This window comes from Allorhizobium sonneratiae (genome assembly GCF_023700755.1).
Lineage (GTDB): Bacteria > Pseudomonadota > Alphaproteobacteria > Rhizobiales > Rhizobiaceae > Allorhizobium > Allorhizobium sonneratiae.
This window is the reverse complement of the sequence record NZ_JAMKOJ010000003.1, coordinates 173015-230685: the sequence shown is the minus strand read 5'-3', so window position 1 is coordinate 230685 and position 57671 is coordinate 173015. Positions and strand designations below refer to the sequence as shown.

Sequence of the window (57671 nt, the reverse complement as noted above, 5' to 3'; positions counted from 1 at the left end):
TTTCAAACTGCATTCTTGCCTCTTTGCCTTTCTCTCATCCAGCCGGTCCAGTACATAGACAGCGACCGGTGACAATCAACATGAAATTTACCTTTGCCCTTTTCTTTCAGGCTTTTCCCTTCTTTTCCTCGATAAATGACCCCGGTATGACAAAGGCTCTTCTCAAGGCGCGGCATCCGTAAGGTCGGAGAGAGCGACGAACCTCTGGGCACAATCAGCCGGTTGGCGCATAAGATCGGTGATCTTGCCGCTCACCATAAAATTGTGGGCCGGGTCACTGACAAGCTTTGCCGAAAAACTGACCGGTCCCGGACCGAGCGTGAGGCGGGCATTTTGCGCGGGAACGGCATTTTTCCCATTTGCCGATCCGGTCAGTTGCGGCGGCTCGCCATCAAACACCACGCCATCCAGCGTCAGATCGACCGGCAACACACTCGCGCCGTTGCTGAAGCCGTTGAGGACGATTTTTCCGCCGTGAAACCGCTTCGAACCGGTATCGTGAAACTGTCTGAGCACGATGCCGGTGAAATCCGGCTTCGCCGGGCCCTCGGCATCGGTATAGCGCGTGTCAAAAACCAGAGGATAGGGTTCGTTGCGCATGCAGATATCGCGGAACACCACATCCTTCACCCGCCCGCCATGAACATGGTCCGATTTCAGCCGCAAACCACGGCTTAGAGGGCTGTCGCCGCCATCCATGGTCAGGTCGTCGACCAGAATATCCTCGACCCCGCCTGCGGTTTCCGAACCGATGGAAAAACCGTGACCGTAATAGAAGTGATTATGGGCAAAGACCATATGCCGAGACGGACCGTCACCGGCCTTGATCGCCACATCGTCATCGCCGGTGCTGATGACGCTATTGGCCAGAAGCACCTGCGATGACTGGCCGGGATCGAAGCCATCGGTGTTTTTCACCGTATCCGGGGTAAAGCAGGTGGCGGGGGTCATTTTGTCCGGCGTCGTGCCGTCCGGGCAGGTATAGCCGGGCTTGCTGTAGACGGCAGAGGGCGACAGGATCGTGATGCCCCATGCCGTCAGCCCCTTCACTCCATCCATGGCGACATGGAAATTCGGGCTGTTGAGCAGTGTTATATCATGCAGGGTGATGTCTTTGCCGCCGTCGATCTGCACCAGCCGGAAAACATGCTGATGCAGCCCCTGTTTCGATTGATAGGCGACATCCCACCAGGACCGCTTGCCGGCATTTTCGCCCGACAGAAGCAGCGAACCGCCGCGCCCGTCAATCCGGCCGTGACCGATCAGGCCGGAACCGACCGTATCTTTCATCTCGATCAGCGGCTTGCAGGTCTTTTTCGTTGAATGGTTGGCCGTTCCGCAATCGCCCTCGCCCGTGTCATAGTCTTTCGGGTCACGCGAGGCATAAAGCGTCACCCCCTTTGCCACCCAGAGCGAGACGCCGCTTTTCAACTGCAAAGGGCCGGTCAGAAAACCGTCCTCGCCATTGACGCCCATGGTCAGTTTCACCGCACCGGCGGCACAGCTGTCGATGGCCTGCTGCAGCCGGGCCTGATCGGGATGGGTGGTCTTGCCATCGGCATCGACGGCATCAAGAGAGCCGTGCACCGAGCGATAGCTGGCTTTGAGAGTCGCGCAGACCGTGGCGGGCGGCTGGGGTGCCGCGATCTCCCCCCAGGGGGTGGCCACTGTTTCGCCGCCCTCCGCCATAGCCCATGATGGCAAGATCAAGGCAGACGCCATCAGCAGCGCGAGGGTCAGACTGCGATGGGCAGCGGCGCGAGGTCTAGACATGAAGGGCTCCAGAAACATAGCGGGCGGTCAAGATGTGTTGCTATGGCGTCACAAGATGGCAAGAGCATGATTTTGTCCAGTCACACGGCATTCAGCAACAATCTTCCCCATTCCATGCAGCACCCCTTGACCGAAGCAGGAGAGCGCGCCATAAGTTTTCCCATGAAAACGAGCACCTGCATCATTTGCCGGATCATTATTCGCTAGCGCATTCGCTGGCCCGGCCGTTTTCGTCTCCTGAACAAGTCCCAGATGACAAACGCTCCGGTCCAGCCGGGTATCATCACGTCTGGAGACTGCCATGGCCGAGGGCCTCAAGCTTTACAATACATTGACACGCAGCAAGGTCGATTTTACCCCGATCGACGACAAGAACGTGCGCATGTATGTCTGCGGCCCGACCGTCTATGATTATGCCCATATCGGCAATGCCCGCCCCGTGATCGTGTTTGATGTGCTCTATCGACTGCTGAGGCACATTTATGGCGAAACGCACGTCACCTATGCCCGCAACATCACCGATGTCGATGACAAGATCAATGCGCGGGCCTTGCGCGATTTTCCCGCTCTGCCGCTAAATGACGCCATCGCCAAAGTGACACAAAAGACGGCGGATCAGTTCCACGCCGATGTCGCGCGGCTGGGCTGCCTGCCGCCCACCGTCGAGCCGCGGGCCACCGACAATATCCAGCAGATGATTGATATCATCCAGACCTTGATCGCCAGGGGCCATGCCTATGTGGCGGACGGCGAAGTGCTGTTCGATACAAAATCCATGGCGGCTTACGGCCAGCTTTCCAAACGCAATCTGGATGAGCAGCAGGCGGGCGCCCGCATTGCCGTCGAGGCACACAAGAAAAACCCCGGCGATTTCGTGCTGTGGAAACTCTCCAGCGACAACGAGCCCGGCTGGGACAGCCCTTGGGGCCGTGGGCGTCCGGGCTGGCATATCGAATGCTCGGCCATGTCGAAACGCTATCTCGGCGAGGTTTTCGATATCCACGGCGGCGGGCTGGACCTGATCTTCCCGCACCACGAAAACGAGATCGCCCAATCTTGCTGCGCCAACGGCACCGAGGTCATGGCCAATGTGTGGATGCATAACGGCTTCGTGCAGGTGGAGGGCAAGAAGATGTCCAAATCGGACGGCAATTTTGTCACCATCAACGAATTGCTGGACACGGAGACTTTCGGCGGGCGAAAATGGCCAGGTGAAGTGCTGCGTCTTGCGATGCTGATGACCCATTATCGCGAGCCGATCGATTTTTCGGTGAAGCGGCTGGAGGAAGCCGAACGGCTGATGGCAAAATGGCCAACCGCCGAAGATACCGACATGTCTGCGGATGGCTGCATTCTGGAGGCTTTGGCAGATGATCTCAACACCGTCGCCGCCGTTCAGGCCCTGCATGGATTGGCCAGCGAAGCCAATGCCAATCCGGAAAAGCTGGGCATCTTTGCCGCCAGCGCCGCCCTGCTCGGCGTGCTGCCGAAAAAGGCCGAGGTGAGCGACGATCTGAAAGCCGCCATTCAGGCTCTGGTCGATATGCGCCTTGAAATGCTGAAAGCGAAAAACTTCACGGAGGCTGACAAGATCCGCGACGATCTCGCCGCAAAAGGCATTCAGCTCAAGGACGGCAAGGACAAGGAGACCGGCGAGCGGGTGACCACATGGGAGATGAAACGGTGATTTGCAGGCTTCGGTTAAATGGCATATGCTAAGGCCTATGCCTATACTTGATCAAGGCAGTTGAGGGAGGCGACAATGAGCGCAACACAGGAAAGACATGTGCGGGTGTTCAAGAACGGTCGTAATCGTGCCGTGCGCATTCCCGTTGAATTCGACTTTCCCGGCGATGAGGTGATCATGCGCAAGGAGGGCGACCGGATCATTCTGGAGCCCCTCACTGACAAGACACAAAATCTTGTCGACTGGCTGCGCAGCCAACCGCCTGTCGAGGAGGATTTCCCCGATTTTGATCTGGCTGAACCACCACCGAGAGCGGTCGATCTATGATAACCGCGCGCTACATGCTCGACACCAACATCATCTCGGATGTGGTGCGAAATCCGATGGGCAGAGCGGCTGACATTGTCCATGACCTCAAGCATGACGATATTTGCCTGAGTTCTATTGCCCTGTCTGAAATCCTGTTTGGCATAGAAGGCAGAGGCTCCGAGCGGCTCACACGTCGGGTTGAAGGGGTATTGGAACGGATTACCGTCATTGCCTATGATGATCTGGCGGCCCGTCACTATGCAGAGATTCGGACCACCCTGGAACGGCAGGGGCGGATGATCGGCTCGAATGACCTGTTTATTGCTGCCCATGCGCGCGCGCTGGATATGGTTCTCGTCACCAACAATATCCGCGAATTTTCGCGTGTTTCCGGGCTGAAACTGGAAAACTGGCTCGAAGTGGAAAGGGAGGAGCGATAGCCATGTCGGACACGGTCCATACCGGCGGCTGCCAATGCGGTGCGATCCGCTTTCGTGTCGAGGGCGCGCTGAAAGACAGTTCCATCTGCCATTGCCGCATGTGCCAGAAGGCGTTTGGAGCCTATTATGCGCCGCTGATTTCCACGCGCGGCGCCGATCTCGTCTGGACACGGGGAGCGCTGAAATATTTCCAGTCATCAAATCATGTCAGGCGCGGCTTCTGCGGCGATTGCGGCACGCCGCTGACCTATGAAGCCCCGGATGGCGTCGCCATTGCCGCAGGCGCTTTCGACGATCCGGCAGCCGTACCGCCGAGTGTGCAATTCGGCGTGGAGGGCAAGCTTGCCTTCGTCGATCATCTGGCGACACTGCCCAACCGCCATACCGATGAGGATATGGAAAACGCCCCGTTTCTCAACGATCTCATCTCTTACCAGCATCCGGACCACGACACGGCAATCTGGCCGCCAAACAAGGAAACGAACCCATGAGCGAGGTTTTCACCGGAGGATGCCAGTGCGGCGCGGTGCGGTTTCGTGCCGAAAAGCTTGGGCGGCCCTCCATCTGTCATTGCCGCATGTGCCAGAAGCAGTTCGGCAGCGTCTTCGCGCCTCTCGTTACCGCTGATCAGGCGCATCTGACCTGGACACGCGGCCAGCCGACGCTGTTTCGCTCGTCTCAAAAAATCAAGCGCGGCTTCTGCAACACATGCGGCACACCGCTGACCTATCAGAGCGAGGACGGCGTGGAACTGGCCATCGGTGCCTTCGATCATCCCGAAAAGATTGAGCCGGAAATTCAGGTCAATTATGGCAAGCGCATTCCCTGGATCGATCATCTTTTTGAAAAACCGAAATTTTCCAGCCCCGAATACGATGCCAAATGGGCGAATATTGAAAGCTGGCAGCATCCCGATCACGACACGGACCATTGGCCCCCGGAGGATGAGGCATGAGTGAAACCCTGCGCGGTTTTTATCCCGAAATCGAGCCCTTCGAGACCGGCTTTCTCGATGTTGGCGATGGTCATACCATCTATTGGGAGCGGGTTGGCACCAAAGGGGCAAAGCCGGCCGTCTTCCTGCATGGCGGCCCCGGTGGCGGGGTCAACCCCAACCAGCGGCGGGTGTTCGATCCGGCTCTGTACGATGTGATCCTGTTCGACCAGCGCGGCTGTGGCCGCTCCACACCCCATGCGCATCTGGAGGCCAACACCACATGGCATCTGGTGGCCGATATTGAGCGTTTGCGCGAAATGATCGGTGTGGACAAATGGCTGGTCTTCGGCGGCTCCTGGGGCTCCACACTGGCGCTGGCCTATGCTCAAACCCATCCCGAGCGCGTCAGCGAGCTGGTCATGCGCGGCATATACACGCTGACAAAGGGTGAGTTGGACTGGTATTATCAGTTCGGCGTCTCGGAAATGTATCCCGACCGCTGGCAACGCTTTATCGCTCCCATTCCACCGGAAGAGCGCCATGAGATGATGGCCGCCTATCACCGCCGCCTGACCGGCGGCGACAAGGCGCTGCAGATTGAATGCGCCCGCGCCTGGAGCCAGTGGGAGGCGGCAACGATTTCGCTGGTTCCCGATCCCGATCTGATCGAGGATTTTGGCGAGGATCACTATGCACTCGCCTTTGCCCGCATCGAAAACCACTTCTTCATGCATGGCGGCTGGCTGGAAGAGCGACAATTGCTCAACAATGCCCATAAGCTCAACGGCATTGCCGGCGTGATTGTGCATGGCCGTTACGACATGCCCTGCCCGCTGCGCTATGCCTATGAATTGTCGCAGGTCTGGACAACGGCGGAGTTTCACATCATCGAGGCGGCAGGCCACGCGATGAGCGAACCCGGCATTCTCGACCAGCTGATCCGGGCCACCGACCGTTTTGCCGGAAAGACCGCCTAACCTTCCATTCTGCCTTTAAGGAGGCAAGCATGACCCGTGAAAAAATCACTCTCTTCGACACCACGCTTCGCGACGGCCAGCAGACGCCGGGCATCGATTTTTCCGTCGAGGACAAGATTGCCATTGCCGCCATGCTGGACAATTTCGGGCTGGATTATATCGAGGGCGGCTATCCGGGCGCAAACCCCACGGACACGGCTTTTTTCTCGAAAAAACGCACGGGACGCGCCGCCTTCACCGCTTTCGGCATGACCAAGCGGGCCGGTGTTTCCGCCGCCAACGATCCGGGTCTTGCCGGGCTTTTGCAGGCGAAAAGCGATGCCGTCTGTCTCGTTGCCAAGAGCTGGGATTATCATGTCAAGGTGGCGCTCGGCTGCACCAATGACGAAAATCTCGAAGCGATCCGTGACAGCGTTGCCGCCGTGACCGCGGCGGGCAAGGAGGCTCTGGTCGATTGCGAGCATTTCTTCGATGGCTACAAGGCCAATCCCGCATATGCGCTCGCCTGCGCCAGAACGGCCTATGAGGCCGGCGCGCGCTGGGTGGTGCTGTGCGACACCAATGGCGGCACCCAGCCGCCGGAAATACGCCAGATCGTAACCGCACTGGTTGCGGCGGGCATTCCCGGCGCCTGTCTTGGCATTCACGCCCATAACGATACCGGACAGGCTGTTGCCAATTCGCTTGCCGCGATAGAGGCTGGCGTGCGCCAGATTCAGGGTACGCTGAACGGCATTGGCGAACGCTGCGGCAATGCCGATCTCACCACCCTCATTCCGACATTGGTGCTGAAAGAGACCTATGCCAGCCGTTTCGAGATCGGCATCACCCGCGAAAAACTGGTGGAACTGACCGGACTTTCCCATGCCTTCGACGAGCTTCTAAACCGCTCGCCCAACCATCAGGCACCTTATGTCGGCGCCTCGGCTTTCGCCACCAAGGCCGGCATCCATGCCTCCGCCCTGCTCAAGGACCCGAAGACCTATGAACATGTGGAGCCCGGCTCGGTCGGCAATTTCCGCAAGGTCATGGTATCGGATCAGGGCGGCAAGGCCAATTTCATCAACGAGCTGAAACGCCGCGGCATAGAGGTCGCCAAGGACGATCCGCGTCTCGACACGCTGATTGCTTTGGTCAAGGAGCGCGAGGCCTCCGGCTACGCCTATGAGGGAGCCGATGGCAGTTTCGAACTGCTGGCGCGGCGCATTCTCGGCTCCGTGCCGTCCTTCTTCACCGTCGAAAGCTTTCGCGTCATGGTCGAGCGGCGCTTCGACAGCCATGGCCAGTTGAAGACGGTTTCGGAAGCGGTGGTGAAGATCATCATCGACGGCGAGATGGTGATGTCGGTGGCCGAAGGCGACGGTCCGGTCAATGCGCTCGACATTGCGCTGCGCAAGGATCTCGGCAAGTTCCAGTCGGAGATTTCCGATCTCGAACTCAAGGATTACAAGGTGCGCATTCTCAATGGCGGCACCGAGGCCATCACCCGCGTTCTGATCGAATCCGGCGATGACAGCGGCCAGCGCTGGTGGACGGTCGGCGTGTCAGAAAACATTATCGACGCCTCGTTTCAGGCGCTGATGGATGCGCTGATCTACAAGCTGATGAAGAACCGGGCGAAAGCAATACCCGCAAAGGAAGAAGCCGCATTCTCTGCCTGCAATGCGTAAGGAAAAGCGGCAACGGCATCTTTATAGATCACGTGCAATGAACAATGCTTCAAGGGAATGAATTTGTTCTCTGCCGAGCAAGGGCGTAACGCCTTTTACAATCCAATGTGAAAAGGGCGAAAACTCCCATGACGGATAAGGTGGCAGCGATGGACAATTCGGATCGCCCTCAGGGCTTCGTCTTTGCGCTGGCCGCCTATTTCCTCTGGGGGTTTCTGCCTTTCTACATGAAGGCGGTGGCGCATATTCCACCGACGGAAGTGCTGGCGCACCGGGTGCTCTGGTCTATCCCGGTTGCAGGCATCGTGCTGATTGCCCTGCGGCGGCTGGAGGATTTGAAACGCGCCTTCCGCACACCGAAAATGCTGGCCATGGCCAGCGTGACGGCGGCGCTGATCACCGTCAACTGGGGCATTTATGTCTGGGCAATCGGTGCGGGCCATGCGCTGGATACCGCGCTTGGCTATTTCATCAATCCGCTGTTTTCGGTGTTTCTGGGTGCGGTACTTTTGAAAGAAAAGCTGAAACCGGCACAGATCGCCGCTCTGGCGCTGGTCGTGGTGGCCGTTGTCATTCTCACCATCGATGCGGGGAAATTGCCGCTGATTGCCCTCAGCCTCACCTTTTCCTGGGGGTTTTATGCGTTTTTTCGCAAGACGCTGCCGATTGGCCCCAATCAGGGCTTTCTTCTTGAGATCCTGTTGCTGTCGCCCTTTGCCGTGGCCTATCTGATCTATCTTGGTGTTACGGGACAGGCGCATTTTCTCGGCTCGGTCCCCGGCGACAGCCTGCTTCTGGCAGCAAGCGGGCTGGTCACGGCCGTCCCGCTCATTCTCTATGCCAATGGCGCGAAACTTCTGCGGCTCTCCACCATCGGCATCATGCAATATATCGCCCCGACGATGATCTTTCTCATCGCCGTCTTCGCCTTTCATGAGGATTTCAGCACGGCCAAGGCAATTGCCTTTCCGCTGATCTGGGCAGCGCTGGTGATCTATACCCTGCCTATGCTGAAAAGAAGACCGTCAAAGACGTGAGATCACCGCGTCGTCACCCTTCAGGCGGCCAAGATCTTCCCAGCGATCCATGATCGAGGGCACCACATCCTCGATGGCGTCAATGATCAACGGTTGAACCTTGTGAGCCGTGTGGACGAAGCCTTCCTCGCGCATATGGCTGAGAAGGTCGAGCATCGGCTTCCAGAAACCGCCGATATTGGCGAAAACCATCGGCTTTTCGTGACGGCCAAGCTGAGCCCAGGTCATGATCTCGACGATCTCCTCCAGCGTGCCGATGCCGCCGGGCAATGTGACAAAGGCATCCGCCCGCTCGAACATCTTGTGCTTGCGCTCATGCATGTCTTCGGTGACGATCAGCTCGTTCAACTGTCCGAGAGAATGGCGTGTCGCCTCCATATCCACGAGAAATTCCGGTATGATGCCGGTAACATGGCCGCCTTCGCCAAGAACGCCAGCGGCCACGGCGCCCATGATGCCCTTGGTGCCGCCGCCATAAACCAGCCTCAGACCATGGGCGGCAATGGCGCGGCCAAGCGTGCGCCCGGCTTCGATATAGGCGGGATCGCGTCCGGGCCGGGAGCCGCAATAGACGCAGATGGATCGAATCGGCATGTGTGTCTCTGTCATACCTCTAGATGACAGCGAGGACACCGGACGGTCAACAGGTTTGACGGGGAAGAGCAGCCTGCGCAACAGGATGATTGTGGCAAACAAGCTGACGAAATGGTGAGGCAAGGTCCGCTGGGTAATGATGAAGGCAAAAGGCTGTGAGCTACCCCCGCAAGCCCATGGCTACGCTTGTGTCTTGACAGAGAAATGGTTAGCACTTTCTTGGGCTGGGATATTAGGGCCTGAGCTATGATATCAGGGCCATGACGGGACCGGAACGGGGACATGTTTCCGGCCCTTCAACTGAAGTCCTGATTTTGGCGGAACTGTTCCGCTCGGAGAGATGAAGTTATGAAAAATCGCGCCGGCTGGCTTGCAATCATCGTGCTTGCCATCGCCATTGCCCTGATGGTGTTTTTCATTCTGCCTAATCTTCATAAGGGCAAGGAGGCGGCATCGAACACGCCTGCTGTGTCTGCCCCGCAGCCTGCCGCGGTGGCGCTCAACCAGTCTGCCGATGGCAGCAAGACTGTCCGGGCGAAAACGGCAGCACCGGATAAGGCCGAAGCCATCCGTAAGACGCTTGCCAAGGCGAAGACTTCGGTTGATGCGCTGGAAACGCTGTTTGCCGGCGACAAGCTTCCGCCCGTTGATGCCTATAACGCAGCACGATTGACGGCGATGACCGCCCTGAAGGCATTACAGGCGGCAGACCCGGCAGATGTCGTGGATGCGGCGCTCAAATCAAGCCTGATCAATGCGCAGAAAGCAGCGTCGCGGGCGCTGGAACTGCTGGCCGAACTGCCGGACGCGCCAATGGATGCCGCCGATATGGTTGCCAACATTGCCCGCGTCATGCGCGGCGAACCGGAAATCGCTCCTGCCCCCAAGGGCACGCCGCGCTTCGATGTGCTGCGGGTGGAAAAAGACGGCTCGACGGTGATTGCCGGTTCCACAGCCCCCGGCGCCACTGTTGATGTCATCGATGGTGACAAGACCATTGCCAGCGCCAAGGCGACAGAGAACGGCGATTTCGCCATCGTGCTCGACAAACCGCTCAGCCCCGGTGACCACGCCATTGATCTCAAGGCGACGACGAAAGATGGCAAGGCCCTGTCCTCGCGGCAGGAAGCGACGATTTCCGTGCCTGAACAAGGCAAGGGTGACGTGCTGGCTATGGTGACCACACCCGGTGAGGCGAGCCGGATGATCACTCTGCCGCAGGAGGTCGGCAAAGACGCAGCCGAAGCCTCTGACGCTGCCGCACCCAGCGACGCGGCAAGCCCGGCAACGGCCCCGGCAGACAAGACGACCCCCGCCCCGATACAATTGCAGATCACAGCTGTCGAACTCGACGGCGACCAGATTTTCGTGGCTGGCATGGGCCCGAAAAACCGCGACGTGACAGCCTATGCGGACAACAAGCTGATCAATTCCGGTACGATCGATGACAAGGGGCATTTCGTCATCGACGGCACCATGCATCTCGAGGTTGGCCAGCATATTGTCAGCGTTGATCTCAAGGATGAAAACGGCAAGGTCGTGCTGCGCGCCTCCGTACCGTTCAACCGTCCGGCGGGCGATCAGGTGGCGGTTGCCGCCCCCGACAAGGATTTGAGCGCAAATGGTGGCACAAGCTCCGGCAAGGCCGGCAATGCGCCCTTCGACATGACGCGCGACACGCTGGCCAAGTCCTTCGCCCTGCTCAGCAATCTGTTTGCCGATGGCAAGACGCCACAGCTCGATGCGCTCGCCGCTGCCCGCTCGGCTCTGGAACTGGCGCTGAAATCGCTTTCCGAATTCCATCCCGGCAATGATGTCGACGCAAAAACCGCCGCCTTCATGCTGGAGATGGGCAAGAATGCGCAAAAGGCGCTTTCGGCGTTGAAACAGGTGACGCAAGGTTCAGCAAGCGATATGGCACAGGCTCTGCCCGGCCTGAAACCGCTGGTGCAGGCGGCTTTGCAACCGATGCCGCAGGCTGAAACCGCCGTCTCGATGAACGAGGCCAACCCGCCGACCATATCCCAGCCGCCGCTGGAAAAAAGCAGCAATATGGTGATCATCCGCCGCGGTGATACGCTGTGGCAGATTTCCCGGCGGGTCTATGGCGAGGGCGTGCGCTACACCACGATCTATCTCGCCAATGCCGATGCTATCCGCAATCCCGACCTGATCGAACCGGGCCAGACCTTTACCGTGCCGGACAAGGCCCTGCCGCAGCCGGAGGCGGAAGCCATTCACCGGAACTGGATGCTGGAACACAAGCTGGTGGTGCCAAAAGACCAAGCGCCGCAACCATAAGGATCAAAGAGCAGAAACCGTTCGGGCTGACATGGCCGGGACGGTTTCTGATCCTGCCCTTTCCACATTCTGCCAGCATCTCTTCCCCTTTGTTTCCTTTCATGACCATCCTACTGTATAATTCCTTGAATCGGGATCGATTGAATGTGGAAATGACGCAGTAGATTGAAAATGTTACATCGTTCTTTGTGCGCTATATTTTGCTTAGGACGCTGCAATCAGGCTCTGGCGGAAACCGGCCAATTGCCTTGATTTCGCCTTTTTCAGCAAGACGTGATTGAACTCTCCTGCCGGAATGACTATGTGTCCGATCGGTCGGTTGGCGCAACCGACAGGACAGGCACGGCAAGGGAAAAGCTGTCTGTTACCCCTCTCCCGTTCGGCGGCAGACCTCTCTGCCCGTCGCGATATCCCGCCTGCCAGACGATTGCCCAGGACATTATGATGCATCAAAAGGTCAAAACCGTTTCCGCCGACAACAGCAATCCGTGGCGGACGATCGTCAATCTCTGGCCCTATATGTGGCCGGAAGGCCGGCGTGATCTGAAAATGCGGGTGCTGATCGCCAGTGTGTTTCTTGTGCTGGCCAAGCTTGTGCTGATTCTGGTGCCCTATTTCTTCAAATGGTCCACCGATGCATTGAATGGCAAGCTGGATGCACAGGGATTGCTGCCCGGCTTCATGCTCTCGGCCGCCATGCTGGTTCTGGCCTATAATGTCGCCCGTATCATTCAATGGGGCCTCAACCAGTTGCGCGATGCGCTGTTTGCCAGCGTCGGGCAATATGCGGTACGGCGGCTGGCTTACAAAACCTTTGTGCACATGCATGATCTGTCGCTGCGCTTTCATCTGGAGCGCAAGACCGGCGGTCTGTCACGCATCATCGAGCGCGGCACCAAGGGCATCGAAACCATTGTCCGCTACACGATCCTCAACAGCATTCCGACCATTCTGGAATTTATCCTGACGGCGGTGGTGTTCTGGCGGGCCTTCGGGCTCTCCTATCTGGCAATCACCACGGCAACGGTCGTGGCCTATTGCTGGTATACGGTCGCCGCCTCCAACTGGCGCATCGGCATTCGCCGCGAGATGAATTCCAGCGACACCGATGCCAATGTCAAGGCAATCGATTCGCTTCTGAATTTCGAGACGGTCAAATATTTCGGCAATGAGGCGATGGAATCGCGCCGCTTCGATGCTGCCATGGCCCGTTATGAAAAGGCCGCCACCCAGGTCTGGACCTCGCTTGGTTGGCTGAACTTCGGTCAGGGTCTGATTTTCGGCATCGGCATGACCGCCATGCTGGTCATGTCGGCGCTGGCCGTGACGCGCGGCGAACAGACGCTCGGCGATTTCGTCATGGTCAATGCGCTTTTGCTGCAACTCTCCGTGCCGCTCAATTTCATCGGCATGCTCTACCGGGAAATCCGTCAGGGGCTGATCGATATCGAGCAGATGTTCGATCTTCTTTCCGTAGCCCCGGAAGTTTCAGACAAGCCGGATGCGGTAGAACTTGGCGTGGACAAGGGCGAGATCGTTTTCGACAATGTTGTCTTTGCCTATGATCCGGCGCGGCCGATCCTGAAAGGCATTTCCTTCACCGTGCCAGCGGGCAAGACGGTGGCGGTGGTTGGTCCATCAGGAGCGGGAAAATCGACGATTTCCCGCCTGATTTACCGGTTTTACGATGTGCAGAAGGGCGCGATCCGCATTGACGGGCAGGATGTGCGCGATGTGACGCAGCGCTCCTTGCGCGCCGCCATCGGCATGGTGCCGCAGGATACGGTGCTGTTCAACGACACCATCGCCTATAATATCCGCTATGGCAGGCCGGACGCTACCGATGCCGAACTGGAAGCCGCCGCCGAAGTGGCACAGATCGGCCATTTCATCCGCGATCTGCCGGAGGGCTTCAATACCGCTGTTGGTGAAAGAGGGCTGAAACTGTCGGGCGGCGAAAAACAGCGCGTCGCCATTGCGCGCACGGTGCTCAAAGCGCCGCCGATCCTCATTCTCGACGAGGCGACCTCGGCGCTCGACACCACGACAGAGCAGGAAATCCAGACGGCACTGGATGAAGTGTCGAAAAACCGCACGACGCTGGTGATCGCCCATCGCCTCTCGACCGTGATCGGCGCCGATGAGATCATCGTGCTCAAGGCCGGAGACATTGCCGAACGCGGTACCCATGTCGAGCTTCTGGCCAAAGGCGGTCTTTATGCCTCGATGTGGAACCGGCAGAAGGAAGCGATCCAGGCAGAGGAACATCTGCGTCAGGTGCGCGAAAGCGACGAGCTGGGCGTGGTGATCCGCCTGCCACCCGCCACCTGATAAGGGAGAAAACATGCGTGCCATTGCCCGCTGGCCCGTTTCGCGCTAGTCAAAGGCGACTTTTAACAGGAGAATGCCGCCCGATGTCCTTGTTCGATACCATGCGCAACACGCTCGTGCCGGTGCATAAGGAAGGCTATCCGTTCGTCGCGGCCTTCTTTGCCGCCTCGCTGGTGCTGGGGTGGATCTGGGAGCCGCTCTTCTGGATCGGTCTGGTTCTGACACTGTGGTGCGCCTATTTCTTTCGCGATCCGGAACGGATGACGCCGCAGGACGAGGATCTGGTGATCAGCCCTGCCGATGGCCGCATTTCCTCGATCCAGATGGTAACGCCGCCGGAAGAGCTCAATCTGTCCAGCGAACCGATGCTGCGCATTTCCGTGTTCATGAATGTGTTCGACGCTCATATCAACCGCGCCCCGGTCCGCGGAACGGTCAGCCATCTGGTCTATCGCGAAGGCCAGTTCGTCAATGCCGAACTCGACAAGGCCAGCACTGACAACGAACGCAACAGCCTGGTGATCGACGGCCCGCATGGCCAGGTCGGCGTGGTGCAGATTGCCGGTCTGGTGGCGCGCCGCATCGTCTGCTGGACCACGCCCGGCCAGCCGCTGGACGCCGGTGAGCGATTCGGCCTGATCCGTTTCGGCTCGCGCCTCGATGTCTATCTGCCGGCTGGCGCCGAACCGCGTGTGGCGCTTGGCCAGCGTTCCGTTGGCGGCGAAACCGTGCTGGCCGAATATGGCTCCGGCAAGGGGCCGGTGATCAGTCGCCGTAGTTGAACCGGACCGCCACAGGATCCCCCATGACCGACGACGTCAAAAGCCAGCCGGAACCGGACACGCAAGACATCAGCAATGATTCGCGCGGGCCAAGACTGAGGGAAATTCCCCTCAGGCTGATGGTCCCCAACCTGATCACGGTTCTGGCCATCTGTTCCGGTCTGACCGGGGTACGCCTTGCCTTCGAGGGTCGGTTCGAGCTGGCCGTGGCCATGGTGCTGCTTGCGGCCTTTCTCGACGGCATCGACGGGCGGATCGCCCGGCTGATGAAGGCCACGTCGAAATTCGGCGCGCAGATGGATTCCCTCGCCGATATCGTCAATTTCGGTGTCGCGCCAGCGCTGGTGCTCTATTTCGACATTCTCGACAAGGTGCATTCCATCGGCTGGATTGCCGCCCTCGTCTTTGCCATATCAGCAGGTCTGCGTCTTGCCCGCTTCAATGTCATGGAAGAGAGGGCGATGAAGGCACCATGGCAGAAGGAATATTTCGTCGGTGTTCCGGCGCCCGCTGGGGCAGCGCTTGTGCTTTTACCGGTCTATCTCGGCTTTCTCGGCATCGATGAGACACGCGGTTTCGCCTTTGCCAGCGCCGCCTATACGATGCTGATCGGCTTTCTGCTGGTCAGCCGCCTGCCGGTCTGGTCCGGCAAATCGGAAAAGAAGGTCCGCCGCGATTTCGTTCTCCCCCTCACCCTTCTGGTGGTGCTCTATGTCGCGCTACTGATGAGCTTCACATGGCAGGTGCTCTCGGCCACCGTGATTCTCTATCTTCTGACCCTGCCGCTTGGCGCCCGCGCCTGGAAAAAGAAATATGGCACGCTGACCGTCGGCCACGACAGCGACGATCACAATGGCGCAGCCATGGATAGAGGCTTGTGAAAATTACACCCTCCTCTTCACAATTCGTATCTGTCGTTGATCTAAATTAATTTGCATTCATCCGAATTCTGTCATGTTCTGTTCATCCGGGCAGCGGAGGAGCGTTGTCAGGATCAGCGGACGCAGAGCAGGTCTTCCGGGTAAGACGGTCACCGTTTTTCCCCAAGGTTGATCGCGACCTGAAACACCGAAAGCTGCCAAGCGATGGGGGTCTGGTCGTTGACGATTGACGGTCGGCTCTCTGCGCCGGGACAGCATCTGGAGATGAACATGAGCAATGCCCCCCAAACCAAGAGCCCCAAATCCAATCCGGACAAGCCGGAACTGAAGGACAATTATCGCCCGCTTGGCCTGAAAGCCGTTCTGGCGGCAGCGCTGATGGTGCGGCGCAAGCCCGGTCGAAAAGCGGCCTGAGCGAGAAATGGCGTTCTAAAACAGCGATAGCTGATCGTTCGCTTTTTTCGCCTTGCCCGGCTTTTGCGGCAATGGGTCTGCCGTGACCGGAGCCTGCAGTTCCGGTCCGCTATGGGCCACCTTGTTGACCTTGTCGGAAACGGGGATGATCTCGAAAAAATCCTCGTCTACCGGCTGCAGTAGATCGGCCACCTCACGCGGCTCCTGAAAGCGGCAGTCAAGCCAGCGATCGAACTGATCCGGTGCGATCACCACCGGCATCCGGTCATGCACGGCGCTCAAGGCGGCGTTGGCTCCGGTCGTCAGGATGGCGGCGGTATCGAGTTCCGATCCGTCGGCTCCCATCCAGTGTTCCATCAGCCCGGCAAAACCGATCACGCCGCCCTGTTTTGGCCGGATCCAGTAGGCCTGGCTTTTTGCGCCCTTGTCCTTGCCCTCCCGCCGCCATTCGTAAAAACCGGAGGCCGGCACCAGCACCCGGCGATGGCGCATGGCCGCCCGGAAGGAGGCCTTTTCCGCCGCCGTTTCTGCGCGCGCATTGATTAGCAGAGGAAAATCGCGAGGGTCCTTGACCCAGGACGGCAGAAACCCCCACCGTGCCAACTGCGACTGTCGTGACGGCAGATTGCTGCCCTCGCGCTGGCGTTGGGCAGCAGCAATCACGGTGATCGGCTGGGTCGGGGCAATATTATAGCGTGGCGGAAACGGATCGGTCTCGATCAGCCCGAAGGCTTCGAGAAACGCCTCAATCTCGGCAATCAGGGCAAAACGTCCACACATGCCCTTGTCTTTGCAGGGGATCGGCGTATCGTCAAGCCATTGTCGTTTCTGGAAACCATTCGTGCCGCCCCGCCCTGCCGCCTCTGCCATCGTCATTCACGAAAACCGGCTGCTGCTCGTGCGACGTGCCCGTCCGCCTGCCGCCGATCTTTATGCTTTTCCCGGTGGCAAGGTTGAGCGGGGAGAAACGCCAGACATGGCGGCACTGCGCGAACTCAAGGAAGAAACCGGCCTTGACGGTCTCAGCGCCGAGCTTTTTGCCGAATATGATCTGCCGCCGGAACCGGGCGGGCCACCCGAGCATCATTTTTTCCTCTCGGTGTTCTGTGTGGACGTCCGGGGTGATCCGCAGACGGCCTGTGCCTCAAGCGATGCCGCTGGCCTTGGCTGGTTCAGCCTTAAAGAGCTGAATGACCTGCCGGTTCCGCCAAGTGTCAGCGATTGTGTGGAAAGACTGGCGCAAGCACGTAAGGTCATAGAGTGAAGGCAATCCCTATTTTTACGCTGCCAATCTGACCCGGCCGGTCTCAAAATGTCGCCCTTGCGCGAGACCTGCAGGAGTGGCACAAGACACTATCGTGCTGAAGAGGCAACACCGGATAGCGAATTTGGTGCAATGCGAGAAAATTAACCAATTCTTCAGGCAATGATGTATCAGACCGTGCCGTTTCGATAAAAGACTGATAGACTGATTTACACATTGGTAAGTAGTGCTTCGAGGACAGACATGATGGAACCACGCCGCAACGAGATTGACGACATGATCGTTCATGAAAAGATGCAGGCTGCCCTCGAATATCAGAATGAGGCCTGGGCCGATGGCATGGCCGACGGGATCGAGCCGGAAATCATCGCCGATGCCGCTTTCGCGCTGGCCATGCGCGAAACGATTCGCATTCATGGCGAAGACGGCGCTGAAGCCGTGCTGGAGGCCCTGCGTTCCCGTTTGCTGGCCGGCGAATTTTCTCCCAAGCGAATCATCCAGTAACCTTCAAGAGGTTTTTCCATGCCCATGGCCTGCAACAGAGGACGATTCGCTCCCATGCGTCCTCTCCTCACATTAGGCTTGTCCGCCGGCCTTGCACTTTTGAGCGCAGCCGTGCCCTCCTATGCGCTCTCCAGCGTGCAGGGGACAACCGAAATGGCCCAGTCTACCCCGGCAGACCCGTCACCGGCGCCGGCAGCCCCGGCAAAGACGGCAACCGCTCCATCATCGGCACCGGCACCAGCGCCATCTTCCGTTGAAATTTCCTACGACATCAGCAAGGCGCCGGAGCCTGTGCGGGCCATGCGCGAGAAAATCGTCGAGGCTGCCGCCTCCGGCGATCCCGAACGGCTGCGCCCGCTTCTGACCGGCGGCAAGACCCCGACGACCCTTTCGCTTGGCGGCGACAACAGCGATCCGATTGCCACGATCAAGAGCGTCTCTGGCGATCCGGACGGCCTTGAAGTCATGGCGATCATGCTTGATGTTCTCTCCACCGGCTATGCTCGCATCAATGCCGGAACGCCCGACGAAACCTATGTCTGGCCCTATTTCGCCGAAAAGCCGATCAATACGCTGACGGCACCGGAAAAGGTCGATCTGCTGCGCCTCGTCACTGCCGGTGATTATGAAAACATGCTCGATATCGGCAATTACAACTTCTTCCGTATTGGCATTGCCCCAGACGGAAGCTGGAAATTCCTCGCCGCTGGCGATTGATCGTCACCTATCACGTCATTTGCGAAGCGGTTTTGCGCGCCACGGCTTGTTTATAGAGCAAGTCGTTATCGCAAAACCGCTTCACACTTTTACGCGACATGGCTTTTTGCAAAGCATGTCGTTGTCGCAAAACCGCTTCACACTTTTGCGCGACATGGCTTTTTGCAAAGCATGTCGTTGTCGCAAAACCGCTTCACACTTTTGCGCGACATGCTGTATCCTCCCAACAAGCCATGTCCGGAGTCGTTGCATGACCAAGATTTATCTGGCCGATCGCGCTGTTCTGACCGTGACAGGCGCTGAGGCCGGGCATTTTCTCAACAACCTCTTTACCAGCGATATCGATAGGATGGCCGATGGCGTGGCCGCGCCGACCGCTCTGTTGTCGCCGCAGGGCAAGATTGCTTTTGCCTGTCTGGTCAGCCGGACTGCAGAGGGCTATACATTGGAGCTGCGGGCGGAAGATCAGGAGGCGCTTGTCAAACGTCTGACGCTTTACAAGCTGCGTGCCAAGGTGACCATTGCCCCGTCTGCCTCGCATGGCGTGACCGTTATCTTTGACGAACCGCGCCCGGATGGCGCGATGGAGGATCTGCGCTTTGCCGCCGCCGGACGCAGGGTCTACCGCCTGGCGGGCCATCATACAGACGAAGATGGCGGGGCGCCGGAAGCGCTTTATCATGCACTGCGTATTGAATGCGGCATTGCAGAGGCTGGTGCCGATTATCCTTCCGGCGAGGCGTTTCCTCATGATGTGCTGCTCGATGCCAATGGCGGCGTCAGCTTTACCAAGGGCTGCTATGTCGGCCAGGAAGTCGTCTCACGCATGCACCACCGCAAGACAGCGCGTCGACGGGTGGCGATCGTTTCCAGCCCTTCGGATCTGCCCGTCACCGGCACCCCGCTGACCCATGGCGGACGCCCGCTCGGCACGCTCGGCAGCGTGTGCGGGAAAGCCGGACTGGCCATTGTCCGCATCGACCGTGCCGGCGAGGCCATGGCAAAAGACGAACCGATCATGGCGGCGGATGTGGCCGTGACGCTGACCCTGCCGGACTGGGCGAAACTCAATTTTCCCATGCCGTCTGACGATGCCATCCCGTCGAATGCTGAAAGACATGATGACGACTGACCCTTTCTCTTCCTCCGCCTCCGGCACTCGCGCCTGGCAGCGCATGTTATCGGGACGGCGTCTCGATCTGCTCGACCCCTCACCGCTCGATGTGGAAATCTCCGACATCGCCCATGGTCTGGCGCGTGTTGCCCGCTGGAACGGCCAGACCGTGGGTGACCATGCGTTTTCGGTGGCGCAGCATTGTCTGGTGGTCGAGACGATCTTCCGCCACATCTGCCTGACATCCAGCCCGTCGGAATGGCAGATGACCCTGCTGCATGACGCGCCGGAATATGTGATCGGAGACATGATTTCGCCGTTCAAGGCCGTGGTCGGTGGCGGTTACAAGGCCGTCGAGGCGCGGCTCGAAGCCGCCATTCACCTGCGCTTCGGCCTGCCCGCCCATCCGTCAGCTGCACTCAAGGCACAGATCAAGAAAGCCGATTCCATCGCCGCCTTTTTCGAAGCCACCGAACTGGCCGGATTTACAAGGGCTGAGGCGCTGAAGATTTTTGGCCAGCCACGCGGCATGAGCGCCGCCATGCTGCAGCTTGAGCCGTTGCCGGCGATCGAAGCCCAGGCACGCTTTTCCGCCCGGTTTCAGGCGATTGAAACCGCGCGCCAGTTGGCAGAAAAGGCAGAATCGGCCACCACAAGCCGCAAAGCGGAGCCAAAACCGGGGCCAAAACCGGAATGAGCGGCGTGATCGTCGTCAGTCCGTTGGCGCGCATTGCCGAAATGGCGGTGCGGCACAAGGCGCGGGAAATGGTGAGCCTCATGGCCGAGCGGCAGGATTTTCATCGACCGGCCGTGATCTCTTCGGATCGGCATCTCACCCTCACCATGAACGATATCAGCTTCCGCGGCACGGGCGATCTGATCGCGCCGCAGGAGGCTCATGTGACGGCATTGATCGATTTCGTCCGGGGCTGGGATCAAAGCGCGCCACTGTTGATCCATTGCTGGATGGGCGTTTCACGCTCTCCTGCCGCAGCCTTGATCGCCTGCCTCGCGCTTCACCCCGACCAGGAGGATGATGCATTGGCCGACAGGCTTCGGCAAGCCTCCCCTTTCGCCACGCCGAACCGGATGCTGATTGAGATTGCCGATCACCTGCTGGAACGACAGGGCAGACTGATCAAGGCCGTCGCCCGACTGGGCCGCGGCGCCGATGCCGATGGCAATGCGCCGTTCGTTTTGCCGGTCTCCCTTGCTGTTCAGGGTTGATCCTCCGGTTTTCTGCCCCATTTGGGAAAAAACAGAAAGGAAAAGACCATATGGACCTTCAGGCGACGCAACTCATCACCGCTTCACAGGCCGCCTTGCAGCAACTGAGCGCACTGGCCGTGCAATATGCCTTTTCCATTCTCGGCGCGATCATTCTACTGATCGTTGGCTGGAGCATCGCCAATTTCCTGAAACGCGTCAGCTACACGGCCATGCTGCATATCCGGGGTTTTGATGAAACACTGGCGCGCTTTCTCTCCAATGTCCTGCATTACAGCGTCCTGATTCTGGTTGTGGTGACGGCACTTGGGCAATTCGGCGTGCAGACGGCCTCGATCATCGCGACGCTGGGTGCGGCCGGTCTTGCCATCGGGCTGGCGCTTCAGGGAACGCTGCAAAATATTGCCGCCGGCATCATGTTGCTGGTGTTGCGGCCATTCCGGGTGGGAGAATATATCGATACCGGCTCGATCAATGGAACGATCGTGGAAATCGGCCTGTTCGCCACCCAGCTCAGAACGCCCGACGGGGTTTATCGGCTGGCACCCAATTCCACGCTATGGAATGTGCCGATCACCAATTACAGTCGTGAAAAGACCCGGCGCAACGATTTGACGGTCGGGATCAGCTATGAAGACGATATCGACCAGGCTTTCGAGGCATTGCGCGAGATCGCCAAGGATCCGCGGGTTCTGGCCAACCCGTCCGTCGATGTCTTCGTCACCGCACTTGCCGACAGCTCCGTCAACATCACTCTGCGCTACTGGACGGCGGCCTCGGATTACTGGGCGGTCAATTGGGATTTTATCCGTAAGATCAAGCTGGACTTCGACCGGAAGGGTATCAATATCGCCTATCCGCAGCTCACTTTGCACACAAAGCTGCCTGTCGCGGCCAATGACGGCAGTGACGCAGCGGCAAAATCCGGCAACAAACAGGATAAAGTGGGGGGAGTGAAAATGGCATCAGAAAGCCAAAAGGCAGAATGACGCAGACGTGACGGAAAGCAAATGAAAGGCACGGGCATCATGCCCCCGCCATTCTTGATCACTGCGCCTGTCGCGGTACGCGCTGACGTCAGTGGCTAAAACCGGGCCATCCGCATAATGCGTTGGCACTGCGTTTCTATCAAGCGGCAGCCGAAGAGCTGTCGGTGGACGAGCCATCAGTAGACGTCGTGACAGCTGCCGTGGAATTACTATCGGTTCCTGCGGATTTATAGGCCTGAATCACAGAGCTCATCTGATTGTAAATGTCGTCCATATAGGAATCGTCGGAACTGCTGCTGTCGTCAGCATTCAAAATGCTGCTCAGGCTGCTCATGTCGCCCATGCTGTTCATGTTGCCCATGCCGCTCATGGCACCCATGCCGCTCATATGGCCCATGTGACCCATATGCCTCATGCCGCCCATCATCGAAGGACCCTTATCCTGGGCAGACATCTGATCCTCGGTGATAGAACCGGAACCAGAGGTATCGAGCGATTCGAACAGCTTTGTCGCATCCTCGGTTGAAACATTATCCGGCTTGGCCGCCAGGAATTCAGATTCAGACACCTTGCCGTCACCGTCGGTATCCATGGACTTGAACCGGTCTTCAAGAGATTGAGGGCCAGTGCCGTTAGTCGTTTTTGTCGACGCGCTGTCCGTTGACGTGCTGTCTGTCGAAGATGTCGAGCTGGACGAATCCGCAGCGGACGCCCTTTCCAGGGCCAGCGCCATCAGTTCGCTCGTCAGCGTGGAGGAAACGCCGGAGGCAGCGCTATCGGTGCTGACCGTAGGATCCTGAGTGCGGGTGCTGGAGGCGGCAGCCAATTCATCAGCAGAGACGACACCGTCGCCATTTGTATCCAGAGGATTGGTCGAACCTGTCGTATAATTGGACAAGATCGACGAAGCCGTTGAAGAAGAAACGCTTGTCATGAAAACCCCTGTCTAGGTTACTTTTATCGTTATGGCGAACAATACGCGAGACAGGAAACCGCCGGTGCCAGCGCTATCGTGATTTGGGGCGGCAAGTCAAAACGGAATTGTTATGGATAATAATTTATAAGGACGACAGCAAAGACCATTATCCATCCGCAAACACGTAGTTTCCGATAGTTTTTGAGAATTTAATTTTAATGAATTCATAATTAAAGTGATTTTTTTGCGATCCCCGTTCTCTCGGGTTTCATCTCATGGCGACGAGAGCTCTTGAGGGGTATCACTTTCCCGTGAAGACCGGCGATTTGACAGGGTGGCCGGAATCGGTGCTGATCACGGGCCAATCCTTTTTGCCGTAGCAGCACGAAACCCTTGCGGCTCCGCTCGAGAGCCGGATAGTCGCGGTGTCATGTTTTGAATGTCACAAAGCCCGAGGCAATCCTTCAGCCATATCCAAAAGGAACACAAACCATGCCCCAGCCCAATGGGATATCTGCGAAACCTGATGGATCCGAAACGGCCATTTCCCAGCCTCAGATCGAAACTAGCAACGGCCATGATCCAGGGATAGGTCCCAGGCAAAATCTGGCCGATCTTTTTGCTCCATTTGAAAGATTGGCGAATTGGCTGCTGCCTTATGCGCTTGAACAACAGGATGGCGCCCATGATGACTCACATCTCGTGCGGGTCTTCAACAACGCCATGCGCATACATGCACAGGAAGGCGGCGATGGAGAGATCCTTGCGGCTGCAGTCCTGCTGCATGATTGCGTGCATGTGGAAAAAAATGCGCCGCATCGCGCCCAAGCCTCACGCTTGGCAGCCGACAAGGCCAGTCGCCTGCTGAACGAAGCGCATTGGCCAGATATCAGAATCGAAGCTGTTGCCCATGCCATCGTCAGCCACAGTTTCTCGGCCAATCAGCCGCCGCAATCCCTGGAGGCGAAAATTCTTCAGGATGCCGACCGGCTTGATGCGCTTGGTTTTATCGGCTTGGCAAGGACCTTCGCTATTGCCGGGCGGCTTGGAGGCCAGCTCTACGATCATCTCGATCCTTGCGCTGAACGGCGGCCCCTGGATGACAGGCGCTACGCGCTTGATCACTTTGCCACCAAACTGTTCAAACTGGCAGACGGTTTCCAGACGGCAACCGGAAAGGCCATGGCGCGGCAACGGCATGAAAGGCTGCAACTCTTCCATGCGATGTTTCTGGAAGAAACAACGGGCGCCAAACCGGAGAGCAATTTTTATCTGTCATTCTAACGGAACCAATCAGCTTGTTGGCCGTTTCTAGCTGGCACATTCACAATGAGACACACCCGCCGAAACTGTATCACCGCAACGCATAATTAAAATACCCTTCAATTTGAGGGAGCCCTGACAGGCATTTGTGCCGGATGGGCGCAGATCATTGCGCTGCGAAAGGTTTTTTACAAAAACCCGTCATACGGATTCATTTTTCTGTCATCATTTGATTATGTCTGGCTCGCAAAAATTTATTTTATTTCTGCGCGCCTTACCATTGACGCAAAGCGATGGTGATCCTACCTTTGCAAGCGTCGGGATAACCGACAGAATTCAATCATGTGTTCGGATCGTCCCGAACGATCCAGTACAAGGAGGTCAAGCGAATGCGGAATATTGCGCAAGTTGCGGCACACTCCTGGTCCCTATGCCCGCCCGGAACAGGAGAAGCGCGACTTCTTTTCTCCGGCCGCTGTCGAATGTGACACGGTTTTAAAACCTTTAACTTCACAAACGAACATCAGACGGCCTGCTCTTTTTGAAGCGGACGGGAAAGTTATAGTCATGACAAAGCAAGTGGTGGAATTTGAGGGTGTGCCGGTTGGCATCACCGTTCCGGAAGGCAATGGCGTCAGGTTTATCGCAGTAAAATTTCCGGTTATCGAACTGGATGGTGGCATCTATGGCAATGTCGCGGAATTGCAGCGGGCAATCCGGCTGCATATGAAAAGCCACAGCAATGAAATCTATTCGATTGCAGGCCGTAGAGACGGATCGCCTTCCAGTGCGCGCAACGCCTTTAGCGCAGCATGAACAAAACCGTTGCGGGCCGCGGCCGCACCCATGCCCCGCGGCTCGTAGACATGACGATCCAGAAAATAACCGGTCAGGCGAAACGCTTCATCAAGCGTCGTCGCAGTTGCGGATACGGGCCGATCAGGTCGCAGGAAATCCGGCAAGGCCAATAGCCGCTCGGCATAGGGTTCACCGGCTTTATGGCTGACGGCCCGACCGGTTTTGGGTGAAACATAAGTGAGGTCTGCGGTGCTGCCGGTTGCGGCGCATTGCTGAAGATCCAGTCCGAAACCGAGATCGTTCAGGACCGCAAGCTCAAAGCGGATGAACAATTCACCTGCCGCTCTCGGTTCATCAAAGTGATCCAGAATAATATCAAGCGCTTCATAGAGATGCGGATGCGGTTCACGTTCGGGCAGAAGGCGCAGCAGCGCTCCAAGTGCCTGGACTCCATAGACGGTCATGGCCGTTTCCATCAACCGCGCGGCGCGCATCGACAGCGGTTCGATGCGGAAATCACCCAGGTGCTCTTCAAGACGCGCCCGCCATGTCACATCCACCACATTACCCGGTTGCAGCACCGGCTGCATGGCGCGCGAACGGCCCGAACGGACAAGGCCGAGATGGCGGCCACGCGCAAGCGTCATCACCTCGGCGATGACGCTGTTTTCTCCGTGCCGCTTCAGCCCCAGCACGATGGCGCGATCCGTCCATTCCATAGCGGGGATGTATCATGGTTCATGAGAGAATGCAGCCGTCATCATGGCTTTCCAGAAATAGGCCCGAAAAGCGTCGCCACGATGCTCTAAATCCATCGTTTTCAGGCATCGCAACCCATTTCAGGGTGGTATCCACCGCAAGACAGGCTTATGACACGGCAACGAGCTGGTCCTTGCCGACGATGGCCTGCTCCAGCGCCGATCAGACCATGATTTTTCCATTCGCTTCACGTTTCCCCACCTTGGCCGGATTGCCGTCAACGACAGCTTGAGTTTTACGAATGCCTGATAAACAGACGCAGAACCAGACCGCCACGACAGACACCACCGCGCCGAAGGGGTTACTAACGGATTTCCCAACCCCGGCGAAGTGGCTTTTTCTGGTTGTCATCTCGCTGCTGCTCGCAGGCGTTCTGGAATATTTTCGTCTCCCGGCCGCACTTTTGCTGGGGCCGATGATTTCGGCCATCTTTTTCGCCACCAACGGGGCGCGGATTTCTCTGCCTCGGCTGCCCTATTCCGCCGCCCAGTCGGTTCTCGGCAGCATGATTGCCGAATCGCTCAACGGGCAAATTCTCCGGCGTTTTCTCGACGACTGGCTGCTGTTTCTCTGCACGGTTCTGTCCATTGTCGCCGTGAGTGCGCTGATAGGCTATATCATGGCGAAAAAGCAGGTTCTCGAAGGCACCACCGCGGTCTGGGGCACCTCTGCCGGCGGCGCTTCCGCCATGGTGCTGATGGCTGAGGCCCATGGCGCGGATGCAAGGCTTGTGGCCTTTATGCAGTATATGCGTGTCGTCAGCGTCGTCACGACCGCTGCCTTGATTGCCGGCTTCGTTTTCAATGCCGGACATGGCAGTGCGGAACCGCTTGTGCTGTTTCCGCCGGTGAATTGGCAAGCCTTGGCTCTGACGTTGCTGTTGTCGGCAGCCTCCTCTTATCTCTTCATGCGGCTGAAAATTCCGGCAGGCACCATGCTCGGGCCAATGGTGATCATGGCGCTTCTGCATTCAGCCGGTTATATTGAGATCGAATTGCCGCTCTGGCTGCTGGCCATCACCTATACCATGATCGGCTGGCGCATAGGACTGGCCTTTACCCGCCGCCTGCTGCGCCATGCGATGAAAGCGGCGCCGAAAGTCATGTTGTCGATTGTGACGCTGATCAGCTTCGGCGGCTGTCTGGCCGTGATGCTGTGGTGGCTGGCGGATGTCGATCCGCTGACGGCCTATCTCGCCACCAGCCCGGGCGGGCTTGACTCGGTGGCGATCATTGCCGCCACCACCCATGTCGATATTCCCTTCGTCATGACGCTGCAAACCGTGCGCTTCGTCATCATTCTGGCGCTTGGGCCAAGCATTTCCCGCTTTATCGCCAGCCGGATCGGGAAATAAGCGCTTATTCGCGGGGAAAATCGAGGCCCATTTCGCGGAAGCGCTCCGGATCGTCGCCCCAGTTTTCCCGCACCTTGACGAAGAGGAAGAGATGCACGGGCTGTTCGAGGATCTCGGACAGTTCCTTCCGGGATGCGGTTGAAATGGCTTTAATGGCATCGCCACCCTTGCCGAGCACGATCTTTTTCTGGCTGTCTCGCTCGACATAGATCACCTGCTCGATGCGCACGGAGCCATCCTTGCGCTCCTCCCATTTTTCCGTTTCGACGTGGGAGGAATAGGGCAATTCCTGATGCAGGCGCAGGAAGAGTTTCTCACGGGTGATTTCCGCCGCAAGCTGGCGCATCGGCAGGTCGGAAATCTGGTCTTCCGGATAATACCACGGCCCCTCGGGAAGCGTTTTCGCCAGATAATCCATCACATCGTCACAGCCGGAGCCGGTGGTGGCCGAAATCATGAAGGTGCGCTCGAAAGCGACCTGTTCATTGGCCGTTGATGCCAGTTTCAGCAATTGCTCGGGATCGACGCGGTCGATCTTGTTCAAGACCAGGATTTTCGGCTGCGGCACATCCTTCAACCCTTCGAGAATGGCCTCGGCGTCGCCGCGAAGGCCACGCTCGCTGTCGATCAAAAGCAGGATGAGATCGGCATCCTTGGCCCCACCCCAGGCAGACGTCACCATGGCCCGGTCCAGCCGGCGGCGCGGCTTGAAAATGCCGGGCGTGTCCATGAAGACGATCTGGGCATTGTCGTGAATGGCAATGCCGCGCATCACGGCGCGCGTCGTCTGCACCTTATGGCTGACGATCGACACTTTTGCGCCGACGAAGCGGTTCACCAGCGTTGATTTTCCGGCATTGGTCGGCCCAATCAGCGCGACGAAACCGGAATGGGTGGCCCTCTCCTGCGCAGTCTCCGTGGCTGCGTTGGCATCCTTGTCAAATTCACTCATACTGTTCCATCATCCGTTGAGGCGCGGTCCCACACGCCTTCGCGCTCCAGAAGCCGCGCTGCCGCTGCCTGTTCGGCCGCTCGCTTCGAGCGCTCCGTACCGGTCTCCGTTGGTAGACCGGCAATGTCCACCATCACCGTAAAGCGCGGATCGTGATCCGGCCCGGAGCGATCCACCACACGATAGACTGGTGTGACGGCAAAGCGGGCATGCGCCCATTCCTGCAATTCCGTCTTGGCGTCGCGGCGTCCGGCATCCTCATGGGCTGCCCGCTCGCTCCAGAACTTCAACACGAAGGCACGGGCCGCCTCAAGTCCTGCATCAAGATAAATCGCCGCAATCAGGCTTTCCACCACATCGGCGCGGACATTGAGCATGTTCTTGCCGGTGATTTTCTTCACATCCGACCCGGTGCGGATGAACCGGTGCAGTTCCAGTTCATCGGCAACCGCCGCGCAGGTTTCAGCACTCACCAGTTGATTGAGCCTCACCGACAGCTCGCCTTCACCAGCATTGCGGAACTTGACGAAGAGGTGTTCGGCCACGCACAGGCCAAGAACCCGGTCCCCGAGAAATTCCAACCGCTCATAATCGCTGCCCTTGGCAGGGCGTGCGCTGGCATGTGTCAAGGCCCGATCCAGCCGCGCCTTATCGGTAAAATGGTGGCCTATGGCGGCTTCGACCGCCATGAGCTCCTTGTCGTTCAAAGGTTTCGGTGCCTTCATTGCACCGCCTTGAACAGACGACCCCAGCGCATATTGGCAGGCCAATCCCAGATATGGCTGAAGGGTGTGTCATGGCCGAGGGAGAAGAACACCATCGTTGCGCGACCCACCAGATTTTCTGCCGGCACCATGCCGACATCGAAACGGCTGTCGGCGGAATTGTCGCGATTGTCGCCCATCATGAAATAATGGCCGGGCGGCACGATAAACTCGCGCGTATTATCGCCGGGACCATCGGGAATCTGATCCAGCGTATCGTAGGTTTTGCCATCCGAAAGAGTTTCGCGATAGACAGGAATATGGCTTCCGGGATCAAGGCTATAATCGGAAGAAAACGTGCCATCCGGCACTTTCGGCACCGGCTTGCCGTTGATGTAAAGCACACCGTCGATCATCTGGATATGGTCGCCCGGAAGGCCAACCAGCCGCTTGATGTAATCCACGCTCGGATTTGGCGGAAAGCGGAAGACCACAACATCGCCACGCTTCGGCTCGGAGCCGAAAATGCGCCCGGAAAACAGATTGAACGTACCGGGAAAGGAATATTTCGAGAAGCCATAGGCGAATTTGTTGACGAAGATATAATCGCCCACCAGCAGCGTCGGCATCATTGAGCCGGAGGGAATGGTGAAAGGCTGGAACAGGAAGGTGCGGATAACCACTGCCAGCAGCAATGCCTGAATGATGACCTTAATATTTTCCCAAAGCGGGCTTTGCTGCTTTTCGACTGTTTTCGTCACGCCGTCTTTCCTTCAACCGTCTTCTGGTCTTGGCCTCCGATCAACTCAGGGCCAGAGCTTTCACCTGCCAGACAATGCTTTCGGGCTATAATCCGTTCCGGTGACGGCGGCAACGGCAAAACCTCGATATCACGCCCTTGCGACCATGAAAGCAGGCTTTATCCGACATGATAGATCGACAGACGATCTGAAACGGGAGAAAATCAGGCAGCGCTCCAAAACGAAGGAGCAATCACAAACAGATCATCGGATCGATGATCATTGCGACAGGCACCCAGACGGGCACCAGCATTCTACTCATAAACACCAGCAATGATTTTGCCGGAAAAGGCAGCGCCCGCAGAGATGGGCGATGCGCCTTCTTTGAGTGGACCCGCGTTCATGCCGGGGCATGTAGGGGACCCTCACACAGCGCCCTTCAATCGGGGCGCCGACAGCCATGCATCAAGCGTATAACGCTTAGCGGGTCCGGCGGAACAGGCCACGGTCGATTTCGCGCTGGCGATATTCCAGGTCGAAACGGTCCTGAGCAGCATTGAGATAGGCCAGTTCGCGGTCTTCAACGCTCTGTACACGAAAAGCGCGGGCGAATTTTCTGATCGGTGTAAACATTGTCTTGTCCTCGTTTCTTTCTACACCCGGAATATAGGTGAGGATGCTGCGCCGCACCAGTTCAAAGCCGCGACGCCAGCCATGCGTTCAATGCATAACGAAGACCTTATTGCCAAAAAATCAGGCGAATTTGCTCACATTCAGATCAGTTTCACAGCAACCGCCGCCTCAATCATAAATCCGTTTCACTGTGGCCACGCAATCCAGATCCTTTAACTGTCCGATCAACTGGCTCAACTGCTTGAGATGCCAGACCTCCAGATCGAAGGCCATTTCGGTGAAATCGGCAGCAACGCGCATCATCGTCAACACACGGATATTGATGTCGAGACCGGCGATCAGTTCGGCCACCTTGGCCAGCGTGCCGGGTTCGTTGATGGCGTTGATCAGGATACGGGCGAAAAAGCGGGATTTGTTCGCCTCGTCCAGATCCCAGCGGACATCGATCCAGCGCTCGGGCTCGTCATCGAATTTCTGCAGGGCAGAGGCCTGGATCGGATAGATGGTGATGGTCTTGTCGGCATCGAGAATGCCGACGATGCGGTCGCCCGGGACGGCACCGGCGGCGGAAAAATGCACCTCGATATTGCTGGAAATACCCCGGATCGGCAGCGCTTCCATGCCTTGTGGTGCGCCAGCCGCCTGCGCCTTGGTGTCGGGCAGCCTGAAAATCATGCCGCTGGCCGAGCTGACATTGAACCAGCCCTGATCCATGGCCGGTTTCACCGTCACCCGCTCGTCCTGATAGTCGGGAAAAACAGCACTCAGCACATCGAGCGACGACATTTCGCCCCGGCCGACAGCGGCAATGGCATCCTCGACATCCTTGTGGCCCAGACGATGCAGCGCCGGCTTCAGGATCTCGCGGGAAAACACCTTGCCCGCCCGCTCAAAGGTGCGCTCGAGAATGCGATGCCCAAGCCCCGAATACTGCTTGCGGATCGCCATGCGGGTGGCGCGGCGAATGGCGGCACGCGCCTTACCGGTGACAACGATTTCTTCCCATGCCGCAGGCGGCACCTGCACGCCGGAGCGGATGATCTCAACCTCATCGCCATTGTTGAGCCGGGTCACCAGCGGCATGATGCGACCGTTGATCTTGGCGCCGACACAAGTATCGCCAATGTTGGTATGCACCGCATAGGCAAAATCGATCGGCGTTGCTCCACGCGGCAAAGCAATCAGCTTGCCCTTCGGCGTGAAGCAGAAAACCTGATCCTGAAACAGTTCGAGCTTGGTATGTTCGAGAAACTCTTCCGGGTTGTTGGCCTCCGCCAGCGCCTCGATTGTGTGGCGCAGCCAGGAATAGGCATTGCTTTCGCGCGGCAGAAGATCGCCGTCGCCAGTATTTTCACCGTCCTTGTAAAGCGCATGGGCGGCAATGCCGTATTCGGCGATCTCGTGCATGCGCCGCGTGCGGATCTGCAGTTCGATACGCTGGCGCGACGGACCGACAATCGTGGTGTGCAGCGAGCGATAATCATTCTGCTTCGGCGTCGAGATATAATCCTTGAACCGGCCTGGCACGACACGCCAGCGGGTGTGGACAATGCCAAGCGCCCGGTAACAGGACGAGACGTCATCCACCAGAATGCGGAAACCGTACACATCGGACAATTGCTCGAAGGACAGCGATTTCGACTGCATCTTGCGAAACACCGAATAGGGCTTTTTCTGTCGGCCTTTGACGGAGGCCTTCAGCAAGCCGTTGGCCACCAGCAGATCGCTCAGCTCGTCCTCGATCTTCTTGATCAGCCCTTCATTGCGGCGCGATAATTCCTCAAGCCGCTTTGTCACTGTTTCATAGGCTTCAGGGTTGATATAGCGGAAGGACAGGTCCTCCAGCTCGTCACGCATGTCCTGCATGCCCATGCGGCCTGCCAGCGGCGCATAGATTTCCATGGTTTCTTCGGAAATGCGCGCCCGCTTGTCTGGTCGCATATGTTCGAGCGTGCGCATATTGTGCAGCCGGTCGGCCAGCTTGACCAGCAGAACCCGCACATCGTCGGAAATCGCCAAAAGCAGTTTTCGCAGATTTTCCGCCTGCTTGGCTTTTTTCGACACGAGATCGAGCTTTTTCAGCTTGGTCAAGCCTTCGACCAGACGACCGATATCCTCGCCGAACAGATCGTCGATCTCGGCGCGCGTTGCGGTCGTGTCCTCGATCGTGTCATGGAGCAGCGCAACGGCTATGGTCGATTCGTCGAGATGCATCTCGGTGAGGATCGCGGCCACTTCGAGCGGATGCGAAATATAGGGGTCGCCGCTGGCGCGGGTCTGCTTGCCATGTTTCTGCATGGCATAGACATAGGCCTTGTTCAGCAATGCCTCGTTTGCATCGGGCTTGTATTTCTGGACCCGTTCCACGAGTTCATATTGCCGCATCATGCCAGGAGCGCTCCATCAGACCATGTCGCGTGCAAACGGTTTGACGGTTTGGCGACCACGACATGCATTATATCAAGACAATACACGACAGCGCCGTGCGCTTCATAAAACGCACAAAGACGCCGGAACACTTTAAATCTGCCGCATAACTTTCCCCTTAAATCTCACCCGACTTAAAGAATTATGCAGCAAAGCGCAGCCTTCTGCCATTGCCACGCTCAAAAGCAAAAAGAGCGCCAATCACGGACAGACTGGCGCACACAAGGGATCTGTTTATCTCAATGAGATTGAGGATATTTTAAGGTCGGCCTTGCCACTGACACACCCTGACAGGCATGGGCAAGACCGACAGAAGATCAATAATCCTCATTCTTTTCCGGCGGGACAAGGCCTTCGATGCCCGCCAGCAGTTCTTCTTCCGACATCTGGTCGAAAGCGATGGTCTCCGGCTGATCGTCTTCCTCATCCGCACGACCGATCATCTCTGCGTCGGTAGCGACACCTTCATGCTCAGGCTCATCCACTTCCACATGCTTTTGCAGGGAATGGATCAGATCTTCCTTCAAATCGTCGGGAGAAAGCGTCTCATCGGCAATTTCACGCAGGGCGACGACCGGGTTTTTGTCGTTATCACGGTCTACGGTGATGGAAGCGCCTTGCGAAATCTGACGGGCACGATGGCTTGCAAGCAGAACCAGCTCGAAGCGGTTATCGACCTTGTCGATGCAATCTTCCACGGTAACGCGTGCCATGGGTCTGTCCTTCTTTGATTATTTCGTTAGTAAGGGATTGACAGACCGGATACAGGTATTATCGCCCGAGTTCAAGTTTTTCCTTGCGGTCCGCTTCTCTGTCTTTTTCAACCCAGAAGCGCTCCGGCACTGCAAAAATGTTAAAATTTCAATCCAAAGACAGTTGGAATATGCTCTATCGCGGGATAAATAAATCATATATGATTAAATCATAATACAGATAAGCGGTGCGCGGTCCGAACATGCCGGATCGGATTGCTTCATGTACAACAAAAGGATGTTCAAAGACATGTTTGATCCTCGGGAAAAAATTGCCCTGTTCATTGATGGTGCCAATCTTTACGCTGCATCGAAAAGCCTTGGATTCGATATTGATTATCGCAAGCTTCTCAAGGCTTTTCAGAAGCGCGCTTATCTTCTTCGGGCCTATTATTATACGGCCCTGATCGAAGATCAGGAATATTCGTCAATCCGCCCGCTGATCGACTGGTTGGACTATAACGGTTACAAGGTCATCACCAAGCCCGCCAAGGAATTTACCGACTCCATGGGCCGCCGCAAGGTCAAGGGCAATATGGATATCGAACTGGCCATCGACGCCATGGAACAATCGACCACGGTTGACCATCTGGTGATATTTTCCGGCGACGGCGACTTCACCACTCTGGTGGAGGCTTTGCAGCGCAAAGGCCGCAAGGTTTCAGTCGTCTCCACCATGGCCACCCAGCCGCCGATGATTGCCGACGATCTGCGCCGCCAGGCAGACCATTTCATCGATCTGATGTCACTGAAATCTGAAATCGGCCGCGATCCGAACGAGCGCCCGCTGCGTCCTGCCGAAACCATGGTCAACGAACCGAGCCTCTAGAAAATTTCACTGTTTCCCGGAAACAGTGAAATTGTCGCGGTATGAATTTGACATTTGTGTTCAGGCTTCCTCATGCGGTGAACTCAAGTGTCAGAGTCTTCAAAATGCCGGCACAAAGGGAGGCATTCTCTGCCTTCCGTGTTTACACATCAAATATCTCTAAAACGCTCACAGGTTTCATAGAGCTGAGATCCGGGAATAAATTTGATTTTTGTTTTTTAATCCGCTGAACAACTTAACCGTTATCAGATTGTTAAGCCCACTCCTGTCTAATTCAAGGTAACTGCTTATGCCGCTTGCACGTTTTGAGTGCATTTGAGGAAGGTGGCTTTGCGGTCATATCAATAATTCATAGTGGTGGTTCTTTCATGTCGAATGAGGACAACGGCAGAGTCGAACTGGATAAACGGCTCTCATTTCTTGATCTGACCCAGCAGGATTTTCATCTTCTGGCGCAATCAAGACAAACCATCTCCAAAGACATCGGTCCGAGTCTCGACCGCTTTTATGGGACAGCAAAGAAATTTCCCGAAGCGGCCCGCTTTTTCTCCAGCGACGCCCATATCGAACATGCCAAGCAGAAACAGATAAAGCATTGGAACCATCTTCTCTCCGGCAAGATTGGCGATGGCTATCTTGCGTCTGCCAAGACCATAGGCCAAACCCATGCCCGGCTCGGACTGGAGCCGCGCTGGTACATTGACGGTTACGCGCTCATCCTCGATGGTCTGGTCAAGGCCATGCTGGAAGACGAACTGCGCGGCATGTTTGCCGCCAAACATCTGAAAACGCTTCTGCCGAAAATATCGGCGCTGATCCGCACCACCTTTCTCGATATGGATGTGGCGATTACCACCTATAGCGACGCTATGAATCAGGAACGTCAGCACCATGCAGAAGAGCGCGCCCGGATCGAAGCCGAGCAGGAAAAGGCTCTCAATGCACTCGACAAGGCCCTTTCCGATTTGAGCAAAGGCGACCTGACAGCACATATGCAGGAACAGCTTGCCCCGGCCTATGAGGGACTGCGCGACAATTTCAACAATGCGCTGGACGCGCTTGCCGCCGCTTTCGAGGACATCCGCCATGAAGCTGGACAGGTGACAGCCAATACACAGGAACTGACCCGCGCCACCGACGACATGGCCAAGCGCACGGAACAGCAGGCCGCTGCGCTGGAAGAAACCGTTTCTGCATTGGAACAGATCGGCGTCATCTCAAAGCAATCGGCCGAGCGCAGCCGCGAAGCCCAGACGGTGACCTCTCATGCTGCAGAGGCGGCAGGAAAATCCGGTGAAATCGTCACCACCGCCGTGGCCGCAATGGGTGCGATTGAGGAAAGTTCGCAAAAAATCTCGCAGATCATCGGCGTCATCGACGAGATTTCTTTCCAGACCAATCTTCTCGCCTTGAATGCCGGTGTGGAAGCGGCCCGCGCTGGTGAGGCAGGCAAGGGCTTTGCCGTTGTGGCACAGGAAGTGCGCGCACTGGCGCAGCGTTCGGCCAACGCCGCCAAGGAAATCAAGGCGCTGATTGACCGCTCTTCACAGGATGTCGCCAATGGCGTTCAACTTGTGCATCAGACCGGCGATGTGCTGCGTACGATCAGCGATCAGGTGCGTGAAGTCGATAGCCACATCGCGGCCATCGCCCGCGCGGCACAGGAACAGGCGGTTGGGGTTGGCGAAATCAACACCGCCATTTCCAGCATGGACCGCCTGACCCAGCAAAATGCTGCCATGGTTGAGGAAACCAATGCCTCGACCCACACATTGCAAGGTGTTTCCAGCCATCTCAGCTCTCTGCTCGCCCGCTTCCGAACAGCGGGAAATGGCAGGGCTGCCGCGCCCTCGGGCACCTATCGTCACGCCGACGCGGCCTGAGGTTTAGGGTCAAAACTCAATCAGGATGGTTGTTCTGCAAGGCGTATTTTGTGTCTGAGTAGAAGGAAAGGTGCAGGAAATGCTCCCCATTTTCAAACCTTTCCGACGCCCGCAGGCACAAAATACGCCTTGCCCAACGGGTTGAACGGGATGGGCCGCCTGATTGCGAACACTGCACGACAAGGCCAACAGGCCTTGTCTTGCGCTTGTTCGCTGCCCTACAATCCCATCCCGTTCAACAGAACACCCATCCTGATTGAGTTTTGACCCTAGAGCATCGGATCGAAAATCATAATCGATCCGCTACTCTCAGTTTTTGTTGACGCATCGGATATTTCGAAAACCGGCCCCCACTTTTCGACCGATGCTTTTGAAAGAAATGGGCATATCCATGCCCGTTTTTCGGCGGCGAAGCAGCGCGCTCCCGGCTATGCTGGATCATCGACAACCAACCGGTTCCGCTAAACCATGCTGTTTCAACGACCTGCCGACGATGTTCTTTATGCCGCACTTGTTGCCCGCGATGCCTCGTATGAAGGCTTTGCCTTTGTCTGCGTCAGAACCACCCGGATTTTCTGTCGCCTGACCTGCACGGCGCGCAATCCGAAACCGGAAAACTGCCAGTTTGAAGAAAGCGTTGCTGCCTGTCTGGAAAAAGGTTTTCGCCCCTGCAAGCGCTGCCGTCCGCTGGAAGCCACCGGCGCACCCGATCCGCTGGTGACCGATCTGCTGACAAGGCTGGAGGAACAGCCAGACCGGCGCTTTTATGAAAGCGACCTCGTCAAGCTGGGCTATGATCCTTCCACCGTGCGGCGAGCCTTCAAACGTCGCTTCGGTCTGAGTTTTCTGGAAATGGCGCGATTGCGGCGTCTTGCGGCGGCAGGCCGCAGGCTTCATGCGGGCGAGAAAATCATCAATGCCCAACTCGAAGCCGGTTATGAGTCAGACAGCGGCTTTCGTGCCGCCATAGCCGAGTTGTTCGGCACCGCACCTGCCAGGATCGGCAGCGACTCACTGCTGAAGGCCGACTGGCTCGATACCCCTATTGGCGCCATGCTGGCCATTGCCGATGATCATGCACTTCATCTTCTGGAGTTTGCCGATCGTGCCGCTCTGCCCAAAGAGATCGAAAGGATCAGACATCAGAATGGCTGCGCCATCCTGCCGGGCCGCAACCGGATTATCGCGGAGATCGAGGCGGAATTGCAGGCCTATTTTTCCGGTGAGTGCGTCGGGTTCAAGACCCGGCTTGCCCCTCTTGGGACCGCTTTCGAGCGACAGGTCTGGGAGGCCTTGCGCGCCATTCAGCCAGGAACAACACAAAGCTATGCCGCGCTGTCCGAAAACCTTGGCAAACCGTCTGCCGTCAGAGCGGTGGCACGCGCCAATGGCGCCAATCCGATTGCCATCGTCATTCCCTGCCATCGGGTGATAGGCTCAGACGGCAGCCTGACCGGCTATGGTGGCGGATTGTGGCGCAAGCAATGGCTTTTGCGGCATGAACAAAGATTCCAATCAATCGATCAGTTTTCGTGATTGATATCATTTAAAACATTTGCTGGACCTATCGGTCCTCCTTCGGCATTGTTCGCGCACTCACCGGCGATTGCAGAAGATTTAAAAACCTCTTTTGGTTTACACGTCTTTCGCCCCACGGGACAGAGTTTATTTCGTTCTCTCGTCCATCGCTCGTCTTAACCCCAAACCCCTCGTTTGCCTGCGCCGCAGATTTGCGCGCGGGTTCCTGTTTTCGTGCCTGCAAAGAAAGGACCATGTCATGAGCACGACAGAACCGATGAAGAAAAGCGCCCTCCTCCCCTGGCCCGGCCGTCTGGTCGCGCGTCTGGGAACCATTGTGGCTTTCACGCTCTCGGCTCTGCTCAACCGACGCGGCAGGGGGTATGGCAACCGGCTTGAGGATGCGAGCGATCATATGCTGAAGGATCTCGGTGCGGACCGTATACCGCATTGGCAGGAAGAACGGCATCGCAGGCTGGCAGACGCCCGGCGAGATGCCTGGCTTCTGCTGATGGGAACGCATGGCCGGTAATGATGAGCGGTTCATAATGGACCGGTTCTGATAAAGCGCTCCATAACCCTTTATGCCATCAAAGGCGCAAGGTCAAAAAGCCTTGCGCCTTTGTGCTTTCCCGCAGACGCTCAGCCGTTTTTCAGCAAGCGGCTTTTCTGGCGATTCCAGTCGCGTTCCTTTTCGGTCTCGCGCTTGTCATGCAGCTTTTTGCCCTTGGCCAGCGCCAGTTCCAGCTTGGCGCGCCCCTTGTCGTTGAAATAGATTTTCAACGGCACCAGCGTCATGCCCTCGCGATTGATAGCCACACGCAGACGGTTGATTTCCCGCTTGCTGAGCAAAAGCTTGCGGCGGCGGCGCGGCTCATGATTGAAACGGTTGGCCTGCAGATATTCCGGCAGATGCGAATTGATCAGCCAGATCTCGTCGCCCTCGTCCGATGCATAGGATTCGGCAATATTGGCCTTGCCCTCACGCAGGGATTTCACCTCCGTGCCAGTCAGCACCAGCCCGGCCTCATAGGTATCGACAATTTCATAATTATAGCGCGCCTTGCGGTTTTCGGCCGCAAGTTTCTTGACGATGCGCTGTGAGCCTTTCGGGGCCATGTCTTTTCACCATTTCCGCCCGCCGATCCGGGCGGTTATCTTCTTTGTCTTTCAGCCTTATTTAGGAAAAAGCGCGCGCAATAAAAGGCCCGCTCTTCCCAACCGGCTCAATTCATCAGTCCGGCATGATGAAGAGCTGCGTCGATGGCCGCTTCGGTTGCCGCTTCCAGCGAGGGCAAAAGCGGCAGCCGCGCCGTGCGCCCCATGCGGCCAAGCCGTGACAGCGCATATTTGGTGCCGCAAACGCCGGGCTCCATGAAAATCGCCTTGTGCAGCGGCATCAGCCGGTCCTGATAATCCAGCGCCGTCTTGAAATCCCCCGTCAACGTCGCCTTCTGGAATTCGGCGCAGAGCCTGGGGGCGACATTGGCCGTGACCGAAATGCAACCGACGCCACCATGAGCGTTGAAGCCGAGCGCGGTCGCATCCTCGCCAGACAACTGGATGAAATCCTTACCGCAGGTCATGCGCTGCTCGGAAACCCGCTCCAGCTTGCCGGTCGCATCCTTCACGCCGACGATGTTCTTGTACCTCTGCGCAAGCGTGCCCATGGTTTCCGGGCTCATATCGATCACTGAGCGAGGAGGTATATTATAGATAATGATCGGCAGCGACACTGCTTCGGCAATGGCGGAAAAATGGGCGATCAGCCCCTTCTGCGTCGGCTTGTTATAATAAGGCGTGACCACCAGCAGCGCATCCGCGCCTGCCTTTTCGGCATGCTGGGCCAGATCGATGGCTTCGCGGGTGTTGTTGGAGCCTGCACCGGCAATCACCGGCACCCGTTTATCTGCCACCTCGATGCAAATCTCGACCACACGTTTGTGCTCATCATGGGAAAGCGTCGGCGATTCGCCCGTGGTGCCCACCGGCACGAGACCGGAACTGCCTTCAGCAATCTGCCACTCGACATGGGCGGCAAAGCCTGCCTCGTCGATCTTGCCATTTTCGGAAAAAGGGGTGACCAGCGCGGGTATGGAACCCTGGAACATGAAAAAAGACTCCTGACGGCAAACCGAAAGGCTGAGCCGTGATATTCATTCAGACGGCGCCACCATACTTCGCCCATCATGCCGCGACAAGCGAAGCAGAGCGGTTTCGTGACAGATTTTCAACGCTGTGAACCCGGCCCGGCACCTGGTGCAGCAGATCGGCGATCCACCCTGAAGATGATAAGATCTGTCTCAGCCCCTACCGCCTGTCGCGACAGGTACAGCCTGCCACGCTTCGGACTCATATCCTCTTCATGCATCGGATGATCCAAAAACCGGGTCCCACTTTTTGGTCCGATGCTTTTCCCGCGCATCGGATTATCCAAAAACCGGGTCCCACTTTTTGGTCCGATGCTTTTCCCGCGCATCGGATGATCCAAAAACCGGGTCCCACTTTTTGGTCCGATGCTTTTCCCGCGCATCGGATTATCCAAAAACCGGGTCCCACTTTTTGGTCCGATGCTTTTCCCGCGCATCGGATGATCCAAAAACCGGGTCCCACTTTTTGGTCCGATGCTTTTCCCGCGCATCGGATTATCCAAAAACCGGGTCCCACTTTTTGGTCCGATGCTTTTCCCGCGCATCGGATGATCCAAAAACCGGGTCCCACTTTTTGGTCCGATGCTTTTCCCGCGCATCGGATTATCCAAAAACCGGGTCCCACTTTTTGGTCCGATGCTTTTCCCGCGCATCGGATGATCCAAAAACCGGGTCCCACTTTTTGGTCCGATGCTTTTCCCGCGCATCGGATTATCCAAAAACCGGGTCCCACTTTTTGGTCCGATGCTTTTCCCGCGCATCGGATGATCCAAAAACCGGGTCCCACTTTTTGGTCCGATGCTTTTCCCGCGCATCGGATTATCCAAAAACCGGGTCCCACTTTTTGGTCCGATGCTTTTCCCGCGCATCGGATGATCCAAAAACCGGGTCCCACTTTTTGGTCCGATGCTATAGAATTTACCAAGCATGCCATGACCGATTAAGCTTTCATTAATCCTGGTAGAGGCAAAGTTAAGATTATGCGCCTGTTTCCTGCGAGACATTTAACGATGCGACGGACGACCCTGCTTGCGACCGCCTTATCCTGCAGCCTTTCGGCTGCGGGACCGGTGTTGGCCGAGCCGGGCGTTCCCCTTCCCGTCGCGCGTCCGCATGCTCTGGTGACGGCAGCCATTCCCGCACCCTCGCCGGAGATCACCGGCTCCATTCCCGCCATTGCCCCCCAACCCGTCAACCGGTCACCGCTCAGGTTCGGCCTTGATGCGCTGTCGATGAAAAATGGCGCTAAAGCCATCGCCATTCGCAATTCCATGCCGCAGGGGCTCGACCGGCACATGCTGACCTGGTCGATTGCCATGTCCGGACTGCCGGATGTGCCCTATGCCGAGATCACCCGCGACGAGCAGGAACTGACCGGTTGGCCGGGCATGGATGCCGTGCATAACAATGGCGAACGTGCACTTTATCGGGAAAACCCGCCCTCTTCCGTTGTCCTGCAGATTTTCAGGACGGCAAAGCCGCAAACGCCGCAAGGCGTGATCGTTTATGCCCGCGCCCTTCTCGAAAGCGGCAACCGCAGCGCCGCCGCCCGCCTGATTGCCGGCATCTGGCGCAGCGATGCGCTGGACAAGGAGCTTGAAGACACCATTCTCAATAATTTTGGCGGCCTTCTGTCACAGACTGACCATCGCTACCGCATGGATGATCTGATGTATCGCGGCCGTGCGACACAGGCGCGCCGGGTGGCAGCGCTCGCCGGCGCACAGTCACTTTACGAAGCGTGGGATGCCGTGAACCGGCGCGCGCCGAATGCAGCCAGACTGATCGCCAAGGTCGATGGCCGGTTGCGCGACGATCCGGCGTTTCTGTTTCTGCGCATCGAATATCTGCGCCATCAGGACAAATATGATGAGGCCGCCGCCCTTCTGGCACGCGCGCCAAGACATGCGGCACAGCTGATCAATTCCTCGCAATGGTGGGATGAGCGGCGCATCGTTGCTCGCGGCCTTGCCGATAATGGTGAGTTTCGTCAGGCCTATGCGGTTGTTGCCGCCACCAGCGTCAGCGATCCGGTCGATGCCGTCGATGCCCAGTTCCATGCGGGGTGGTATGCGCTGCGCGGCATGAACCAACCGAAGCTTGCCATCGATCATTTCAGCCGCATTCTCACCCTGTCCAATCGCCCCCTCTCCGCCTCGCGCGGACATTACTGGCTGGGCCGCGCCTATGAGGCGGAAGGCCGGGAGGCGGATGCCAGAAAGCAATATGAACTGGCCGCCAACTATCCCTGCACCTTTTATGGCGAACTCGCCTCGGCGCGCCTGCATCGCAGCCGGCTCGACATTCCCTATCCACGCCCGAGCGCCGAAGACCGCAGACGCTTCGCGGAGCGCGAGGCGGTGGAAGCCATCGACCGGTTTGAGACCGTCGGTTACGGCTGGCGGGCCGATATTCTCTATCGTGCCCTGGGACGCCAGATGGACAGTCCCGGCGAACTGGCGCTGTTGACGGCCAAGGCCGAGCGTGCCGGCAATCACCAGCTTTCTCTGCAGATCGGCAAGGCGGCTTACGGGCGTGGCATTGATGTTCCGGCCCTGGCTTTCCCCGTTGGCGTTATCCCGGACACGGCCAATATTTCCGGCTCCGGCAAAGCGCTGGCCTATGCAATTGCCCGGCAGGAAAGCGCCTTCAACCCCAACGCCATTTCCGCCGCCAATGCCCGCGGCCTGTTGCAGCTCATGCCAGCAACCGCCAAGGCCGTCGCCAGACGCCATGGCCTGCCCTTCATTCCGGCCAAGCTCACCACCGATCCCGGCTATAACGCCACACTTGGCGCCCATTATCTCGGCGAACAGATCGACAGCTTCGGCGGCTCCTATATCCTCACCTTCATTGCCTATAATGCAGGCCCGAACCGGGTGCAGGAATGGCTGAACCGCTATGGCGACCCGCGCGGCAAACCCATCGATGTCGTCGTCGACTGGATCGAGCGCATCCCCTTCCCCGAAACCCGCAATTACGTACAGCGGGTGATGGAAAACTATCAGATCTACAAGGCAAGACTCGGCCAGCCGACCGATATCGAACACGATCTGCGTTTTGGCCGGACGGGATAAGCGCAACAGCCTGAACCTGTTCCTCAGACAGTGCACTGGCTTTGAACAAAGATCGGCTATGCAGTTGCATTCGTGCAAGACATGGTTAGAGCATTTGCAGGAAAAGTGCAGAGCGGTTTTCCGTCCGGAAATGCGGAAAAACAAAGAGCTAGAGCATTTCACTGTTTCCGTGAAACAGCGAAATGCTCTAGCTTGCAGGATCAGGGTTATCGAAAGCAGAACGCCGCCATGCCAGATACGATGCAGGACGCGATTCCAGACACCATCGCCGTTGAAGACCGGAAACTCCTGACGGGCGACGGTCTTTCGCTGTTTGTCCGCATTTACCGGCCCGATCTTTCAACCCTGCCGGTGATCTGCCTGCCCGGCCTGACCCGCAATCACCGCGATTTCGACGGCATTGCCAAAGTGCTGGCGCATGGCGGGCGTCAGGTGATCTGCATTGATTCCCGTGGTCGCGGCGGCTCCGATCGTGATCCGGACCCCAGCCATTACACCGTGCCGCAGGAAATGGCCGACATTCTTGCCGTCATGGATCAGCTTGGTATTGCAAAGGCCGATTTCATCGGCACCTCGCGCGGCGGCCTTATCCTGCATCTCATGGCGGCAGCTCATCCAGACCGAATCCGGCGGATCGTGCTCAACGATATCGGCCCTGTGCTCGGCGTCGAAGGCTTGCGCCAGATTCAAACAAGCCTGAAGCTGGAAGAAAGACCACAGAACTGGTCCGACCTGCCCGCTTATCTCAAGCATGTTTATGGCAATGCCTTTCCTGCACTGACCGATACAGACTGGCGGGACATGACCCAGGCACTCCATCGCGATGTCGATGGCAAGCCGGTCGTCGATTGCGATCCGGCCATTGCCCGGCAGATGGTCGCCCTCGACCTTACGCAACCCTTGCCGGATCTGTGGCCGCACTATGCCGCATTGGCGCAAAAACCTGTGCTGATCATTCGCGGGGAAACTTCGCAGCTTTTGACAGAAGAGATCCTGTCTCAGATGCTGGAACGCCACCCCGGCGCGAAAACCGTGACCGCAACCGGTCAGGGTCACGCCCCTTTCCTGCATAAAAATCCGGTGTGTGACGTCATAACGGCTTTCCTCGACAGCGGCACAACGTCTTAACAGGCTGCTGCTACGCCTTCATTGCCACAGCGCAAATCGAATCAATGACTGTTTTATACAGTTCGGCGGGCACATCATGGCCCATTCCCTCAATGGGGATGTAGAGCGCATCAGGAATTGAAAGGGCTGTATCCAGACCGCAGGCTGCGGGAATGAGCGGATCGTCGGTTCCATGAATAATGCATGAGGGTGCAGTGACTGTCGCCAAAGCAGCACGGCGCTCTCCGGCCACTGCCATGGCCGCAAGCTGCCGGGCGGTGCCTGCTGGATCATGGCTGCGCCTTACCTCCCCCCGCACAATCGCCCGATGCAGCGCCTCATTAAAAGGAAAATTTCGGCCAGCAATCCTGCGGGCAAAGGCAAGACGCAGATCCAGAAATCCCTCAAGATCGTCAGTCGGGTCCGGAGCCGGACGTAGCATCAATCCCATGACATCAGCATCAGCCTGCGGCAGAGACGGATTGCCTGTGCTGGACATGATCGACGTCAATGAAAGTAGGCGGCTGGCATGATGGCTGGCCATGATCTGGGCGCTCATGCCGCCCATGGATCGTCCCACCACATGCGCCTGCTCTATACCAAGCTGATCCAGCAAACCAATCGCATCCGCTGCCATGTCGAAAAGCGTATAAGGCACATGCAGCCGATGCCCCGCCATCATCGCCGATGCAAGTTCGGCAAAATCAGGCACAGCCGAATCGGTGAAATGCGTGGACCAGCCACTGTCTCGATTGTCGAACCGGATCACCCGATGGCCGCTTGCGGCCAGTTCCTGGCAGAAGGGCTCGGTCCACCGGATCATCTGCATGCCGAGCCCGCAAATCAACAGCATTGCCGGATCAGCTTCGCGACCGAAACTCTCCCAGTACAGCTCTATCCGTTGGATTTTACAATGCCCATGTCCTTGGCTTTCCTCTGGCATCATCCATATCTGGAACAGGATGGCAGAACACAAAGGTGAGAACCAGCCAAAGCAGGCTGCTTGTGGCGCTATCGCCAAAAGTGGCGGAGAGGATGGGATTCGAACCCACGATACGCTTTTGACGTATACTCCCTTAGCAGGGGAGCGCCTTCGACCACTCGGCCACCTCTCCGGTGCGGTCTGATTATGTCCTCGCAACACGGATTGCAAGGCCTTTTCTTCTCTCTGTCACAATTATCGCCAGGTTTTCACCAGGGCTTTTGCCCGGTGCGGCAAAACCGCAGGGCCGCAAAGATCGCAAGCTTTCACAAGGCCGTGATTCGCAAAGACCAGCCTCCGCTATGATGACAAACCCCGAGATTGACGTTGCGCGCCCCTCTGAAACTGAGCCAGAGGATAGAGCACAAAGGTTGTCAAAGAGCATTTTGACCCACGAAAGCATGGCTGCTTATCTCTCCTATGGTCAACAACTGCTCATAAAAGAGAGCGTAACCGTTTCAGCAAGATACGAAACAGGACTGCTTTCCCTTTGTTTTTGTTAGATTTCTTAAAAATCCGTTAAAAACCCAAACATCCTCAGCGCCGATTTGTGGCTAATCCGCCACAGCACTCCAGGAAGGTTATAGGGCAACCCTGTCTCGCTGCTGATGGTGATTGCATGTCCCGCGGCCTCTTGTATTTTGCGATTCAGAAGCGAGGCGGTTGAGACTTCGTTTTCTAAAAACGAATGAAAGATGGACAACGAGATCACGATCACGTGGCATACTTTCACATAAATTTTGACTGGAGGTCATTATGAATATCAAGAGCGTTCTTCTCGGTTCGGCTGCCGCAATGCTGGCCGTTTCCGCTGCACAGGCCGCCGACGCAATCGTCGCTGCCGCCCCGGAACCGGCTGAATATGTTCGCGTTTGCGACGCTTTCGGTACCGGCTACTTCTACATTCCCGGCACGGAAACCTGCCTGAAATTCGGCGGCCAGCTGCGTTTCACGGTTAAGGGCAACGACCTGAACGACAAGAAGGATGCGTCCAAGGGCACCACCGGCGCCAACTGGGCCGATGAAATGCGTACCCGCATCAACATCTCCACCAAGACGGACTCGGAATGGGGCCCGATCGGCACGGAGATCCAGCTGCAGAGCAAGTACAAGAGCGGCAGCACCAGCGACAGCTTCAACGCCCGCTATGCCTACATCAGCGTTGGCGGCTTCTCTGCTGGTCGTCTGCTGAGCTATGGCGACAACAACGGCAACAACTCCTACTGGAACAGCTTCGTTAACACGGCTCTTGCCAACAGCGACACGGCTGTGACCGGTGCCCGTTATGAATACAAGACCGGCCCGCTCTCCTTCGGCGTCACGATTGACGACCTTCAGGATGCCACCACTGCCGGCACCAGCGCCGTTACCGGTACCAAATACTCCAAGGATATCGGCTTCGAAGCCCAGATGGCTTACAAGCAGGGCGCACTTTACGGCTACCTCTGGGGCCTCTACGACAACTACAAGGAACATGGCGTTGTTTACGGCCATATCGAAGACACGTTCGGCCCGCATCTGCTGCAGCTCGATGCCGAATATGCTTCCGGTGTGAACGCCTATGAAACCAAATACAACTGGCAGGTCAGCGGCGTTTACGAATACAGCGTAAACAAGCAGTTCGCTCTCGGCCCGGCAGTGACCTATTACAAGTATTTCGACACGGTCAAGAACGGCGACAACTACTGGCAGATCGGCGGCGACGCTTATTACTATCTGCAGAAGGACAAGGCTTCGAAGACCTTCGTTCAGGCTGGTCTTGCCTACAGCACCTACGACAAGACCATCAACTCCTACGTTCGTCTGCGTCGCGACTTCTAAGCGATCCTGACAGAACAGAGACAAGAAAGCCCCGGTTAACCACCGGGGCTTTTTTATTTGCATCGATTTTAAACACCTCATTGTCGCAATCCGTAAGCCTCAGCCCGAAGGACAGCGCATGATGAAATAGGGACTCAAATGCGAAATGCATTCTGCGAGCGATCAAGCGTATTGCGCTGGATCCCGTTCACTGCAACACGCTTTTGTTTTCGTTGGGTTATGGGAAAACCGGCTCCCACTTTTCGGCCAATGCTCCAGATCAAAGCCCAGCAGAAATCCGTTCTTCTCTACAGTCTTCAGGCTTCAAGCATGATAGAAATTGGAATGCGTCCTGCAACCAGTGACGCCAGACCATATCTGTTTCTACAGCAATAAGTATACAACACAACACACAGACATAGTCATATCTCTGTAACAATTGCCATCATCCATTCATCATCCAATATTTTAGGAACAATCCTGCCCTTAATTTATATTAATTGTTGTATTCCAAAATAATGATAAAATCACTTCCCATTTCAACCAAAAAACATGACCCTCTGATCATCTCATAAGATAGCGCTATCACTTCCAATGCCAAACTGTATCATAAAAGTAACGCTTCTTTTCAAAAACAAATGCAAGACGTAAACGTGCCTGTAAATAAGGCACAATGCGTTGACCCGATCATCACGGCGATGTTACCACCAACTGCAATGTAACGAATGGGGGTTTCTCAGCATCGCCGAGAAGTCGCATCGCAATACACCATAGAGAGAGGGTATCTATGAGCATGAAACGTTTTTTCCTGTGCTCCGCAGCTTCGCTGGTAGCGCTTTCTGGCGCACAGGCCGCTGACGCTATCGTTGCTGCGGCTCCGGAACCGGCTGAATATGTTCGCGTCTGCGACGCTTTCGGCACCGGCTACTTCTACATTCCCGGCACGGAAACCTGCCTGAAATTCGGCGGCCAGCTGCGCTTCACGGTCAAGGGCAACGACCTGAACGACAAGAAGGACGCATCCAAGGGCACCACCGGCGCCAACTGGGCCGATGAAATGCGTACCCGCATCAACATCTCCACCAAGACGGACTCGGAAGTTGGCCCGATCGGCACCGAGATCCAGCTTCAGAGCAAATACAAGAGCGGTGGCACCAGCGACGGCTTCGAAGCACGTCTGGCTTATATCACTGTTGGCGGCTTCACCGTCGGTCGCCTGCCGAGCTTTGTCGACAACAACGGCAACAACTCGTACTGGCCGAGCTTCGTCAATACGGCTCTGGCCAATGGCGACACAGTCGTCACCGGTGCCCGCTATGAATACAAGAATGGCCCCCTCGGCCTTGGCATCGGCATTGATGACCTGCAGGACGCCACCACTGCCGGCAGCGCTATGGCTGGCGGCAAGCTGTCCAAGGATATCGGTATCGAAGGTCAGGTCAGCTACAAGAAAGATGCCCTTTCAGCCTATATGTGGGGCGCTTACGACAACTACTCCGAAAAGGGTGTCGTATACGGCCATATCGAAAATGCTTTCGGCCCGCACCTGCTGCAGTTTGATGCTGAATATGCATCGGGCTCCAACGCTTTCGAATCGAAGTACAACTGGGTTGTCAGCGCCGACTACACCTACAGCGTGAGCAAGACCCTGACGGTCGGCCCCTCGGTCACCTATTATAAGTACTTCGACACTGTGAAAAATGGCGACAACTACTGGCAGGTTGGTGGCGACGTCTACTACTACCTGCAGAAGGATAAAGCCACCAAGACCTTCGTACAGGCTGGCCTTGGCTACACCACTTACGACAAGACTCTGAACTCATTCGTTCGCCTTCGTCGCGACTTCTAAGTCTGGCGCATATCAAATGACAGAAAGCCCCGCAATTGCGGGGCTTTTTTGCGATCATTTCACAGTACAACAATTGTAACAAAAATATAACATCCATCGAAAAACGCGGCCATGCGATCCTGCAACCTGCCAGGATTGCGGTTTTCCGATTGCCTGTCACAGGCAAGAGGCGCAGATTTTCTCTCGGGGAAGAGTTTCAAGCACCTGCTACCTGTGGAGAGGGAAAAAGGTTGGAATCTTAACTCACCCATGGGAGTGTGACGTGTTTATAAAACACATTTTAATCACATCGGCTGCGTCACTTACCGCGCTGTCGAGTGCAATGGCGGCTGACGCAATTGTTGCGGCGGCCCCTGAACCAGCAGAATATGTCCGCGTGTGCGACGCCTTCGGTACTGGCTATTTCTACATTCCAGGCACAGAGACCTGCCTGAAATTCAGCGGCGAGATCCGCGCCACGCTGGGCGAGGACAAGCATGGCGGCGTCAACGATAATAAATATGAATGGAATGACGAGGTTCGCACGCGGCTGAACATCTCCGCCAAGACCGATTCGGAGTTTGGCGCCATCGGCACGGAAGTACAGCTGCAAAGCAAGTGGAACAGTGGCGATTCCAGCGACAACTTCACCGCACGCTATGCCTATATCACAGTCGGTGGATTTTCGGCCGGTCGTCTCTTGAGCTATGCCGACAATAACGGCAACAACTCATACTGGAACAGTTTCGCCAACACGGCCCTGGCCAACAACGACACCGCAGTCACAGCCATACGTTATGACTATAAAACCGGTCCCCTCTCCTTCGGCGTAACCCTCGACGATCTTCAGGATTCCAGCCTGGCCGGCACGAATCTCGCAGGCGGAAAATATTCCAAGGATTTTGGCGTTGAAGCACAGCTGTCATACACGCAGGATGCGTTGATCGGCTATATCTGGGGCGCCTACGATAATTATCGCGAACACGGTGTCGTCTACGGGCATATCGAGGATACGTTCGGTCCGCACCTGGTTCAGCTCGACGCTGAATATGCCTCGGGCGTCAATGCCTATGAAACCACCTATAACTGGCAGGTCAGTGGCGTCTATGAATATAGCGTAACACCGAAACTGGCACTTGGACCTGCTGCCACCTATTATAAATATTTCGACAGCGTCAAAAACGGCGACAACTACTGGCAGGTCGGCGGTGATGTTTATTATTATCTCCAGAAGGACAAATCCTCCAAGACCTACGTTCAGGCGGGCCTTGCCTACAGCACTGACGACAAGGCCATAAATTCCTACGTTCGCTTCCTGCGTGCCTTCTAAACCATATCGCTTTCAATAACCCTCAGGTGAACGATAGCGTATATGCGAAAACAATAAATAAAGCCTGTTGCAGCGAATCTCCCTCACTGCAACAGGTTTTAAGCGAATCGTCAGATCGCCCAAAACAGAAAACCCTGGCGCGCCAGGGCTTTTTTAAAGCTCTTTTAACCTTCTACGCTTTTCCCACAGTCCATCGAAATCCGCCGGGCTTTTTCTGCACCGCCTTATGTTACATAAATGTAACGGCCCCAGCCAAAAGCTGCAAATTAAGATCGATTTGTGTCAATAGCGATCTCAGCGCATTGACCCCTGCCGTGATCCGGGCGTACCTATAATCGCGAAATGTTCAAGCGCAAAGCAAACCGCAAAAGCGGTGAACTGGTTGTTAATACCTATAACAGAGAGGTCGTCGATGTTTATTAAACGTGTCCTTCTTGGCTCGGTAGCGTCTTTAGTCGCGCTGTCCGGAGCAAAAGCGGCTGACGCAATCGTTGCTGCAGCCCCGGAACCGGCAGAGTATGTTCGCGTTTGCGACGCTTTCGGCACCGGTTATTTCTACATCCCCGGCACTGAAACCTGCCTGAAGTTCAGCGGTGAAATCCGTGCGACTGTCGGCTTCAACAAGAACTCCGCTACCGACAACTACCGTTGGTATGACCAGGTTCGTACCCGTCTCGCCATCGAAACGAAGACCGATTCGGAAGTTGGCGCTATCGGCACCTACGTTCAGCTGCAGAGCATCTACAATAGCGGCAGCAACAGCGATGGCTTCAAAGCCCGTCAGGCTTACATCTCCGTTGGCGGTTTTGAAGCTGGTCGTATCCTCGGTTTCGTTGACAACAACGGTAACTGGAGCGAAACCAACAGCTTCTTCAACACCATCAATGACACGACCTTCACCGGTGCGTCCTACACCTACCACGCTACCAATGCCTATGCAGGTCTTGAAGTTGACGACCTGACCGGCACCGGTGGTCTGATGGGCACAAAGACCGGCAGCAACCAGGTCGGTATCGAAGCAACTGCAGGCTTTGGTGGCCAGGGCCCGTATCAGGCATGGGTCATCGGCGCATATGACAGCTTCTACCATGAAGGCAACGTTTACGCCCATGGTCAGGCTGATCTCGGCCCGAACCACCTGCAGCTCGATGGTCAGTGGTCTTCTGGCTACAACTCCTACGAAACCCTGTACAAGTGGCAGGTTGGCGGCTCGTATAACTACGACGTCACCAGCAAGCTGACCCTCGGCCCGGGTGCAACCTGGTTCAAGCCGTTCAACGACACGAACTTCTGGAGCATCGACGCCAAGGCTGGTTACACGCTTGCCAAGGGCCTGACCGCTTATGGTGACGTTGGCTACAAGACCGACGATCATTCCTGGTACGGTTACATGCGTCTGCTGCGCAAGTTCTAAGAACTGCGAAGTTTATAAGAAACCCCGCACATTGTGCGGGGTTTTTTTATGTCCAAATTCTTCCTCAAAACATCGTTCAGACGATCGGAAAACCCGTTGCCGCGGCAACGTCGTGCGCCTTATATGGTGCGCAAAGGTCGCTGTAGCACTTTAAATTTGCTGCATAATTTTATCCCTAAATCGATTCCGATTTAAGACATTATGCAATCGTCGGTCCGAGACGGTCATGAGCGGTTTTACGGTCGCGTTGCAGCATCCAATCTGCCTCTTTCCGCCATCCTGTCCTGTCATGCGGGACACAGTTGATCAAAATCTGGCAGATTTTGAAAATTATCTGAATGGCAGGAGGAAAACATTAGGAAACAGCTGCTAATTTTATCAATAGGATAGAGAGCGCGGCTGTATGACAGAGATTATTCCTGCATAAGGCCGCTGGGAGTAAAAGGACGGGTGTCATGCCACTGCAGAACATTCCCGACGCCAAAAAAGACATTCCTCAAGACCGGGTCTATCAGAAATTTACGATTGACCGGCCCGGCAAGATCATTTTCGTTGGTCACCATCTAAGCACCCGGACGTCTGTCCGTTGCCTGATCCGCAACATTTCTCTTTTTGGTGCGGACCTGGAAGTCAGCCGTTTTTTACCTGTTCCGAAAAACTTCTTCCTGGAAATCCTTGGCATCCGGGATGAAATCGGCGCCACACTGATCCGCCGCGAACAGGAAAATGTCGTCATCGGCTTCAACATGCTGATCGATCCGACCTTTCTTCACCATGTGGTCAGACTGTCCTTCGAAGTGTGAATCGACGATGACCTCCCCTCGTCCACGCAATGAAAGCATTCAGACACAGCCGATGACGAGAAATATTTAAAAATCGTTCTATCTTCTTTAGCGGAACACAATAATTACATCAGAGAATATAGCATGATCAGAATGGAAAAAAGGACGATTCATGCTCCAGGGCACACATCTCTCGACTGTTACATCGGAAATGTATGAACGACGTTGGGAACGGTTTTATGTTCGCCGCCCGGCACGAATCATGGCTGTCAGGCCCGGTCTGAGTGGCGTTGTCATGCGAAGTGCATCTGTTCTTGATATTTCCCGCGGTGGGGCTGGTCTGGAAATGGACACGGTTACCGGTCTTGGCAGCCATTATTATCTTGAAGTTCTGGGCATCATCAGCCGGATTGGTTGCGCCGAAGTCTATCGCAAAGGCAATCGTAGCGGCGTGAAGTTTATTATGCCGCTTTCTGAACAGTTGCTCCAGCGGATCATTCGACACGATTTTCTCATGGGTGGCCAAGCGGGCGATCTCGGCAAAACCAACCAGCCCGGTATGGGCCTTCTGGCACGATAGCCTGCACCGAGATTGCAGCGCATTTCATGCGGTCAAGAAAAACCGCTTCACACTTTTACGCGACATGGCTTTTCCTCACGCATGTCATTGTCGTAAAACCGCTTCACACTTTTACGCGACATGGCATTGCCTCACGCATGTCGTTATCGTAAAACCGCTTCACACTTTTACGCGACATGCTTATGACTCCAGCACAGCTTCCAGACATTCGTCTGAAGAATCACTCGTGCTTTCATGGATGCCGCATGTCTGCCTTTTCCCGATTTACGCCCCTGATCACCCGCCTGCCAGCCACGGTTCCTTTCGTCGGACCGGAAGCCATTGAGCGCAAACAGGGTCTTGCCGTGAAAGCACGCATTGGCGCCAATGAAAGCGGTTTTGGTCCCTCACCGAAAGCATTGGCGGCCTTGACCCAGGCTTCAAGCGGAATATGGGCCTATGCCGATCCGGAAAACCATGATCTGAAACAGGCGCTGGCTCACCATTACGGCCTTCGCCCTGACAATTTTGCCATTGGTGAGGGGATTGATGATCTTTTAGGTCTGACAGTGCGACTGGTCATCGAGCAGGACATGCCTGTAGTGACGGCTCTTGGCAGCTATCCAACCTTTCATTTCCATGTCACCGGTTTTGGCGGCAGGCTCGTCACCATGCCCTATGTCAATGACAGGGAAGATCTCGATGCCCTGCTCTCGGCGGTGAAAAAAGAAAATGCCCCGCTTGTCTATCTTGCCAATCCTGACAATCCCATGGGCAGTTGGCATGATGGTGATGATATTGTGGCGTTTGCGCGTTCCCTGCCTCAGTCCTGCCTGCTGATTCTGGATGAGGCCTACGGCGAAACCGCGCCGACATCGGCCATTCCCCCGCTGGAGACACTGATCGATCTTCCGAATGTGGTGCGGATGCGAACATTCTCGAAAGCTTATGGCCTGGCCGGTGCACGTGTTGGGTACGCCATTGGCACGGCTGGCACTGTTTCGGCTTTCGACAAGATCCGCAATCATTTCGGCATGGTGCGCACATCCGTGGCTGCGGCCTTGGCGGCGCTGGACGATCAGGATTATCTGGCGGAAACGGTCACCCGCATTGCCGCCGCCCGTGAGCGCATTGCAGCCATCGCCTTGAAGAACGGCCTGACCCCACTGCCCTCGGCCACGAATTTCGTTGCTATCGACACCCATGGCGACGGTGGCCGAGCCCGCGCCATTGTTGATGGACTGATGCAGCACGGCGTCTTTATCCGTATGCCGGGTGTTGCGCCGCTCAACCGCTGCATCCGCGTCAGCGCCGGCCTGCCAGACGATCTCGATCTTTTCGCCGAGGCTTTACCCAAAGTCCTTGCCGGGCTCTAAAAACCCAGATGAAAGGTCAGGCGGCAATCATCCATTCCCGCGCGGCCCGAAGAGCCTTGGCGATCTGGATCTTGCTCATCGTCTCGGCCAGATCGGCACGCAAGGCGGCGGAACGATCACAACCCTTGATGGCGGCAATGTTCAACCATTTATGCGCCGCCACAAGATCCTGCTCACAGCCGCGACCGGTGGCATACATCAAGCCGAGAATACGGAAGATATCGGCATCCGCATCGCCGCCCATCGCGGCCACTGCATCTGCGGTCATTTCATAGCGTGCCATTGGTCTATCCCTGTCGATGGTGCGGTCTGGTCTGCCCGCCCGGGGCTGTTGCCAGCCCCGATGGCGGGTAAGTCTTTTTGTTGGTGTTTGTCGTAACGAGAAAACCGGTTTCCACTTTCTCTGACAAACTGTTCTTCTTGGTGTTTGTCATAGCGAGAAAACCGGTTTCCACTTTTCTCTGACAAACACAGTATCCCTGTTTTCATCGATGGCCCGGAGCGCCCCTTTTCAAGGTGTTTTCATCTCTCAAGCCTGGCAGGTTTCCTGCTCGTTTGATGAACCCATTATGACCGGCACCCTTCAAAATGCGCTTAAAATCCATGATTAATACACTGAAAATGCTATGAAAACGCTTTGGTAACTTGTCTTTTCGTTAAGCATGACATCCCCGCCGTTCAGGGCATTTCAGGTTAATTTTACCAGGTTTTTACAGGTGTGGCTTAACCATTCCTTCACCATGATTGCGGGAGATGGATTTTTCGCCTGCTGGTTTTCGTATCTCTGCCTGCTGGCCTCATCACCTTGACGCATCAGATAAGGGGTCGTACCGCTACAATGCTGTGCAGTTTTGGGCAGAATGAGAGATAAAGGCGCAAGCAGAGGAGACATGCTTTGTCGGAACGGCTGGTGATCGTCGGCGCAGGACAGGCGGCTCTTTCGCTTGCTGCCCGCTTGCGCATGAACAAGGATGAACGACCGATCACCATGATCGGCCTTGAACCGCATCCGCCCTATCAGCGACCTCCACTATCGAAAAAATATCTCATGGGAGAGGCCGGATTTGAATCGCTGCTCCTGAAGCCTCTCGACTGGTACCGGGACAATCATATCGATCTCAGGTGCGGTGTCTGGGTCGAAGAGATCCACCGCACATCCCGTCAGGTGCGGTTGCAGGATGGCGCCGTGCTTGACTATGACAGGCTGGTTCTGGCAACCGGCTCCAGTCCACGTCGCCTGCCGCAAGCTGTTGGTGGCAACCTGCAGGGTGTGTATACCGTGCGGTATAAGGAAGACGCCGATCGGCTTGCAGAGGTTATGAAACCAGGCCGACGTCTCCTGATTATCGGAGGCGGCTATATCGGCCTGGAGGCCGCCGCCGTGGCCCGCAAGGCGGGACTGGAAGTGACCCTGATCGAGATGACGGAGCGCATCCTGTCGCGCGTGGCAGCGAAACAGACAGCGGATGTGATCCGGGCCATTCATCTGAGCCACGGCGTCGTGATCCGTGAAGCGACCGGCCTCAAGCGCCTGATGGGCGAAAACGGACGCCTCACCGGCGCGGAGCTCGCCGATGGCAGCAGGCTTGAGATCGATATGGCCATTGTCGGGATCGGCGCCAATGCCAATGACGATCTGGCCAGTTATGCTGGCCTTGAGACCCGCAACGGCATCATCGTCGATGAAAAGACAAGCACCGCGGATCCGGCCATCCATGCTGTCGGAGATTGCGCGCTTCTGCCCTGGGGTGACCAGCATATCAGGCTGGAATCGGTACAGAATGCTGTCGATCAGGCCGAAGCTCTCGCCGATATTCTGACCGGCAAGGCAGATGCCTATCGTCCACACCCCTGGTTCTGGTCGGACCAATATGATGTCAAGCTGCAGATTGCCGGGCTCAATCTCGGCTATGACGAAACCGTGCTGCGGCCCGGAACCCGGAATGGCAGCCTGTCAATCTGGTATTTCCGCGATGGCCTTTTTCTCGCTGTCGATGCGATCAACGACGCCAAAGCCTATATGAGCGGCAAAAAGCTGCTGGAAATGGGGCGCTCGGTCAACAAATCCTTCCTCTCCGACGCCACACGTGACCTGAAGGAACTTTTAGCCTGAAGCAGGTCGCGTTGTTTCCTTGTCCTCAATGGCACGAGCATGGACATGCAGCACAACAAGGAACAAGGCGACTGGCTTGAACCTGTTTGGAACGAACCGCTCTCACTTTTGTTTTCCCGCATGACCGGACACCAAACCGTTTCGCATTTTTCCGGGAATTGCCCGGATCGGTTTTCTAGCGCACCGTAGTTTACGTTTACGTTTGCGTAAGTTATTTTATCGTCCTGCCGGCCAGCCTTTCGGGAGAGGTGAGATGGACCGGTCTGGAGGGAGAGAGAATGAAGGCTATCATAACGCTTTTGGCGCTGGGCTTGAGCGCATCCGCAGTCTTTGCCGCCGAACCGATTGAAGGCAAATGGAAAACAGCCAACGGCGAAACCGCTGACATTAGATCCTGCGACGGCAGTTTCTGCATCACGCTGAAAACCGGGAAATTTGCTGGAAAGACGATCGGTACGCTGAAGGGAACCGACAGCAGCTATACCGGGGAAATCACAGATCCGGAAACCAACAAGACCTATTCCGGCTCGGCCAATATCAGCGGCAATGCCATGCGACTCAAGGGATGCGTGCTGGGCATTTTGTGCAAGAGCCAGAGCTGGACCCGGATATAACAGTCGGGCGCGCAATTTCAGCTGGAATATTGCGCGCGCCGCACTTCTGCGCAAGCCCGGCAAAAGCCGATCTGGCTATGCTTCAGACGGGGACATGAAGCAAGAGAGGTAGCGCAGATGCAGCTTGTCCGCCGCTTGAGCAGTTTTACCCTGATCATGGCGCTTTTTGCCCTGTCTGTCAGCTGGGTGGTCTGCAAAGAGCAGAGACCGTACCAGAAAGACATGATATCGCAGCAGCGACTTATTGCCCGGTTCTGAGCCCTCGCCAGACACATCTGACATTCGCTCGCCCCTTGAACGAGGATGTCTTTTGCTTGTCAGCAAGAGCGGTTTATAATGGCGCATGAACACACGAATCGTCTCCTTGAAAACGCCGGGCTTCATCAGTCCCGCCCCGTATGAGCCAAAATATTTCACCAACGAAGTCGAGGCCGTCGCGGCCTTGACCGAAATTTATGAACGCAATACCCGTTTTCTCATCGATACCTTTGGCAAGCTGGCCAATGGTGCCGCTGTGGAGGGCCGATACCGCGCTTTTTACCCGCAGGTCAGCGTCTCGACCAGCAGTTTCGGCCATCTCGACACCCGTCTGTCCTATGGCCATGTCACCTCGCCCGGCACCTATACGACCACCATCACCCGGCCGCATCTCTTCCGCCATTATCTGAAGGAACAGCTGGCGCTTTTGATGCGCAATCATCAGGTGCCGGTGCTGGTAAGTGAATCGACCACGCCGATCCCGCTGCATTTCGCCTTTGGCGAGGGGGCCCATGTCGAGGCTGCGGCCAGCGGTCTGGCCGATCTTTCCCTGCGCGATATTTTCGATACGCCGGATCTGACCACGACCGATGACGAAATTGCCAATGGCGATTACGAGCCGGCGCCGGATCAGCCCTTTCCGCTTGCTCCCTTCACCGCCCAGCGCATCGATTATTCGCTGGCGAGGCTGTCGCATTACACGGCGACCAGCGCCGATCATTTCCAGAATTTCGTCCTTTTCACCAACTACCAGTTCTATATCGACGAGTTCTGCGCCTATGCCCGCTCCCTGATGGAAAAGGGT

The 57671-nt window shown here is 56.6% G+C and carries 58 protein-coding genes and 1 tRNA gene (2 of these 59 running past the window's edge); 39 read left to right on the top strand and 20 right to left on the bottom strand.

Features of this window, described 5'->3' with window-relative positions; genetic code table 11:
- The 3 genes from rfbC to NAC44_RS06705 all read right to left on the bottom strand — a co-directional run.
- On the bottom strand, positions 1-13 hold the beginning of the coding sequence (gene rfbC / locus NAC44_RS06715) for a dTDP-4-dehydrorhamnose 3,5-epimerase (protein WP_250939349.1). Its footprint begins 545 nt before the window's first position; the window shows 13 of its 558 coding nt (coding positions 1-13); its start codon is at positions 11-13; its stop codon lies beyond the left edge, outside the window.
- 149 nt (positions 14-162) lie between these two features.
- Positions 163-1773: a glycoside hydrolase family 28 protein gene (locus NAC44_RS06710; protein ID WP_250939347.1), complete on the bottom strand. Its 1611-nt coding sequence runs from the start codon at positions 1771-1773 to the stop codon at positions 163-165.
- Between the two features lie 48 nt (positions 1774-1821).
- Positions 1822-2076, bottom strand: coding sequence for a hypothetical protein (locus tag NAC44_RS06705; protein WP_250939345.1), 255 nt, complete (start codon positions 2074-2076; stop codon positions 1822-1824).
- On the opposite strand from NAC44_RS06705, the gene cysS reads away from it, so the two are divergent.
- The 8 genes from cysS (at position 2075) to rarD (ending at position 8830) form a co-directional block, all read left to right on the top strand.
- Positions 2075-3460, top strand: coding sequence for a cysteine--tRNA ligase (gene cysS / locus NAC44_RS06700; RefSeq protein WP_250939343.1), 1386 nt, complete (start codon positions 2075-2077; stop codon positions 3458-3460). The two genes, NAC44_RS06705 and cysS, sit on opposite strands and share 2 nt — an antisense overlap.
- 75 nt (positions 3461-3535) lie before the next feature.
- Complete coding sequence (locus NAC44_RS06695; RefSeq protein ID WP_250939341.1) at positions 3536-3787, top strand: antitoxin; 252 nt, start codon at positions 3536-3538, stop codon at positions 3785-3787.
- Between the two features lie 14 nt (positions 3788-3801).
- Complete coding sequence (locus tag NAC44_RS06690) at positions 3802-4209, top strand: type II toxin-antitoxin system VapC family toxin (protein ID WP_250939323.1); 408 nt, start codon at positions 3802-3804, stop codon at positions 4207-4209.
- A 2-nt stretch (positions 4210-4211) separates the two neighbouring features.
- On the top strand, positions 4212-4700 hold the full coding sequence (locus tag NAC44_RS06685) for a GFA family protein (RefSeq protein WP_250939320.1): 489 nt from the start codon (positions 4212-4214) through the stop codon (positions 4698-4700).
- The gene (locus NAC44_RS06680; RefSeq protein WP_250939318.1) at positions 4697-5164 is read left to right on the top strand and encodes a GFA family protein; all 468 of its coding nucleotides are present in this window, start codon (positions 4697-4699) and stop codon (positions 5162-5164) included. Before NAC44_RS06685 ends, NAC44_RS06680 begins: the two co-directional genes overlap by 4 nt.
- A complete protein-coding gene (gene pip / locus NAC44_RS06675) occupies positions 5161-6123 on the top strand; it encodes a prolyl aminopeptidase (RefSeq protein ID WP_250939316.1) in 963 nt (320 codons plus the stop codon). Before NAC44_RS06680 ends, pip begins: the two co-directional genes overlap by 4 nt.
- Before the next feature lie 29 nt (positions 6124-6152).
- Positions 6153-7793, top strand: coding sequence for a citramalate synthase (cimA, locus tag NAC44_RS06670; RefSeq protein WP_250939314.1), 1641 nt, complete (start codon positions 6153-6155; stop codon positions 7791-7793).
- Between the two features lie 128 nt (positions 7794-7921).
- Positions 7922-8830, top strand: a complete 909-nt coding sequence (rarD, locus tag NAC44_RS06665) for an EamA family transporter RarD (protein ID WP_250939312.1) — start codon at positions 7922-7924, stop codon at positions 8828-8830.
- Here rarD and NAC44_RS06660 read toward each other — a convergent pair.
- The gene (locus tag NAC44_RS06660; RefSeq protein WP_250939311.1) at positions 8819-9439 is read right to left on the bottom strand and encodes an LOG family protein; all 621 of its coding nucleotides are present in this window, start codon (positions 9437-9439) and stop codon (positions 8819-8821) included. The genes rarD and NAC44_RS06660 overlap by 12 nt on opposite strands.
- A 333-nt stretch (positions 9440-9772) precedes the next feature.
- On the opposite strand from NAC44_RS06660, the gene NAC44_RS06655 reads away from it, so the two are divergent.
- From NAC44_RS06655 to NAC44_RS06635, 5 genes are all read left to right on the top strand, one after another.
- Positions 9773-11725, top strand: coding sequence for an Ig-like domain-containing protein (locus tag NAC44_RS06655; RefSeq protein ID WP_250939300.1), 1953 nt, complete (start codon positions 9773-9775; stop codon positions 11723-11725).
- Between the two features lie 444 nt (positions 11726-12169).
- Positions 12170-14056 (top strand): ABCB family ABC transporter ATP-binding protein/permease, encoded by a 1887-nt coding sequence (locus tag NAC44_RS06650; RefSeq protein WP_250939298.1) that lies wholly within the window; start codon positions 12170-12172, stop codon positions 14054-14056.
- An 83-nt stretch (positions 14057-14139) separates the two neighbouring features.
- Positions 14140-14838, top strand: a complete 699-nt coding sequence (locus NAC44_RS06645; RefSeq protein WP_250939296.1) for a phosphatidylserine decarboxylase — start codon at positions 14140-14142, stop codon at positions 14836-14838.
- Between the two features lie 23 nt (positions 14839-14861).
- Positions 14862-15719, top strand: coding sequence for a CDP-diacylglycerol--serine O-phosphatidyltransferase (gene pssA, locus NAC44_RS06640; protein ID WP_250939294.1), 858 nt, complete (start codon positions 14862-14864; stop codon positions 15717-15719).
- Between the two features lie 270 nt (positions 15720-15989).
- Complete coding sequence (locus NAC44_RS06635; RefSeq protein ID WP_250939292.1) at positions 15990-16133, top strand: hypothetical protein; 144 nt, start codon at positions 15990-15992, stop codon at positions 16131-16133.
- 15 nt (positions 16134-16148) lie between these two features.
- Here NAC44_RS06635 and NAC44_RS06630 read toward each other — a convergent pair whose 3' ends face one another.
- On the bottom strand, positions 16149-16913 hold the full coding sequence (locus NAC44_RS06630) for an SOS response-associated peptidase (RefSeq protein WP_250939290.1): 765 nt from the start codon (positions 16911-16913) through the stop codon (positions 16149-16151).
- Positions 16914-16974: 61 nt separating this feature from the next.
- On the opposite strand from NAC44_RS06630, the gene NAC44_RS06625 reads away from it, so the two are divergent.
- The 7 genes from NAC44_RS06625 to NAC44_RS06595 all read left to right on the top strand — a co-directional run bounded on the left by NAC44_RS06625 (position 16975) and on the right by NAC44_RS06595 (position 21948).
- The gene (locus NAC44_RS06625; RefSeq protein ID WP_338022073.1) at positions 16975-17397 is read left to right on the top strand and encodes an NUDIX hydrolase; all 423 of its coding nucleotides are present in this window, start codon (positions 16975-16977) and stop codon (positions 17395-17397) included.
- Between the two features lie 246 nt (positions 17398-17643).
- Positions 17644-17901: a hypothetical protein gene (locus NAC44_RS06620; RefSeq protein ID WP_250939279.1), complete on the top strand. Its 258-nt coding sequence runs from the start codon at positions 17644-17646 to the stop codon at positions 17899-17901.
- A gap of 54 nt (positions 17902-17955) precedes the next feature.
- Positions 17956-18618, top strand: a complete 663-nt coding sequence (locus NAC44_RS06615; RefSeq protein ID WP_338022072.1) for a hypothetical protein — start codon at positions 17956-17958, stop codon at positions 18616-18618.
- A gap of 250 nt (positions 18619-18868) precedes the next feature.
- Complete coding sequence (gene ygfZ, locus NAC44_RS06610) at positions 18869-19750, top strand: CAF17-like 4Fe-4S cluster assembly/insertion protein YgfZ (protein WP_250939268.1); 882 nt, start codon at positions 18869-18871, stop codon at positions 19748-19750.
- Positions 19740-20429 (top strand): HD family hydrolase, encoded by a 690-nt coding sequence (locus NAC44_RS06605; RefSeq protein WP_250939266.1) that lies wholly within the window; start codon positions 19740-19742, stop codon positions 20427-20429. The genes ygfZ and NAC44_RS06605 overlap by 11 nt, the downstream gene beginning before the upstream one ends.
- Positions 20426-20959 carry a tyrosine phosphatase family protein gene (locus tag NAC44_RS06600; protein WP_250939264.1) on the top strand — a complete coding sequence of 178 codons (534 nt, stop codon included), beginning with the start codon at positions 20426-20428 and terminating at the stop codon, positions 20957-20959. Before NAC44_RS06605 ends, NAC44_RS06600 begins: the two co-directional genes overlap by 4 nt.
- Positions 20960-21009: 50 nt before the next feature.
- Positions 21010-21948 (top strand): mechanosensitive ion channel family protein, encoded by a 939-nt coding sequence (locus NAC44_RS06595; protein WP_250939261.1) that lies wholly within the window; start codon positions 21010-21012, stop codon positions 21946-21948.
- Between the two features lie 139 nt (positions 21949-22087).
- Here the strand turns inward: NAC44_RS06595 and NAC44_RS06590 are convergent, their stop codons facing one another.
- Positions 22088-22882: an EF-hand domain-containing protein gene (locus NAC44_RS06590; protein ID WP_250939259.1), complete on the bottom strand. Its 795-nt coding sequence runs from the start codon at positions 22880-22882 to the stop codon at positions 22088-22090.
- A 588-nt stretch (positions 22883-23470) separates the two neighbouring features.
- On the opposite strand from NAC44_RS06590, the gene NAC44_RS06585 reads away from it, so the two are divergent.
- Both NAC44_RS06585 and NAC44_RS06580 read left to right on the top strand, forming a co-directional pair.
- Positions 23471-24148, top strand: a complete 678-nt coding sequence (locus NAC44_RS06585) for an HD domain-containing protein (RefSeq protein WP_250939914.1) — start codon at positions 23471-23473, stop codon at positions 24146-24148.
- A 321-nt stretch (positions 24149-24469) separates the two neighbouring features.
- On the top strand, positions 24470-24943 hold the full coding sequence (locus NAC44_RS06580) for a hypothetical protein (protein WP_250939257.1): 474 nt from the start codon (positions 24470-24472) through the stop codon (positions 24941-24943).
- Here the strand turns inward: NAC44_RS06580 and recO are convergent.
- Positions 24877-25644 carry a DNA repair protein RecO gene (gene recO / locus NAC44_RS06575; protein WP_250939255.1) on the bottom strand — a complete coding sequence of 256 codons (768 nt, stop codon included), beginning with the start codon at positions 25642-25644 and terminating at the stop codon, positions 24877-24879. The genes NAC44_RS06580 and recO overlap by 67 nt on opposite strands.
- A 281-nt stretch (positions 25645-25925) precedes the next feature.
- Between recO and NAC44_RS06570 the strand changes: the two genes are divergently transcribed.
- On the top strand, positions 25926-27038 hold the full coding sequence (locus NAC44_RS06570; RefSeq protein WP_250939253.1) for an AbrB family transcriptional regulator: 1113 nt from the start codon (positions 25926-25928) through the stop codon (positions 27036-27038).
- A 4-nt stretch (positions 27039-27042) separates the two neighbouring features.
- Here the strand turns inward: NAC44_RS06570 and era are convergent, their stop codons facing one another.
- From era to rpoZ, 6 genes are all read right to left on the bottom strand, one after another.
- On the bottom strand, positions 27043-27990 hold the full coding sequence (gene era, locus NAC44_RS06565) for a GTPase Era (protein WP_250939251.1): 948 nt from the start codon (positions 27988-27990) through the stop codon (positions 27043-27045).
- Positions 27987-28715, bottom strand: a complete 729-nt coding sequence (gene rnc, locus NAC44_RS06560) for a ribonuclease III (protein WP_250939249.1) — start codon at positions 28713-28715, stop codon at positions 27987-27989. The genes era and rnc overlap by 4 nt, the downstream gene beginning before the upstream one ends.
- Positions 28712-29455: a signal peptidase I gene (gene lepB, locus NAC44_RS06555; RefSeq protein ID WP_250939247.1), complete on the bottom strand. Its 744-nt coding sequence runs from the start codon at positions 29453-29455 to the stop codon at positions 28712-28714. The genes rnc and lepB overlap by 4 nt, the downstream gene beginning before the upstream one ends.
- A gap of 459 nt (positions 29456-29914) precedes the next feature.
- Positions 29915-30067: a DUF3563 domain-containing protein gene (locus NAC44_RS06550; RefSeq protein WP_250939245.1), complete on the bottom strand. Its 153-nt coding sequence runs from the start codon at positions 30065-30067 to the stop codon at positions 29915-29917.
- Positions 30068-30235: 168 nt separating this feature from the next.
- On the bottom strand, positions 30236-32455 hold the full coding sequence (locus tag NAC44_RS06545) for a RelA/SpoT family protein (RefSeq protein ID WP_250939243.1): 2220 nt from the start codon (positions 32453-32455) through the stop codon (positions 30236-30238).
- A 356-nt stretch (positions 32456-32811) separates the two neighbouring features.
- Complete coding sequence (gene rpoZ, locus NAC44_RS06540; protein WP_250939235.1) at positions 32812-33207, bottom strand: DNA-directed RNA polymerase subunit omega; 396 nt, start codon at positions 33205-33207, stop codon at positions 32812-32814.
- A gap of 289 nt (positions 33208-33496) precedes the next feature.
- Between rpoZ and NAC44_RS06535 the strand changes: the two genes are divergently transcribed.
- The 4 genes from NAC44_RS06535 (at position 33497) to NAC44_RS06520 (ending at position 38008) form a co-directional block, all read left to right on the top strand.
- Complete coding sequence (locus NAC44_RS06535) at positions 33497-34075, top strand: LabA-like NYN domain-containing protein (RefSeq protein WP_250939233.1); 579 nt, start codon at positions 33497-33499, stop codon at positions 34073-34075.
- 368 nt (positions 34076-34443) lie between these two features.
- The gene (locus NAC44_RS06530) at positions 34444-35958 is read left to right on the top strand and encodes a globin-coupled sensor protein (protein ID WP_250939231.1); all 1515 of its coding nucleotides are present in this window, start codon (positions 34444-34446) and stop codon (positions 35956-35958) included.
- Between the two features lie 468 nt (positions 35959-36426).
- Positions 36427-37494, top strand: a complete 1068-nt coding sequence (locus NAC44_RS06525; RefSeq protein WP_250939229.1) for a bifunctional transcriptional activator/DNA repair enzyme AdaA — start codon at positions 36427-36429, stop codon at positions 37492-37494.
- A 241-nt stretch (positions 37495-37735) separates the two neighbouring features.
- Complete coding sequence (locus NAC44_RS06520) at positions 37736-38008, top strand: hypothetical protein (protein WP_250939227.1); 273 nt, start codon at positions 37736-37738, stop codon at positions 38006-38008.
- A 110-nt stretch (positions 38009-38118) separates the two neighbouring features.
- On the opposite strand, the gene smpB is transcribed toward NAC44_RS06520, so the two are convergent.
- The 3 genes from smpB to NAC44_RS06505 all read right to left on the bottom strand — a co-directional run bounded on the left by smpB (position 38119) and on the right by NAC44_RS06505 (position 40555).
- On the bottom strand, positions 38119-38595 hold the full coding sequence (gene smpB / locus NAC44_RS06515; protein WP_250939225.1) for an SsrA-binding protein SmpB: 477 nt from the start codon (positions 38593-38595) through the stop codon (positions 38119-38121).
- Positions 38596-38702: 107 nt separating this feature from the next.
- On the bottom strand, positions 38703-39587 hold the full coding sequence (gene dapA / locus NAC44_RS06510; RefSeq protein ID WP_250939224.1) for a 4-hydroxy-tetrahydrodipicolinate synthase: 885 nt from the start codon (positions 39585-39587) through the stop codon (positions 38703-38705).
- A gap of 119 nt (positions 39588-39706) precedes the next feature.
- Complete coding sequence (locus NAC44_RS06505) at positions 39707-40555, bottom strand: hypothetical protein (protein WP_250939221.1); 849 nt, start codon at positions 40553-40555, stop codon at positions 39707-39709.
- 81 nt (positions 40556-40636) lie between these two features.
- Here NAC44_RS06505 and NAC44_RS06500 point away from each other — a divergent pair, with 81 nt between their 5' ends.
- Positions 40637-42703, top strand: coding sequence for a lytic transglycosylase domain-containing protein (locus tag NAC44_RS06500; protein ID WP_250939220.1), 2067 nt, complete (start codon positions 40637-40639; stop codon positions 42701-42703).
- Between the two features lie 228 nt (positions 42704-42931).
- Entirely contained in the window at positions 42932-43831 is a 900-nt protein-coding gene (locus NAC44_RS06495) for an alpha/beta fold hydrolase (protein WP_250939218.1), read from the top strand.
- Between the two features lie 10 nt (positions 43832-43841).
- Here the strand turns inward: NAC44_RS06495 and NAC44_RS06490 are convergent, their stop codons facing one another.
- Complete coding sequence (locus NAC44_RS06490) at positions 43842-44663, bottom strand: alpha/beta fold hydrolase (RefSeq protein WP_274706826.1); 822 nt, start codon at positions 44661-44663, stop codon at positions 43842-43844.
- Between the two features lie 171 nt (positions 44664-44834).
- Positions 44835-44925, bottom strand: a tRNA-Ser gene (locus NAC44_RS06485).
- 623 nt (positions 44926-45548) lie between these two features.
- Here NAC44_RS06485 and NAC44_RS06480 point away from each other — a divergent pair.
- The 7 genes from NAC44_RS06480 to NAC44_RS06450 all read left to right on the top strand — a co-directional run bounded on the left by NAC44_RS06480 (position 45549) and on the right by NAC44_RS06450 (position 53881).
- Positions 45549-46613 (top strand): porin, encoded by a 1065-nt coding sequence (locus NAC44_RS06480; RefSeq protein WP_250939213.1) that lies wholly within the window; start codon positions 45549-45551, stop codon positions 46611-46613.
- Positions 46614-47385: 772 nt separating this feature from the next.
- Entirely contained in the window at positions 47386-48441 is a 1056-nt protein-coding gene (locus NAC44_RS06475) for a porin (protein ID WP_250939203.1), read from the top strand.
- A gap of 376 nt (positions 48442-48817) precedes the next feature.
- Positions 48818-49750 (top strand): porin, encoded by a 933-nt coding sequence (locus NAC44_RS06470; protein ID WP_250939201.1) that lies wholly within the window; start codon positions 48818-48820, stop codon positions 49748-49750.
- Between the two features lie 412 nt (positions 49751-50162).
- Positions 50163-51164, top strand: coding sequence for a porin (locus tag NAC44_RS06465; RefSeq protein ID WP_250939191.1), 1002 nt, complete (start codon positions 50163-50165; stop codon positions 51162-51164).
- A gap of 455 nt (positions 51165-51619) precedes the next feature.
- Positions 51620-51967, top strand: a complete 348-nt coding sequence (locus NAC44_RS06460; protein ID WP_250939189.1) for a hypothetical protein — start codon at positions 51620-51622, stop codon at positions 51965-51967.
- Between the two features lie 151 nt (positions 51968-52118).
- Positions 52119-52526, top strand: coding sequence for a PilZ domain-containing protein (locus NAC44_RS06455; protein ID WP_250939187.1), 408 nt, complete (start codon positions 52119-52121; stop codon positions 52524-52526).
- 245 nt (positions 52527-52771) lie between these two features.
- Complete coding sequence (locus tag NAC44_RS06450) at positions 52772-53881, top strand: pyridoxal phosphate-dependent aminotransferase (protein ID WP_250939186.1); 1110 nt, start codon at positions 52772-52774, stop codon at positions 53879-53881.
- Between the two features lie 16 nt (positions 53882-53897).
- Here NAC44_RS06450 and NAC44_RS06445 read toward each other — a convergent pair whose 3' ends face one another.
- Complete coding sequence (locus NAC44_RS06445) at positions 53898-54164, bottom strand: SEL1-like repeat protein (protein WP_250939183.1); 267 nt, start codon at positions 54162-54164, stop codon at positions 53898-53900.
- 405 nt (positions 54165-54569) lie between these two features.
- Positions 54570-54773 carry a hypothetical protein gene (locus NAC44_RS06440; RefSeq protein WP_250939181.1) on the bottom strand — a complete coding sequence of 68 codons (204 nt, stop codon included), beginning with the start codon at positions 54771-54773 and terminating at the stop codon, positions 54570-54572.
- A 3-nt stretch (positions 54774-54776) separates the two neighbouring features.
- On the opposite strand from NAC44_RS06440, the gene NAC44_RS06435 reads away from it, so the two are divergent.
- The 3 genes from NAC44_RS06435 to NAC44_RS06425 all read left to right on the top strand — a co-directional run.
- Positions 54777-55994: an NAD(P)/FAD-dependent oxidoreductase gene (locus NAC44_RS06435; protein WP_250939179.1), complete on the top strand. Its 1218-nt coding sequence runs from the start codon at positions 54777-54779 to the stop codon at positions 55992-55994.
- Between the two features lie 278 nt (positions 55995-56272).
- Positions 56273-56608: a DUF2147 domain-containing protein gene (locus NAC44_RS06430; protein ID WP_250939177.1), complete on the top strand. Its 336-nt coding sequence runs from the start codon at positions 56273-56275 to the stop codon at positions 56606-56608.
- 343 nt (positions 56609-56951) lie between these two features.
- Positions 56952-57671 carry the 5' portion of an AMP nucleosidase gene (locus NAC44_RS06425; RefSeq protein WP_250939175.1) on the top strand. Its footprint extends 783 nt past the window's final position, so the window shows 720 of its 1503 coding nt (coding positions 1-720); its start codon is at positions 56952-56954; its stop codon lies off the right edge, out of view.

Coding starts and splice junctions, on each gene's coding strand:
- NAC44_RS06445 (WP_250939183.1), bottom strand. CDS start 54,164: ATGGCACGCTATGAAATGACCGCAGATGCAGTGGCCGCGATGGGCGGC.
- NAC44_RS06430 (WP_250939177.1), top strand. CDS start 56,273: ATGAAGGCTATCATAACGCTTTTGGCGCTGGGCTTGAGCGCATCCGCA.
- NAC44_RS06455 (WP_250939187.1), top strand. CDS start 52,119: ATGCTCCAGGGCACACATCTCTCGACTGTTACATCGGAAATGTATGAA.
- rpoZ (WP_250939235.1), bottom strand. CDS start 33,207: ATGGCACGCGTTACCGTGGAAGATTGCATCGACAAGGTCGATAACCGC.
- recO (WP_250939255.1), bottom strand. CDS start 25,644: ATGGAATGGACGGATCGCGCCATCGTGCTGGGGCTGAAGCGGCACGGA.
- NAC44_RS06660 (WP_250939311.1), bottom strand. CDS start 9,439: ATGACAGAGACACACATGCCGATTCGATCCATCTGCGTCTATTGCGGC.
- pssA (WP_250939294.1), top strand. CDS start 14,862: ATGACCGACGACGTCAAAAGCCAGCCGGAACCGGACACGCAAGACATC.
- NAC44_RS06605 (WP_250939266.1), top strand. CDS start 19,740: ATGACGACTGACCCTTTCTCTTCCTCCGCCTCCGGCACTCGCGCCTGG.
- NAC44_RS06645 (WP_250939296.1), top strand. CDS start 14,140: ATGTCCTTGTTCGATACCATGCGCAACACGCTCGTGCCGGTGCATAAG.
- NAC44_RS06655 (WP_250939300.1), top strand. CDS start 9,773: ATGAAAAATCGCGCCGGCTGGCTTGCAATCATCGTGCTTGCCATCGCC.
- NAC44_RS06685 (WP_250939320.1), top strand. CDS start 4,212: ATGTCGGACACGGTCCATACCGGCGGCTGCCAATGCGGTGCGATCCGC.
- smpB (WP_250939225.1), bottom strand. CDS start 38,595: ATGGCCCCGAAAGGCTCACAGCGCATCGTCAAGAAACTTGCGGCCGAA.
- pip (WP_250939316.1), top strand. CDS start 5,161: ATGAGTGAAACCCTGCGCGGTTTTTATCCCGAAATCGAGCCCTTCGAG.
- NAC44_RS06635 (WP_250939292.1), top strand. CDS start 15,990: ATGAGCAATGCCCCCCAAACCAAGAGCCCCAAATCCAATCCGGACAAG.
- NAC44_RS06480 (WP_250939213.1), top strand. CDS start 45,549: ATGAATATCAAGAGCGTTCTTCTCGGTTCGGCTGCCGCAATGCTGGCC.
- NAC44_RS06440 (WP_250939181.1), bottom strand. CDS start 54,773: ATGTCTCCTCTGCTTGCGCCTTTATCTCTCATTCTGCCCAAAACTGCA.
- NAC44_RS06615 (WP_338022072.1), top strand. CDS start 17,956: ATGCGTCCTCTCCTCACATTAGGCTTGTCCGCCGGCCTTGCACTTTTG.
- NAC44_RS06580 (WP_250939257.1), top strand. CDS start 24,470: ATGTGTTCGGATCGTCCCGAACGATCCAGTACAAGGAGGTCAAGCGAA.
- NAC44_RS06520 (WP_250939227.1), top strand. CDS start 37,736: ATGAGCACGACAGAACCGATGAAGAAAAGCGCCCTCCTCCCCTGGCCC.
- NAC44_RS06630 (WP_250939290.1), bottom strand. CDS start 16,913: ATGTGTGGACGTTTTGCCCTGATTGCCGAGATTGAGGCGTTTCTCGAA.
- cimA (WP_250939314.1), top strand. CDS start 6,153: ATGACCCGTGAAAAAATCACTCTCTTCGACACCACGCTTCGCGACGGC.
- ygfZ (WP_250939268.1), top strand. CDS start 18,869: ATGACCAAGATTTATCTGGCCGATCGCGCTGTTCTGACCGTGACAGGC.
- NAC44_RS06595 (WP_250939261.1), top strand. CDS start 21,010: ATGGACCTTCAGGCGACGCAACTCATCACCGCTTCACAGGCCGCCTTG.
- NAC44_RS06600 (WP_250939264.1), top strand. CDS start 20,426: ATGAGCGGCGTGATCGTCGTCAGTCCGTTGGCGCGCATTGCCGAAATG.
- NAC44_RS06710 (WP_250939347.1), bottom strand. CDS start 1,773: ATGTCTAGACCTCGCGCCGCTGCCCATCGCAGTCTGACCCTCGCGCTG.
- NAC44_RS06690 (WP_250939323.1), top strand. CDS start 3,802: ATGCTCGACACCAACATCATCTCGGATGTGGTGCGAAATCCGATGGGC.
- NAC44_RS06650 (WP_250939298.1), top strand. CDS start 12,170: ATGCATCAAAAGGTCAAAACCGTTTCCGCCGACAACAGCAATCCGTGG.
- NAC44_RS06570 (WP_250939253.1), top strand. CDS start 25,926: ATGCCTGATAAACAGACGCAGAACCAGACCGCCACGACAGACACCACC.
- NAC44_RS06460 (WP_250939189.1), top strand. CDS start 51,620: ATGCCACTGCAGAACATTCCCGACGCCAAAAAAGACATTCCTCAAGAC.
- era (WP_250939251.1), bottom strand. CDS start 27,990: ATGAGTGAATTTGACAAGGATGCCAACGCAGCCACGGAGACTGCGCAG.
- NAC44_RS06590 (WP_250939259.1), bottom strand. CDS start 22,882: ATGACAAGCGTTTCTTCTTCAACGGCTTCGTCGATCTTGTCCAATTAT.
- rnc (WP_250939249.1), bottom strand. CDS start 28,715: ATGAAGGCACCGAAACCTTTGAACGACAAGGAGCTCATGGCGGTCGAA.
- NAC44_RS06450 (WP_250939186.1), top strand. CDS start 52,772: ATGTCTGCCTTTTCCCGATTTACGCCCCTGATCACCCGCCTGCCAGCC.
- NAC44_RS06550 (WP_250939245.1), bottom strand. CDS start 30,067: ATGTTTACACCGATCAGAAAATTCGCCCGCGCTTTTCGTGTACAGAGC.
- NAC44_RS06495 (WP_250939218.1), top strand. CDS start 42,932: ATGCCAGATACGATGCAGGACGCGATTCCAGACACCATCGCCGTTGAA.
- NAC44_RS06695 (WP_250939341.1), top strand. CDS start 3,536: ATGAGCGCAACACAGGAAAGACATGTGCGGGTGTTCAAGAACGGTCGT.
- NAC44_RS06505 (WP_250939221.1), bottom strand. CDS start 40,555: ATGCTTGGTAAATTCTATAGCATCGGACCAAAAAGTGGGACCCGGTTT.
- NAC44_RS06475 (WP_250939203.1), top strand. CDS start 47,386: ATGAAACGTTTTTTCCTGTGCTCCGCAGCTTCGCTGGTAGCGCTTTCT.
- NAC44_RS06705 (WP_250939345.1), bottom strand. CDS start 2,076: ATGGCAGTCTCCAGACGTGATGATACCCGGCTGGACCGGAGCGTTTGT.
- rarD (WP_250939312.1), top strand. CDS start 7,922: ATGACGGATAAGGTGGCAGCGATGGACAATTCGGATCGCCCTCAGGGC.
- cysS (WP_250939343.1), top strand. CDS start 2,075: ATGGCCGAGGGCCTCAAGCTTTACAATACATTGACACGCAGCAAGGTC.
- dapA (WP_250939224.1), bottom strand. CDS start 39,587: ATGTTCCAGGGTTCCATACCCGCGCTGGTCACCCCTTTTTCCGAAAAT.
- NAC44_RS06620 (WP_250939279.1), top strand. CDS start 17,644: ATGGAACCACGCCGCAACGAGATTGACGACATGATCGTTCATGAAAAG.
- NAC44_RS06525 (WP_250939229.1), top strand. CDS start 36,427: ATGCTGTTTCAACGACCTGCCGACGATGTTCTTTATGCCGCACTTGTT.
- NAC44_RS06545 (WP_250939243.1), bottom strand. CDS start 32,455: ATGATGCGGCAATATGAACTCGTGGAACGGGTCCAGAAATACAAGCCC.
- NAC44_RS06535 (WP_250939233.1), top strand. CDS start 33,497: ATGTTTGATCCTCGGGAAAAAATTGCCCTGTTCATTGATGGTGCCAAT.
- NAC44_RS06680 (WP_250939318.1), top strand. CDS start 4,697: ATGAGCGAGGTTTTCACCGGAGGATGCCAGTGCGGCGCGGTGCGGTTT.
- NAC44_RS06500 (WP_250939220.1), top strand. CDS start 40,637: ATGCGACGGACGACCCTGCTTGCGACCGCCTTATCCTGCAGCCTTTCG.
- NAC44_RS06490 (WP_274706826.1), bottom strand. CDS start 44,663: ATGCTGTTGATTTGCGGGCTCGGCATGCAGATGATCCGGTGGACCGAG.
- NAC44_RS06465 (WP_250939191.1), top strand. CDS start 50,163: ATGTTTATTAAACGTGTCCTTCTTGGCTCGGTAGCGTCTTTAGTCGCG.
- NAC44_RS06530 (WP_250939231.1), top strand. CDS start 34,444: ATGTCGAATGAGGACAACGGCAGAGTCGAACTGGATAAACGGCTCTCA.